The sequence below is a fragment of the Acidovorax sp. genome (assembly GCF_046294525.1).
GTDB lineage: Bacteria > Pseudomonadota > Gammaproteobacteria > Burkholderiales > Burkholderiaceae_C > Acidovorax.
The window spans coordinates 1-54475 of record NZ_JBKBKQ010000003.1; the positions used below are offsets into that span (position 1 = coordinate 1).

Sequence of the window (54475 nt, forward strand, 5' to 3'; positions counted from 1 at the left end):
CGGGCAATTGCCCGCGCACAGCGCCTGCTGGGGGCGATCAATTCTCGAAAGCAAGGGCTGTCTTAGTTCGGGCATCACTACGGCACTGCCAGAACCGATTCGTGAAGAGCTTCCCTAGAGGTCATTTTTATTCATATTCTCTCTGTGGATCACCGATTTGCCGGTCTTGCGCTGGCGCGTGGTGTCTGTGCGGCCGCGCGCCTTTAAGGGGGTGGCACGCACTCGGAGACTGAGACTGGCCCCTTCTCATCACGGTTTTCGAGAGTGCGTACGCCAGCCTGGAGCACAGAAGCTTGCAAGCTGCGATCATCCCCACCCTGCATTCGCTTCTTTCCTCCATGACCCAGGCCACACCGCTCCGTCCCAGCGCTTCCAGTCCACTCGATTCGTTCGTCCCTCTGCTGTTTGTGGCGCTCTGGAGCACCGGCTTTATCGGCGCCAAGCTGGGGCTGCCGTATGTGGAGCCACTGACCTTTCTGGCGCTGCGGTTTGCCATCGTCATCGTGCTCATGCTCGCGGTGGTCGCCGTGGCGCGTGCGCCGTGGCCGCCAACGGGACGGGCCTGGCTGCACATTGGGGTGTCGGGCCTGCTGGTGCATGGCGTGTACCTGGGCGGGGTGTTCATGGCCATCGGGCACGGGCTGCCGTCAGGCATCACCGCGCTGGTGGTGGGGTTGCAGCCACTGCTGACAGCCCTGGTGGCCGGGGCTTTGCTGGGCGAGAAGGTGCGGCCGGCCCAGTGGGCGGGCCTGGCCCTGGGCTTTACCGGCGTGGCGCTGGTGGTGGCCGGCAAGGTGGCCACCGTGCCAGCCAATGCACTGATGGGCATGCTGCTGCCCGCTGTGGTCGCGCTCCTGGGCATCACGGCCGGCACGCTGTACCAGAAACGGTTCTGCCCCTCGTTCGACTTGCGCACGGGCTCCGTCATTCAGTACCTGCCCTGTGCAGTGGCCATGGCCGCCGTCGCCTACGCCACCGAATCCATGGCCATATCGTGGACGGGAGAGTTTGTGTTTGCGCTGGGCTGGCTGGTGCTGGTGCTCTCGCTGGGGGCGGTGAGCCTGCTGAACCTGCTCATTCGCCGGGGCGGCGCAGTGAACGTGGCCAGCCTGTTCTACCTGACCCCGCCCACCACTGCGCTGATTGCCTGGGCCATGTTTGGCGAGACGCTCAGCGGCTGGGCGCTGGTGGGGCTGGCGTTGGCAGTGGCGGGGGTGTGGCTGGCGCGGCAGACGAGGTAGGGCCTCAATAGGCCCTGCAGATCACAGCTTGCGCAGTCGCTCCAGCGCGGCGCGCAGCGTTTCGTCCTTCTTGGCAAAGCAGAACCGCACCACGCGCTGGTCAAACCCGTCGCCATAGAACGCTGACAGCGGAATCGCCGCCACGCCCACTTCGCGGGTGAGCCACTGGCAGAAATCGGCCTCGTTCAAATCGCTGATGGCCGAAATGTCCACGCACTGGAAGTAGCTGCCTGTGCTGGGCAGCAGCTTGAAGCGCGAGCCTGCCAAGCCCTCGCGAAACAGGTCGCGTTTGGCCTGGTAGAACGCGGGCAACTGCAGGTAGGGCGTGGGGTCCTGCAAATAGGCGGCCAGGCCATGCTGCATGGGCGTGTTCACAGTAAACACGTTGAACTGGTGCACCTTGCGGAACTCGGCCGTCAGCGCTGCGGGGGCGGCCACGGTGCCGACCTTCCAGCCCGTGACGTGGAAGGTTTTGCCAAAGCTCGACACGATGAAGGCGCGGGCGGCCAGGCCTGCAAAGCGCGCGGCGCTCTGGTGGTCGGCGCCGTCGAACACCATATGCTCGTACACCTCGTCGCTGATCAGCAGGATGTCGGTGGGCGCGAGCAGGTCTTCGAGCTGGCGCATTTCCTCGGCCGTCCAGATGGTGGCGCTGGGGTTGTGCGGGCTATTGATGAGGATGGCGCGGGTGCGCGGCGTGATGGCGGCGCTGATCTTGGCGAAGTCGGGGCGGAAGGTGCCTGGCGTGAGCGGCACGCGCACGGCCTTGCCGCCAGCCAGCTCGATGTTGGGCACATAGCTGTCGTAGCAGGGGTCGAGCACGATCACCTCATCACCCGGGTGCACGATGGCGAGTATGGCGGTGATGATGGCCTGCGTGGCGCCCGCAGTGATGGTGATTTCGGTGTTGGGGTTGTAGGCGCGGCCGTGCAGCGCCTCGATCTTGCGAGCCACGGCCTCGCGCAGCGCAGGGATGCCAGGCATGGGCGGGTACTGGTTGTGCCCGGCCTGCATGGCAGCGGTGACGGCGTTCACCAGCTCAGGGGCGCATTCAAAGTCTGGAAAGCCCTGGCCCAGGTTGACGGCCTTGTGTTCGGTGGCCAGGGCCGACATCACCGTGAAGATGGTGGTGCCGACGTGGGGCAGCTTGCTGGGGAAGGCTGGGGTGCGGGCGGCAGCGTTAGCTTGGGTCATGGCGCAACAACGTAAAAATCAAAGGTGTTTTGAAGACAGGCGAACTACGGCGAAGTCACAGCTCATAGTCGTTGACGTGCCCCGTCATCGCACGTGCGATAAGGTCACGGCTCAGCCGGTCGCTGAGCAGTTCGGCAAATTTATAGACAAAGTTGCGCAAGTAGGCGCTGCGTTTGAAGGCAACGCGTGCCACGCTCTGCCCGAAAAGGTGGCCCACAGGGCGCACGGCCAGGTCGCCCACCGGGTCGTCGCGCATGGCCATCTCAGCCACGATGCCGATGCCCAGGCCCAGGCGCACGTAGGTCTTGATCACGTCCGAGTCGATGGCTTCGAGCACGATGCGCGGCTGAAGCTTGCGGGCGGCAAAGGCCTGGTCGATCTTGCCCCGGCCGGTGAACGAGGGGTGGTAGGTAATCAGCGCCTCATGCGCCAGGTCGTCCAGGCCGATGCGTTCCTTCTGCGCCAGCGGGTGGTCGTTGGGCACGACCAGCACGTGCTGCCATTCGTAGCAGGGCAGGGTGACGAGTTCAGGGTAGTCGGCCAGCGATTCGGTGGCCATGCCGATCTCGGCCACCTCGTCGATGATCATGCGCGCCACTTCGTGGGGCGTGGCCTGGTGCAGACTCACGTTGACCTTGGGGTAGGCCTCGCGCAGCCGTGCCACGGGAACCGGCAGCACATAGCGCGCCTGGGTGTGGGTGGTGGCGATGCTGAGGGTGCCGCTGTCCTGCGCACTGAACTGCTCGCCAATGCGCTTCAAATTGCCGACCTCGCGCATGATGACTTCAATGCTCTTAAGCACATGCTGGCCGGGCTCGGTGATGCGCTTGAGGCGCTTGCCGTGGCGGGCAAAGATGTCCACGCCCAGTTCTTCTTCCAGCTCGATGATGGCTTTGGACACGCCCGGCTGCGAGGTGTGCAGGGCCTTGGCGGCTTCGGTCAGGTTGAGGTTGCGGCGCGCCGCCTCTTGAACGAAGCGGAATTGGTGCAGGTTCATATCTGATATCGCCTAAAGATTTGCATCATTATGCTGCAATCGTCTAAGCGCTACCGGGCGCAGCTGCAGAATTTTCAGTCCAGCGGGACCTCACAGGCGATGTCGGCCATCAGAGCGGTCATGCGCGGGTCCTCGCCAATGGCGGCCTGGACGTGGAGCTGCACGCCGGGATGGGCAGCATGCAGTTCTTGCATCAGAACGGGCAGGTCTTCGCGCGCATGTTTGCCGGTGCCCAGGAACATGGGCACCACGGTGATGTGGGTAGCGCCCTGGGTGACGAGCCGCTGGGTGGCCTCTGCCAGGCTGGGGGCACACAGCTCCAGGTAGGCGCAGGCCACGGGGCGTGAGGGGTGCTGCGTTGCGATGCGCACGGCCACGGCTTCAATGGGCGCGCGCCACAGCGGGTCGCGGGAGCCGTGCGAGAACAGGACGATGGCTTTTTGCATGGATCGTGAAATGGCGTGCTGGCGCAGTCAGCGCCGCAGCACCAGCCAGCCGAAGGCGGCCAGGGATAGCACGGAATAGATCAGCCCAGGCGCGGCGGCCGTGAGCATGGGCGACCAGTTCTGCAGGTTGCCTGCGTAGCCAAACACGTTGTTCAGCAGGAAGAAGCTGATACCCGCCATGACCCCGCCAAACACATAGCCCGCAATGCCACCCGAGCGGAAATGCAGATAGGCAAAGGGTAGGGCCAGCACCACCATCACCAGGCAGGAGAGGGGGTAGAACACCTTGCGCCAGAACTCGATCTCGTAGCGCTGGGCGGACTGGCCATTCGCGTCGAGGTGGCGGATATATTGGAACAGGTCGATGGTGGCCATGCGGTCTGGCTTGAGCAGCGAGGCGGCCACCATGTCCGCACTGATGCGGGTGGGCCACTGCAGCGTTGGGGCGTCCAGATGCTGGACATGCGCCTCGTCGGTGCTGCGTTGCTGGAAGCGGCTGCGCTGCACGCCTTGCAGTTCCCACGCGCCATCCGCGCCAAACTCGCCTGATTCCGCGCGCGTCTGCGATGCGAGCCGGCCCTGGGCGTCAAACTCGAAGATCCGCACATCCAGCATGCCGCCGTCAGGCGTCAGGGCCCGCACGTTGACGGCATAGGATCTGTCGTCCTGCCGCTCCTTCAGCCAGGCGCCGGTGGCTCCAGTGGTCAGCTTGCCCAGATAGCGCACCTTCACCAGTTGCGCCGCCCGGTCGGTGAGGGGGGCCACATAGTCGCCCACGGCAAATGTCAGCAGTACAAACATCCCGCCCAGCGTGAGCAGCGTGCGCAGGGCCCGCCAGGGGCCCATGCCGCTGGTGCGCATGATCGTGAACTCGGAGCTTTGCGCCAGCCGCGCCATCACAAAGATGGTCCCAATCAGCACGGTGATGGGCAGCAGTTCGTACAGGTGGCTGGGAATGCTGAGCACCACATATAGGAAGGCGTGCGACAGCTGGTAGCCCTGGTCGCCAGTGCGTCCCACCCAGCGGAGTTCGTCCACCAGGTCAAAGAAGAAGAACAGCGCCAGAAAGCCTGCGGTGACAAAAGTCACGGCAAACAGGGCTTCACGGTGGATGAGGCGACGCAGGGTTTTCATGCCACGCCCTCCGTTGGGCGCGCAGCCCTGCGGCGCCATAGGCGTGCAATGGTCCACTGGTTGTGCCGAGCTGCCAGCACCAGCAGGGACATCAGCAACATGCCTCCGTGCAGCAGCACCATGAACGACCCCAGGCCCAGACGCCCGGCACCCACCCAGCTTTGACCCAGGGTCATCAGGTTGTAGTAGACGATGAACCCGAAAAGCGCGAAGACCAGGCCGGTGCTGCGCGCGGCGCGCGGGTTGACGCTGGCCACCGCCAGGCCCAGCACCACAAAATTGATGGCTGCCAATGCCAGGCCGAGTCGCCAGCCCAGCTCGGCGCGGTAGGCGGGCAGCGGTTGCATCAGCAACTCGTGCGTAGCGCGGGTTTTCACGGCCATTTCTTCGGCAGACCCCGACGGCGCCGAGCCGATGCGGGTGCCGTATTCAACAAATTCGCTGATCTTGACACCGGGTTTGTCGCGCGAGGTTTCCAGCCGCTGGCCGTCGCTGAGCAGGGCCATGCGTTCACCGTTGCGGGTTTCCAGCCGGGCGCTGCGCGCAGAGGTCACGGATTCGCGCACGCCATCGGTCGCTGCAATGAAAATATTGTTGCCGGCCTGTGTAGCGGGCGCGTCCTTGTCGATAAAGAACACGCGGCTGCCGTTGGATGATTCCTGAAATTCGCCGGGCGCGATCCGGTCGATGTCGCTGCGCTGCTCATACTGGGTTCGAAGCTGCTGGATTTGCGAATTGGCCCACGGCCACACCAGCAGAGACAGCACGGCGATGACCACCATCACAGGCCAGGCAAACCGCAACAGCGGCTTGAGCAGGCTGATGAGCCCACGCCCGCTGGCAAACCAGATGACCATTTCACTGTCGCGGTACATGCGCGACAGCGTGCCCACCACGGCGATGAAGAGGCTTAGGCTAAGAATAGTGGGCAATTGTCCCAGCACCGTGAAGCCCATCACAAGCATCACGTCGGATGGGCTGACGCTCCCCTTGGAGGCCTGTCCGAGGGTGCGGATGAGCATCATGGTCATGACCACGGTCACCAGCACCACCAGCGTCGCGCCGAAGCTGCGCGCCAGCTCCTTGCGAATGGATGAATCGAATAACATTGGCTCAAAGCAGGCCAAGTGCCTGCAACGCATTTTTGTGGGCCTGCGAAAGTGCACAACAAGCCCAAAAGGAAAACACCGATTATGAACTTTGATCTCAAGACCCTTGACCTGACTGCGGCGGCTTTCGAGAAATGCGATCTCCTGGTCGTGCTGATTCCGGAAGGTTTCAAGCCAGGGCGGGACGCGCTGTCGTCCCTCGCGGCACTGGCCCTCAAGAGCGGAGATCTTTCCACCAAGGCTGGCAAGCATTTGCAGCTGTACCAGGCGCCCGCAGTGGCGGCCCGCCGAGTGGTGCTGCTGGGGCAGGGCGATGGATCGGCCCGCGCCACGCGGCAGGCGCTGCAGTCAGCGGGCGCGGCACTGAAGGCGCCTCAGACCAAGCGCGTGGTGCTGTGTTTTGGTGGCAAGGCGCAGCCAGGGGCCGTGAGCGCCGCGGTTCAGGCGGTGGCCGATGTGAGCTACGTCTACACCACGACCAAGCCCAAGGCGGATGCGCGCAGCCTGACCCGCTGCGTGCTTGGCGTGCCCCAAGCAACCGATGTCCGCGAAGAATTTGACAGCGGAGTGGCCCTGGTCGCGGGCATCGAGTTTGCCCGTGAATGGGGCAATCGCCCCGCCAACCACTCCACGCCCTCCCTGGTGGCTGACGCAGCCAAGTCACTGGCCAAGCTGCCGCGCATCCAGTGCAAGGTGATGGGCCCTGCCGAAGTCGGCCGGTTGAAGATGGGCGCCTTCATGGCCGTGGCGCGCGGGTCGGAAGAACCCCTGCGCTTCATCGAGCTGCGCTACAACGGCGCCGCCAAGGACAAGGCCCCTGTGGTGCTGGTGGGCAAGGGCATCACGTTTGATACGGGGGGGATTTCCATCAAGCCGGCGCCCGAGATGGATGAAATGAAGTTCGACATGTGCGGCGCCGCGAGTGTGCTGGGCGTGTTCCGCGCGCTGGGCGAACTGCAGCCCTCCATCAATGTGGTGGGGCTGATCCCCGCGTGCGAGAACATGCCGGACGGCCGTGCCGTGAAGCCCGGCGACGTTGTAACCAGCATGAGCGGTCAGACCATTGAAATCCTCAACACTGATGCCGAAGGGCGCCTGGTGCTGTGCGATGCCCTTACGTATGCCGCGCGCTTCAAGCCGGCGGCCGTGGTCGACATTGCCACCCTCACGGGTGCCTGCGTGATCGCCCTCGGCGGCGTGCGCAGCGGCTTGTTTGCCAACAACGAGGCCTTGGCATCGGCGCTGCAAACAGCGGGCGATGCGGCGCAAGACCTGTGCTGGCGCATGCCTCTGGACGACGACTACGCCGACGGCCTCAAGAGCAATTTTGCCGACATGGGCAACGTGGCGGGCCGCGCGGGCGGCTCGATCACGGCGGCGAAGTTTCTGCAGAAGTTTGTGGGCGACATGCCCTGGGCGCATTTGGACATCGCTGGGACGGCCTGGAAAGGGGGCGCAGCGAAAGGCTCCACCGGGCGGCCCGTTGGCTTGTTGGTTCAGTATCTGGTCGGGCAGGCCAAGGTTGGCGTCCCGCAGCCTGCAGGGGGCAAGAAGGCTGCCGGCCCACGCGTCGCGCGGGCCCGGGCTGGCGCCTGACTCGGGTCCAGCGGACAAGCCATGACCGAGGTTGCCTTTCACTTCAACGCGCCAGACAAGCTGGCCTATGCGTGCCGGTTTGCGCGCAAGGTGCACAAGAGCGGCGCCCGGCTTGTTATTGCTGCGCCCGCCGATCTGCTGGTCGAGCTGGACCGCATGCTGTGGTTGATGGCACCCCAGGATTTTGTGGCGCACTGCCGTGCTGATGCGGACGAAGAGCTGGTGGAGGCATCGCCGGTGGTGCTGGCAACCACTGCGCAGCGTCCACCGCACCAGGAAGTACTGCTCAATCTGCACGGCGAAGTGCCCGAGGGTTTTGGCCAGTTTGAGCGCCTTGTGGAAGTGGTGAGCGCGCACGATGAATCAGACCGCAGCGCCGCTCGCCTGCGCTGGAAGCACTATGCCTCCCGTGGCTACACCATCACGCGCCACGATCTGGTGCTCAAGTCCCACTGAAGGCTCCAAGATGGCGACCCCACCACCCCGCACCCCACCGCGTTTTGTGCCCACCCTCACCGAAGTGGTGCAAACGACCGGCATCCCGCCGGTGCCAGCTCCCACGGCTGGCTCGGCGCCGCTGCGCACCACGGTGATGACGCCGTCCACGGCGGCTCGGGTAGCGGCTGCATCCATATCGCCTCCCGCATCGACATTTGCGCATTCCGCACCGTCCCCTTCGCCTGGGGCGCCTGCGCGGGCGATGGCAGGAGCGTTCACCACGGCGACCCGGTCCGCACCTGAGGCTCCAACCGCTGCCCATTCGCCCGCGGCTGCGCGGCCTGCGCCGGCGGTGCAGCCATCATCCCTGCGGGTTCCGGCACCTGTTCCACACGCGTTAGCAGGTGAACGGGCAAGGGTCGATGCAGGTTCAGCAGCGACGCCCGTGACGTCCGTCGTACCGCGGCGTGCTGCGCCGACGCCAGCCGCCGTGACTCGGGCGGACGTCCCGTCAATGCCTTTGCCGACCGGGACTGCAATCACCCCGCCCACGGGCACGCCGTCGCATACGGGGATCCCCACGGCTTCTGGCGTGCGCCCGCCAAGGCCCATGCCAGAGGGGATGGAGGAATACATGGTGCACCGGGTGATGCAGCGCGTGGATGTGGTGCTGGACAAGCGCCTACGCGAAGCCATCGCCACTGTGGTGCAGGAACAGACCCGTTCGGTGCTGCCGCGCCTGCGCGAAGAGGTCGAATCGGTGGTGCGCCAAGCGGTGTACGAAGCCGTTGCCGATGAGCTGGCGAGCGGCGAACGCGCGCCCACCAAGGGATGACAGGGTATTCCCCTGTGGTTTCGCCCGCATTTAATCGTGTTCCCTAATGATCTGGCCCGTAAATTGCGATATGTTCGCCTGCGTTGAGACACAAGAACCATTCTCAGCGTTTATCTTTACTGGAGATTGATATGCAATTGAAGTTGAAACTGACCGTGGTTGCCGCTATCGCGGCTGTTGCCGGCGTGGCCTCTGCACAAGAGCAGGTGGTCAAGATCGGCCACGTGGCTCCGGTTTCCGGCGCCCAAGCCCACTACGGCAAGGACAACGAAAATGGCGCCCGCATGGCCATTGAAGAGCTGAACGCTCAAGGCGTCACCATCGGTGGCAAGAAGATCAAGTTCGAGCTGGTCGCCGAAGACGACGCCGCTGATCCAAAGCAGGGCACTGCGGCTGCACAAAAGCTGTGCGACGCCAAGGTTGCAGGCGTGGTCGGCCACCTCAACTCCGGTACTACCATCCCCGCTTCCAAGGTCTACAACGACTGCGGCATCCCCCACGTCACGGGCGCGGCCACCAACCCCAACCTGACGAAGCCTGGCTACAAGACCACTTTCCGCATCATTGCCAACGACAACGCCCTGGGCGCTGGGCTGGCGTTCTACGCCGTGGACACGCTGAAGCTCAAGACCGTGGCCATCATTGACGACCGTACCGCTTACGGCCAAGGCGTGGCAGACGTGTTTAAGAAGACCGCTATTGCCAAGGGCATGAAGGTGGTGGACGAGCAGTTCACGACCGACAAGGCCACCGACTTCATGGCCATCCTGACCGCCATCAAGGCCAAGAATCCTGATGCCGTGTTCTACGGCGGCATGGACCCCCAAGCGGGCCCCATGCTGCGCCAAATGGAACAGCTGGGCATGGGCAACGTGAAGTACTTCGGTGGTGACGGCGTCTGCACGTCCGAAATCGCCAAGCTGGCCGCCGGCGCCAAGACCCTGGCCAACGTGATCTGCGCCGAAGGCGGCTCTTCGCTGGCCAAGATGCCTGGCGGCACGGCCTGGAAGGCCAAGTACGACGCTAAGTACCCCGGCCAGTTCCAGGTGTACAGCCCCTACACCTATGACGCCACGTTCCTGATCGTGGACGCCATGAAGCGTGCCAATTCCGTGGACCCCAAGGTCTACACGCCTGAGCTGGCCAAATCCAACTTCAAGGGCGTGACTTCCACGATCGCTTTTGAACCCAATGGCGAAATGAAGAACCCCGCTATCACGCTGTACGTCTACAAGGACGGCAAGAAGACTCCTCTGTAATTTGCACAGGTCTTGCTCGGCGGAGCGCTTTGTTGGCGCTCCGTCATTCCAAAACAAAGGGCTTCCTTCGGGAAGCCTTTTGTTTTTGGTTTGGCTGAATCAGGTTTTGGTTTGGTTTCTGTTCGCGCAGTGGCCCTGCCACAGAGGCCTTTGAAAACACACCCTTATCGCCGCACCTGCAGGGAACCCGGGTTCACGATGTTCGTTGGCGTACCCTTGATGAAGTTGATGACGTTGTCGAACGCCGCACCAAAATACAACTCGTAGCTGTCCTGCTCCACGTAGCCAATGTGTGGTGTGCAGATGCAGTTTTCCAGGCGCAACAGGGCGTGGCCTTGCAGGATGGGTTCGCTTTCGAAAACATCCACCGCCGCCATGCCGGGACGGCCGCGGTTGAGGGCGGCGATCAGGGCGTCGGGTTCGATGAGCTCGGCGCGGGAGGTGTTGACCAGCAATGAAGTGGGCTTCATACACGAGAGGTCTTCAAGCGAAATGATGCCCCGTGTCTCGTCGTTAAGCCGCAGGTGCAGCGAGATCACGTCGCACTGCGAGAAAAACTCTTCGCGCGTGGTCGCCGCCTGGTAGCCGTCCGTAAGTGCCTGTGCGCGGGACGCTTCGCGTCCCCACACCCGCACATTCATGCCAAAGGCCCGGCCATAGCCGGCCACCAGCTGGCCGATGCGGCCGTAACCCCAGATGCCCAGTGTCTTGCCGCGCAGCACGGTGCCGATGCCAAAGTTGGGCGGCATGGAAGCTGTCTTGAGACCCGACTGCTGCCAGGCACCGTGCTTGAGGTTGGAGATGTACTGGGGCAGCCGGCGCGTGGCTGCCATCACCAGCGCCCAGGTCAGCTCCGCAGGCGCTACGGGGGAGCCCACGCCCTCGGCCACCGCAATGCCACGCTCCGTGCAGGCTGCCACGTCGATGTGGCCGCCTACCTTGCCGGTTTGTGCGATGAGCTTGAGCCGGGGGAGTTTTTCTACCAGCTGGCGGGTGATCTGGGTGCGTTCGCGGACCAGCACGATGATGTCTGCGTCCTTGAGTCTGACGGAAAGCTGGCCCAGGCCCTTGACGGTGTTGGTGTAGACCTTTGCGGTGTACGCGTCGAGCCGGGAGGCGCAATGCAGCTTGCGGACCGCGTCCTGGTAATCGTCGAGGATCACAATGTTCATACCGCCATTGTGCCTTGGCACACGGTGCCACCGCGCCCGCGACGCCTTTGCATGGCCTGTCATCCGCGGGCTTTTTGGTGACCGAGTGTTGTTGATTGGCAAGCTGCGATGTCGTCCACACGGTGTCCCGGCACGGATCGGGAAGGCAACCCGACGCAAGCTGCACTCACCTAACGCGCTTGGAGGGCTTCCAGCGCGGCAAGGCGTTCCAGCTCTGCGCACACATCGGCCATGCGTCCCGTAATGACCAGCTTGCCCGTGCTTTTGTCCGTCATTCGGCGCAGCACTCTTGGCGCGTTGCGGGCGCACGGGTCTGCGGCAAGCGCGGCCAGGAAAGTATCACGGCTGCCCCGCGAGCTGGTGGCGGGGAGAAACGACCGGTTCGCGGAGCTGCTGTAGGGATGCTGGGGGCGGTCAGCAGGCTGTGCAGGGGCTGGTGCCGGTCGAACATTGAAGGGCCAGCTCCCGCGAAGCGGCCGCACTGACGTCGGCACGGGCGAGCGATTTTCGCGCTCAGGCGCTGTCGCATGGGGCCGCAGGCCGCTGGGCAGGGTGTTTTGAGGACCAGGATGAGCGGAGGCCGGATGAGGCCGCGTATCAGATTCGGCTTCCAGTCGCAGCTCCTGCTGAAGCCAGCGGCTCAGCGCGCGCAGGGGGGAGGGCAGGAGAGTGAGGGTGGACAAAGCAATTCCCATGTGAAAACTCCGAAGGTCGGGGGTTGGACATAGGCAGGATTGCAGGACGAAGCCACGCCGCAGGGCTGGAGCAAGCAGGCACCGCGTGCCGCATGCTCCAAACGCCCGCCACCTGCGGTGCAGCCGAACGGATGTAAAAGTTATTCAGTGCGCTGGCGCCACCTGCATTGCGGGCGGCTCCGGCCACTGCGGGACTACATCAGCATGGTGTTGCGGATGAGCCCGACGGCCAGGCCTTCGATTTCGAAAGGCTCCCCAGGCTGGACGACGATGATGGGGTAGTCGGGATTCTCGGGCAGCAGTTCAATGGCGGTAGCCGTGCGGCGCAGGCGCTTGACGGTGACGTCGTCTCCGAGCCGTGCGACGATGATCTGGCCGTTGCGTGCGTCGCGTGTGGACTGCACGGCGAGCAGGTCGCCGTCCATGATGCCGGCGTCGCGCATGGACATGCCGCGCACTTTGAGCAGGTAGTCTGGGCGGTGCTGGAAAAGGCTGTTTTCCACGCTGTAGGTTTGATCGACATGTTCCTGCGCGAGAATCGGCGAGCCGGCCGCCACTCGCCCCACAAGCGGCAGAACCAACTGAGACAGGCCGGGAATGGGCAGGCTGAACTGGCTGCCGCGTGCCGCGTTGATGGACCGTACCGTATCACCCCGCAGGCGGATGCCACGAGACGTGCCGCTGACCAGGTCAATCACGCCTTTGCGGGCCAGCGCCTGCAGGTGTTCCTCGGCAGCGTTGGCTGACTTGAACCCCAGTTCAGCCGCGATTTCAGCCCGGGTCGGCGGCGCTCCGGTGCGTGCAATGGCGGTCTGGATCAGGTCCAGGATTTGTTGCTGGCGGGCGGTGAGCTTGGGGTTGTCGAGCATGGTGGTTTCCTGCGAGGGCATCTACAGTGGCTAACAACTGTTTTTTAATCCAGTAGCTGTATTTTTCACCAGTTTTTCGGAGTGCGCAAGTGAGTGGGCAAAAAATTGTGGTTTTGGGTACAGGCGGCACGATCGCCGGCACCTCCGCCAGGGCAGGAGACAACATTGGGTACACGGCCGCGCAGGTCGGGGTGGAGCATTTGCTGCAGGCCGTGCCTGCGCTGCAGGCATTGACGGACTGCCATTTGCACACCGAGCAGGTGGCCCAGATCGACAGCAAGGACATGGATGCTCCCGTGTGGCGCGCCTTGGCGCTTCGCTGCGCCCACCATTTGCAGGAAACGGATGTGCGCGCCATCGTCATCACCCACGGCACCGACACGCTGGAAGAAACCGCGTGGTTTCTGGACCAAGTGCTTGCGGCTGACAAGCCGGTGGTGCTGACCTGTGCCATGCGCCCCGCAACGGCCCTGACCCCCGACGGCCCCCAGAACCTGCTGGACGCGGTGGCGGTGGCCTTGACGCCGGGGGCCGGTGGGGTGGTGGCCGTTGCCGCGGGGGAAGTCCACGGTGCGCGATGGGTACAGAAGGTGCACCCGTACCGCGTGAATGCGTTTTCGTCGGGGGACATAGGCCCGCTGGGTTTTGTGGAGGAGGGCAGAGTACGCCTGACACGGGCTTGGCCTAAAAATCAGCCCTCAGCGCTTTCTGGTAAAGCGCTGGCAGCTATCGAAAATATAGTGGATGCAGCGCAGTGGCCGCGCGTGGAGATCTTGATGAGCCACGCCGGTGCCAGCGGTGCGGTGGTGAATGCGCTGGTGCGCGATGGTGTGCAGGGCCTAGTCGTCGCCTGCACCGGCAACGGCACGATCCACCAAGCCCTCGAAACCCCACTGGTACGCGCGCAGGCGTCCGGCGTGCGTGTGGTGCGGTCCACGCGCTGCCCCGAGGGGCAGGTGCTGCCCAAGCCTGGCGACGTGCTGCCCGATTCATTCGGGCTCTCGCCGGTGAAGGCGCGAATCACGCTGATGCTGGACCTGCTCGGACAGGGTGCCGACTGAGGATTTGAGACGAAGGATACGCAGCGATGTTCTTTGCCACACTCCGCACGCATGCATGGGCCTACCCCGCGCTGGAGGTGGTGCATATCGTGGGCATTGCGCTACTGCTGGGCAACTTGGTGCTGCTGGAACTGCGCGTCTGGGGTCGGGGCGCAGCGCTGCCCGTCAAGGACCTGGCGCGGCTCAGCCTGACGCTGGCGTTGTGCGGGTTCTGCGTGGTGGCTCTATCGGGCCTGCTGATGTTTGCCACGCAGCCGGCAGAACTGCTCAGCAACCGCGCTTTCACCTTGAAGATGCTGTTGTTAATGCTTGCGGCCTGCAACGCGGCGTGGTTCCATGGACGGGGTTCGCTGGTGCGCCTGGACGGCATGGCCCGGGCGCTCATGTTGACGTCTACGCTGATCTGGTTTGCCGTGGTGGTATGTGGCCGATGGATTGCGTATGCGTGAGCCATGCAAACCCCGTGCGCCCTTGCCGCGCAACCCCATCGCCTGGAAGTAATGAAAGGAACGAATCCATGAGCCTGCAACGCCGCCATCTGCTGTTGGCCGCCACCGCTGTGCCGCTGGGGGCGCATGCCCACCACGGCTGGAGCAGTTTTGACGCAGACCGCCCCATCTATCTGGAAGGCATTGCCCGCAAAGTGCGCTGGCAGAACCCCCATGCCGAGCTGGAACTGGAGATCCCCGCAGACTTGAAGCTGCCGCCCGACTTGGCCCAACGTGCGCTGCCGGCGCAGGCGTCGCCGGTGGATGGCAAAGCGCTGCTGGCCAAGGCCGTGCTGCCGACGCGCAAGGACCGTCGCTGGGAGGTAGAGCTGGCGCCGCTCACCCGCATGCAGGCATGGCAGGTGCAGGAGATCAAGCCGGGCACCGCGTTATCGGTGCTGGGCTTTACCTTGCGCGAGGAAAAAGGCGACGCCGTGCTGCGCGCGGAATACCTGTTTGTGGATGGCAAGGCTTACGGCCTGCGATCCAGCCCGGCGTGAGAGGCGCCATCAAACGGGAACGGGGCAATAAAAAAGGCGATGCACCAGTGGCAGCATCGCCATGTGTACAGTGCCCGCCAACCAAGCCCGCCGACCAGAGCCACCAATTCACGGGCTTGCTTGGTGCGGTGGTGACTCCGCGCTGCTTCAGCTCGCCAACGCCTGCAGCGCGCGTGCGGTGATCTCGTCCACGCTGCCCGTGCCGCTGATGGCGCGATACTTGGGGGCGGCGTCTGGCTCGGCCTTGGCCCAGTTGCTGTAGTAGTCCACCAGTGGCCGCGTCTGGTCGCTGTAGACCTGCAGGCGCTTTTTCACGGTTTCTTCCTTGTCGTCCTCGCGCTGGATCAGGTCCTCGCCCGTCAGGTCGTCCTTGCCTTCCACCTTGGGGGGGTTGAACTTGACGTGGTACGTGCGGCCGCTGGCGGGGTGCGAACGGCGGCCGCTCATGCGCTCGATGATGGCGTCGAACGGCACATCGATCTCCAGCACATAGTCCAGCTTGACGCCGGCCGCCTTCATGGCGTCGGCCTGGGGAATGGTGCGAGGGAAACCGTCAAACAGGAAGCCGTTGGCGCAATCTGGCTGGGTGATGCGTTCCTTCACGAGGCCGATGATGATGTCGTCGCTGACCAGGGCGCCTGAATCCATCACGGCCTTGGCCTGCAGACCCAGAGGCGTGCCGGCCTTCACGGCTGCGCGCAACATGTCGCCGGTGGAGATCTGGGGGATGCCGTACTTCTGGCAGATGAAGGTGGCTTGCGTGCCCTTTCCGGCACCGGGCGCGCCCAACAGAATCAGTCTCATGGAAGTCCTCGAAGGTTAGAAATCAGGTGGCGCCGCTGGCGGGGGCGGGCCCCGAGGGCGCGTTGGGCGACCCAGGGCGCCCGGGATGCGGTGCTCTCGTTGCGGGCGAGGATAGCATGCGACCACCTTGCGCTGACTTACACCGGCCGGCAGCGGCGGCGCGGTCCGACGCGTGTAATGAATGCTTATCCAGCGATGAGGCTGCGCACGCGCTCCAGGTCTTCCGGCGTATCCACGCCGGGGCCGGGGGGCGTACGGGCCAGGTGCACGGCGATGGGGTGGCCGTGCCACAGCGCCCGCAGCTGCTCCAGGGCTTCCAGCGCTTCTGTCGGTGCCGGAGCCAGCGACGGAAACTGCCGCAAGAAGCCTGCGCGATAACTGTAGATGCCCACGTGGCGCAATGGCGCAAAGCCTGCCAGGGTGGGCACAGCGGGTACGGCCGCGGCCGCGGCGCCGTCCCACCAGGCCACGCCCGGCAGGTCGCGCGCCCAAGGAATGGGCGCGCGGCTGAAGTAGTGGGCCAGGCCCCTCCCGTCCAGTACCACCTTCACCACGTTGGGATTGGTGAAGTCCGCCAGCGAAGCGATGGCGTGCGCGGCCGTGCCCATGCGCGCCTCGGGCCGGGCAGGCAGCAATGCGGCTACGGCGTTGATGAGTTCGGGGTCGATCAGCGGCTCATCACCCTGCACATTCACCACGATGTCATCGCCGTCCAAGCCCAGGTCGGTGCACGCCTGTGCAAGGCGGTCGCTGCCGCTTGCGTGGTCGGCACGCGTCAGCACTGCTTCGACGCCGTGGTCAGCACAGGCCCGCAGGATACGGTCGTCGTCGGCCGCCACCACCACGCGGGCGGCTGCGCTCAGGGCCGCACGGCGCGCAACGCGCACCACCATGGGCTGGCCCGCGATGTCTGCCAGCGGCTTGTTGGGCAGCCGGCTGGACGCGAGGCGGGCCGGGATCAACACGGTGAAGCGGGGCAACTCTGCGGGCTGCCCCTCGCCAAGGCTCGACACTGCCGACACGCCGCTCACCGTTCCAGTTCCTCGTCGGTCAGCGTGCGGGCTTCGGTTTCCAGCAGCACCGGAATACCGTCGCGCACCGGGTAGGCCAACCGTGCGCTGCGGGACACCAGCTCCTGCGCATCGCGGTCATACGTCAGCGGGCCTTTGGTGACGGGGCAGACCAGCAGTTCAAGCAGTTTGGGGTCCATGGCGGGCGGGCTTTCCGGAAAAGGGTTCGTTCAGGCAGACGGGGATGATAGCGGCGGGTTTGGACCGTCCTGGTACTGCGCTGCGCGCTTCGAGGGCAGCACGGCACAGAGCCGTATATCGAGGGCGGCGAAGAATGCGGCAGGCAGTTGAACCTGCAGCGGTACGGCTAAAGCGTCTGGGTGACGGACCCAAAGTTTTACTGCATCTTTTTCGGTGCAAATCAGCCTTGTGCGCTTGTCTGATAATCGCTTCCAGCTATCAAAATCATAGTGATCCGGCAAGGGCTCGGCGTGTGCGAGATCCAGGCCCTGATCGCGCAGCATGGCAAAAAAATCGCCCGGTCGTGCCACGGCAGCTACGGCGTGCAACGGCTGTCCGTGCAGCGACGCCAGGAGCACACGCGTTCCGTCCGCCTGTACCGCCCAGGGTGCAAGGCTCCGCTGCAGCCCAAAGGCCAGCCCGCCCGCCTCATGCGCCGGGGCGGTTGCGCCTGCATGCAGCACAAAGTCCACCGGCCGCGGCCACGGCTCGCGCAGCGGGCCTGCAGGCAACAGCCAGGCGTTGCCCACGCCCTCGTTGTTGAACACGCAGATTTCCACGTCGCGCTGCAGGGCCAGGTGCTGCAGACCGTCGTCGCAAACGATCAGGTCGGTCTCTGGGTGGGCGGCCAGCAGCGCCCGGGCCGCGGCGATGCGGCGTGGCGCCACAAAGACAGGAACGGCTGCAGGCCCGGTGGCAAAGCTGCGCGCGATCAGCGCAGGTTCATCGCCCACTTCGCTAACCGGGCTGTCCGGGGTGACCGCGCGGCAGTCGGTGGTGCTGCGGCCGTACCCCCGTGAGACCACCCCGACGCGCAGGCCTCGGGCCTGCAGATGCCGCACCACGGCCATCACCACCGGGGTCTTGCCGGCGCCACCAGCGATCACGTTGCCCACCACCACCACGGGGCGGCCAGCGTGCTCGGACCGCAGCCAGCCGGCGCGATACATGGCGCGGCGGCCTGCCACCAGGGCCCGATAGAGCAAAGACACGGGCCACAGGGCCCACGCTGCTGCACCACGCGTTTGCCACACGCCGGGCAGGCCGCGCTGCGCCGAGGCCGAAGCCTCCGAGGACAGCGAGGGGGAGGAGGGCTTTGGAGATGACGCTGAAGAGGGCGGCTGCGGCCCGGAGGCAGCCATGCCCGTCAGCGGCCGTTGGCGCGGCCCGATGCCGACGACTGCGTGGCGAAGGTGATCTGGGTCAGGCCTACGCGGCGCGCGGCCTCCATCACGGTGACCACGGATTGGTGGGACGCCATGGCATCGGCGCTGATGATGACCACGCTGTCGCGCCCGGCGGTGGCGGCTACGCGCATGGCCTGCGCCACGGCGTCAACACTCTTGCCGTCCACGCCGCTCTTGTTCACGGCATAGCGGCCGTCGGCTGCAACAGACACGATCACCTCCTTGGGGTGGTCGCGCTGCTGCTCCGCGTCGGCCACGGGCAGCGTCAGCTGCAGTTCGGTGAACTTGCTGTACGTGGTGGTCAGCATCAAAAAGATGAGGATCACCAGCAGCACGTCGATGAACGGGATCAGATTGATCTCGGGCTCGTTCTTGGGACGGGGGCTGAAGTTCATGGGCAAGAGCAAGAAAACGGGCGGGCGGCCAGGCGCGGCTGGTTACTTGACCTTGCGCAGGCGCAGGATGTGGCGCACAAACTGCTCGGACGCCAGCTCCAGCGTGAGCAGATAGGCATCGACGCGGGCGCGGAAGTAGCGCCAGAAGATCAGCGCAGGGATGGCTACGATCAGACCGAAGGCGGTGTTGTACAGCGCGATCGAGATGCCGTGCGCCAGTTGTGCGGGGTTGCCACCGCCCATGGCCTGGCCCATACCGCCCGTACCAGCTTGCGATCCGAAGATCTCGATCATGCCGATCACGGTGCCCAACAGGCCCAGCAAGGGCGCGGCCGAGGCGATCGTGGCCAGGGCGGACAGGTACTTCTCAAGCCGGTGGGCAACTGCGCGGCCGGCGCCTTCCATGGCGGCGCGCAGATCGGTTTCGCTGCACTGGGGGTTGCTGTTCAGGGTGCGCAGACCGCTGGCCAGCACTTCGCCCAGTGCCGAGTTCTGCGCCAGCTGGTTCACCACATCGGGCGTAGGCACGGACTTGGAGGACACCGTGATGGCTTCGTCCAGCAGTTTGGGAGGGGCGACACGGGCCGTTTTCAAGGCCACAAAGCGTTCGAAAATCAACGCCAGCCCCAGGACGGAACACGCAATCAGGGGCCAAATCGGCCAGCCTGCGGCTTGTATGATGGACAGCAAATCTCTCTCCGCGCAGATGTAAGCAATCGGCGATTATGGCCTAGCTTCGCGGCACCTCTTCGTCACAAACCGTTACCTTGCCGCTGCCCTCCAGCGCTGCGCGGCTCACCCACAAAAACTGTGGATAACTTTGTGGGCAACCCACCTGCACGGGCTTGCAAAGTGGCGCCAATTCACGCTCGCAACAGATTGATGAAAATTTACGCAGTGAAAAGTTCTTATAAATCAAAGACTTGCACGTATTTTCGTGTTTCCGGGGCGATTTGCCTGGTGCAAGGCGCGTTCGGGGCTGCACGCCGGTTTCTGTGGACTACTCGCCCTGCGGGCGGCGCGCCAGAGCGCGCCGATGCTGATGCTTGAGCGGCCAAACGCTGCATTGGCGCCGCGCGTATGGGAAGTTGGAGCCCTATGCCGCGCCATTGCTGATGCGCTGGAGGCGCGGTTCAATCCTGTTGCGGTTCGCGGCGAGATAACGGGCTTCTCGCGCGCGTCCAGCGGGCATTGTTATTTTTCGGTCAAGGACTCCCAAGGCCAACTGCGGTGCGCCATGTTCCGCCGCGCCGCCAGCCTGCTTGACTTTTCGCCCCGCGATGGCGAATTGGTGGAGCTGCGGGGGCGACTGGGGGTGTACGAGGCGCGGGGCGACCTGCAGTTCGTTGTGGAAAGCATGCAGCGTGCAGGGCAGGGCGCGCTGTTCGAGCAGTTTCTGCGGCTCAAGGCCCAGCTGGACGCGGAGGGGCTGTTCGACAGCGCTCGCAAGCGGCCGTTGCCGATGCAGCCGCGCGGGATTGGCCTGGTCACATCGCCTGGGGCCGCAGCGTTGCACGATGTGGTCACCGCGCTGCGCCGCCGGGTGCCCCACATTCCCGTGGTGCTGGTGCCTGCACAGGTGCAAGGGGCCGCGGCCCCGGCATCCCTCCGGTCTTCGCTATCAAAACTGTATCTGCTTGCGCAGGCGGGACAGGCACCAGGGGCAGATTTGAATAAAAATCCGCCCATCGACGTCATCCTGCTCGTGCGCGGGGGCGGCTCCATCGAAGACCTGTGGGCCTTCAACGACGAGCAGCTCGCCCGCACCATCGTGCAAAGCCCGGTGCCCTTGGTCTGCGGCGTGGGGCACGAAACCGACTTCACCATTGCCGACTTCTGCGCCGACCTGCGGGCCCCCACGCCCACCGCCGCGGCGGAGCTGGTGGCCCAGCCGCGTGACGTTTGGCTGGGCGCCCTGGGCCTGCTGGCCAGCCGCCTTGCAGATGGCGTGGAGCGCCAGCTCGACGCGCGCCACCAGCGTCTGGACCAGGCGGCCGCGCGGCTGGGCCGCCCCTCCGCGCTGGTGGCCCGCCAGCAGATGCAGCTTGCGCGGCTGGCGCAGCGGATGCGCCATGGCGTGCTACTGAAAACGCAGCGCCTTGCGCACACTCAGCAAGCGCTGCAGGCCGATTTGCCCACCAAGATGCAGCGCTGCCTGCAGCAGCAGGCCGACCAGCTTGATCGCACCGCGCTGCGGCTGCAGCTGCTGGACCCGCGGCTGGTGCTGCAGCGCGGCTATGCGCTGCTGACGGACACGGCCGGCCATGCGGTCACCAGCACACGGCAGGCCCGGCCGGGCGACGCGCTGCGTGCCACGCTGGCGGATGGCACGGTGGATGTGACCGTCGCGCAGCCGCGATTGCTGTAATGCGGTGACGCGGTGATGCTCTGTCGGATGGCAGGGCCGTGCCACTGCTGTAGGACATGAGCGTGTTTTGGGCTGCACCGCCGCTTTGGCCCTACATCGCGTGCCGCGACGCTGCAGAGGTCACGTGATGTTCCTACAATGCCCCCTTCCCGCTGTGCCCGACTGCATTGCTCAGGAAAGCCGGCCGTGCAGCCCCCTGGCATCCCCAGAATTTCAAACCACGAGGAACCACCATGGAACACACCCTTCCCCCGCTGCCCTACGCTATTGACGCCCTGGCCCCCCACTACAGCCAGGAGACCCTGGAATACCACCACGGCAAGCACCACAACGCCTATGTGGTGAACCTGAACAACCTGCAAAAGGGCACCGAATTCGAATCGATGACGCTCGAAGAGATCATCAAGAAGTCGAGCGGCGGCATCTACAACAACGCTGCACAAATCTGGAACCACACATTCTTCTGGAACTGCATGGCTCCCCAGGGCGGCGGTGAGCCTTCGGGCGCGCTGGCTGCAGCCATCAATGCCAAGTGGGGCAGCTATGCCGCGTTCAAGGAAGCCTTCGTGAAGTCCGCCGTGGGCAACTTTGGCTCGGGCTGGACCTGGCTGGTGAAGAAGGCCGATGGCAGCGTGGACATCGTGAACACCGGCGCGGCCGGCACGCCCCTGACCACTGCCGACAAGGCGCTGCTCACCGTGGACGTGTGGGAACACGCGTACTACATCGACTACCGCAACCTGCGTCCCAAGTTCGTTGAGACATTCCTCGACAAGCTGGTGAACTGGAAGTTTGCCGAAGCCAACTTCGCCTGACGAGGGCCTGCTGCGCACCCGGTGCGCGCAGCCACAAAAAAACGGCCTGCGGGCCGTTTTTTTGTAGGCAGTTTTCAAATGTTTTCTGGCCCTGGCGCTTGCTGGTAAATAGCTGACAGCTATTAAAAAAGAAGCGGCCTGGGTCTTTGGCTGGCACCTGGGGCAGGGTAGACGCCGGTGCTATTTGCGGCTGAACACCGCGCCCCCCAGCCGTGCGCCGGGTTTGATGCCCTTCTTGGCAAACCAGCCCTGGTTCATCTCCAGCACATAGCGTACGGGCTTGACCGAGCAGTGCGAGTCCAGCGTCTGCGGCTTCATGTCAGCCAGGTTCACGATGGTGCCGTCATCGTCCACAAACGCCGCTGTGAGCGGCAGCAGCGTGTTTTTCATCCAGAAGCACTGCTGCGCAGGCTGCTCAAACACGAACAGCATGCCTTCGTGCTGCGGCATGTCCTTGCGGTGCATCAGGCCGGTCTGGCGCTCTTGCGGGGTGGCGGCCACCTGCGCGTCGATGCGGTGCATGCCGGCGGTCAGTTCCATGCGCTGCAGGTTCAGCTGCGGTCCCTCCTGGGCCTGCGCACCGGCTATCAGGGCGGCGGCTGCGGCAGCGGCCAGCAAGGGGCGGCAAAGAGATACAACAGGGCGGACAAAGGCGGCGCGGGCAGCGGTCATGGGCAAGCTTTCCTCGAAGGGGCGTCAAGCGCCCGGTGAACGACAGAGTGCAAAGCGGACGAGCGGTTCAATCGGTGGTGCGGCCTTGGGCCGACGCCGCTAATAAACAAAACGCCCGCTGATGCGGGCGATTTTGAAGCATTGGCGGGGCGGTTGGAATCAAGCCTCCTGCCTGCCACTGACTGCGTAGGATGGGCGCGTCAGGCAGTCTTCTTGGGGGTCTTTTTCTTGGCGACCTTCTTGGCGGACTTTTTCTTGGCCGTTTGGGTGCTCTTGGCCTTTTTTCTGGTGGCGGCCATGGGGGTGGGGTCGGCCGCGGGCGCTGTGGTTGCGACAGGTGCAGCAGCGGGCGCCGGGGCCGGTGTGGCCGCAGGTGCCTGGGCAAAGGCGCTTGCAGCAAACAGACCAGCCATGAGGACAGCGAGGAGTTTTTTCATATATGCCGTTTCAATGGTGAGGACACACAAAAAGAGCCACCCGGGAATTCGCGCGGCTCTGCCCGCAAAGATAGCAGCGGTGCGCTGGTTGCCCGGGCCGGACCGCAAATTTTTCTCATTAGAATGACCCGGACCCGCTCCCGCGCCGGCGCGCGCTGAGCCCGCTTCAGACCCCTCCGGAGACACATCCCCATGACCCGCTACCAGCACATCACGGTGCCTGCCCAAGGCCAGAAGATCACCGTCAACGCCGACATGTCCCTGAATGTGCCGGACCAGCCCATCATCCCCTTCATCGAAGGCGACGGCACGGGGCTGGACATCACGCCGGTGATGATCAAGGTGGTGGACGCGGCTGTGGCCAAGGCCTATGGTGGCGCCAAGAAAATTCACTGGATGGAGGTGTACGCCGGCGAAAAGTCCACCAAGGTCTACGGACCCGACGTGTGGCTGCCCGAGGAAACCTTGGACGTGCTGCGCGAGTACGTGGTGTCCATCAAGGGCCCGCTGACCACGCCCGTGGGCGGCGGCATCCGGTCGTTGAACGTGGCGCTGCGCCAGGAGCTGGACCTGTACGTGTGCCTGCGTCCCGTGCAGTATTTCAAGGGCGTGCCCTCGCCGCTGAAGGAGCCCGAGAAGACCAACATGGTCATCTTCCGCGAGAACTCCGAGGACATCTACGCCGGCATCGAATTTCAGGCCGAGTCCGAAAAGGCCCAGAAGCTCATCAAGTTCCTCACGGAAGAAATGGGCGTCAAGAAGATCCGTTTTCCCAAGACTTCCGGCCTGGGCGTGAAGCCCGTGTCCATCGAAGGTACCGAGCGCCTGGTGCGCAAGGCCATCCAGTACGCCATCGACAACGACAAGCCCAGCGTGACCATCGTGCACAAGGGCAACATCATGAAGTACACCGAGGGCGGCTTTCGCGACTGGGCCTATGCGCTGGCGCAGAAGGAGTTCGGGGCCGAGCTGATAGACGGTGGCCCGTGGTGCCGCCTCAAGAACCCCAAGAACGGCAAGGAAATCACCATCAAGGACAGCATTGCCGACGCCTTCCTGCAGCAGATCCTGCTGCGCCCGGCCGAGTATTCCGTTGTGGCCACGCTCAACCTCAACGGCGACTACATCTCCGACGCACTGGCTGCACAGGTCGGTGGCATTGGCATTGCGCCCGGCGCCAACATGTCGGACTCGGTGGCCTGCTTTGAAGCCACCCACGGCACGGCGCCCAAATACGCCGGCAAGGACTACGTGAACCCTGGCTCCGAAATCCTATCGGCCGAGATGATGCTGCGCCACATGGGCTGGACGACGGCGGCCGACCTGATCATCAGCTCGCTGGAGAAGTCCATTGCATCCAAGAAGGTGACCTATGACTTCGCCCGCCTGATGGAGGGCGCCACCCAGGTCAGCTGTTCCGGCTTTGGGCAGGTCATGATCGACAACATGTGAGCCTGATTCACTGGATCTAAAAGAAGGTGGGGCACCAGGCCCTGCCAAAGCGCACAGCCCTTGGTTATCTCTCAGAACCAAGGGCTTTTTTGTACGCGGCCGGGCGATGCCGGACAACGTCAAACTATGCAAACTGCCATTTGGGAGTTGGCATACCGGGGCCCGAGCCTCTAAGATGGTTCGCCAACCCCGTGTTTGTCTGGCCTCATGAGGCGACACAAACTGCGTTGATCGAGCGACCGCAATATCGACAAACAGGCGGCAGCGCGGCTTTCCCAGGCCCAGGCACATCAGGTGCATGGCCGGGCAGCCCCCACAGAGAGGACTGCATGGCGTCTGACTTTTCCACGGCTTACTGGGAGCAAAACCCCGATGCACTGCTGGTGCTTTCCCATGAAGGTGTGGTGCAGGAGTGGAACCCCGCTGCTGAACTGATCTTTGGCTACACGCAGGCCGAAGCCCGCGGACGATCGCTGCTGGATCTGATCGTTCCGCCCGACCGTGCGCACGAAGAGGATGCTATCCGCGCCGAGGCCGTGCGCGTGGGCACGTCGGTGCACGAATCCGTGCGCAGCCGCAAGGACGGGTCGCTGGTGCACGTCAACGTGTCCACCAAGGCCGTGCGCAACGCCGCAGGCGAGCTGCTGTACTTCCTGTCCAGCAAAAAGGACGTCACACAGCTCAAGGTGCAACGCGACGCCAAGCTGCTGGAGGCGCGGTTCCGCGACCTCCTTGAATCCACGCCCGACGCCATCGTCATGATCAACGTCACCGGCCGCATCGTCATGGTCAACTCCCAGGCCGAGCGCGTGTTTGGCTACCAGCGCGCCGACCTGCTGGGCCAGGCCGTGGAAGTGCTGCTGCCCCCACGTTACAGGGGTGCGCACCTGGGGCACCGCAGCGGCTTCATTCGCCAGCCGCGCACGCGCACCATGGGGGCGGGGCTGGAGCTTTATGGCCTGCGCCAGAACGGTGAGGAGTTCCCGGTGGAGGTCAGCCTGAGCCCCATCGAGACCGAAGAAGGGCCCATGGTGATGAGCGCCATCCGCGACATCACCGACCGCAAGCGCGCTGACCAGAAATTCAAGGACCTGCTGGAGGCCGCTCCGGACGCCATGGTCATCGTCAATCGCGAGGGGCGCATCGTGCTGGTCAACTCGCAGGCCGTCAAATTGTTTGGCTGGAGCCGCAACGAGCTGCTGGGCCAACCCATCGAGCTGCTGGTGCCTGCACGTTTTGGCGCATCGCATCCACAGCACCGCGCCGGCTTTTTTGCCGAGCCCCGCAGCCGCGCCATGGGGGCGGGGCTGGAGCTGCACGGCCTGCGCAAGGACGGCACCGAGTTTCCCGTCGAGATCAGCCTGAGCCCGCTGGAGACGGAAGAAGGGCTGTTCGTCTCCAGTGCGATCCGCGATGTGACCGAGCGCAAGCGCATCGAGCAGGCGGTGCGCGACAAGAACCTGGAGCTGGAGAACGCTGCGCTCGTCAAGGACCGCTTTCTTGCAAGCATGTCGCACGAGCTGCGTACGCCGCTGAACGCGATCATCGGCTTTACCGGCACACTGCTGATGAAGTTGCCTGGCCCCCTCAATGCTGAGCAGGAAAAGCAGCTGCGCATCGTGCAGACCGGCGCGCGTCACCTGCTCTCCCTCATCAACGATCTGCTGGACGTGGCCAAGCTGGGCGCCAACAAGCTCACGCTGAACCTGGAGCCAGTGGATGTGCGAGCCGTGGCCGAAGAGGTGTCGGCCACGCTCGGGCCCGAGGCCGTTCGCAAGGCGCTGGCCTTTGCCATGCACCTTCCGCCCGGCGGTGTGATGCTGCGCACCGACCGGCGCGCGCTCAGCCAGATCCTGATCAACCTGCTGGGCAACGCCATCAAGTTCACGCACCAGGGCAGCGTGCACCTGACGCTGCGGGACGAGGCAGGCGACCCGTCAGGACGCAGGCTGGTGGTGCAGGTGCAGGACACAGGGCCGGGCATCCCGGCCGAAGACCAGCCCCGCCTGTTCGAGGCTTTCTCGCGGGTGGAAAGCGCCGATCGGCGCCACCAAGAGGGTACGGGCCTGGGCCTGCACCTGAGCCGCAAGCTGGCGGAGGCCCTGGGTGGAAGCTTGACCTTTGAAAGCGCGGAAGGGCAGGGCACCACCTTCACCCTGGAAATCCCGGAGTCCACGGCATGACGACGACAGCCACCATCCTGGTCATTGAAGACGACGACGCCAGCCGACAGCTGGTCACCTACCTGCTGGAGGCCTCGGGCCACACGGTGCTGTCCGCCGACAACGGCGCCGCCGGGCTTGAACTGGCGCTGTCGCAGCCCCACGACCTCATCCTTTGCGACCTGCAAATGCCCATCATGAACGGGTATCAGGTGGCCCAGACCTTGCGCTCCCACCCGCGCTGGCGCGCCGTGCCCCTGGTGGCCGTGACTGCGTTCTCCATGCCTGGCGACCGCGAGAAGGCGCTGGAAATGGGGTTTGACGACCATTTCTCTAAACCCATCACCCCCGAAACTTTTGTGCAGCAGATAGAAGGCTTCCTGGGCACCGCCGCCGCGCCTTAGGCGCACGTCGGCGCAGAGCCGCTTGGGCAATTCAGCATGGCAAAGATTCTTGTTGTCGATGATCAACCCGCCAACCGGGAGCTGGTGGCCACCCTGATCGGCCACGGCGGACACCAGGCGCTGCAGGCCTCCGATGGCGCCGAGGCACTGGCGCTGGTGCGCGCCGAACGGCCTTCGTTGGTCATCTCCGACATCCTCATGCCCACCATGGACGGCTACGAGTTTGTGCGCCAGCTGCGCGCCGATGCGGACATCGCCCAGACCCAGGTGATCTTCTACAGCGCACACTACCGCGAACTGGAGGCGCGCAACCTGGCCGCTGCCTGTGGCGTGACCCAAGTGCTTGTCAAGCCCTGCGAGCCACAGGAGATCCTCGGCGCCATCGAACTGGCTCTGGCCCAGGCGCCCGCGCCCGCGTCCCCGGTTTCCGAGCACAGCTTCCAGACGCAGCACCTGCGGCTGATGACGGACAAGCTCACCGGCAACGTAGCGCAGCTGGAGGCTACCAACCTGCGCTTGGCGGCCCTGACCGAACTGAACCTGCAACTGGCGTCCGAGCGGGACCCGCAGGCGCTGCTGGCCAGCGTGTGCCGCGGCGCGCGCGACCTGGTGGGCGCGCAGTACGCCGTGCTGTGCGTGGCCCGCAAGGACAGCCCTGACCCATTTGTCTGCACCATCGGGCTGGACGCGGAGCGGTGGGGCACGCTGCCGCCACCCGTGATCACCCATGGCCTGCTGGGCACGGTGCGGGCAGAGCGCCGACCCGAGCGATGGCTTGACCCCGCCGGAAGGGCCGAGGCCATCGGCCTGCCTACCGGCTACCCACCTTTGTTCACCGCGCTGATCGTGCCCGTGATCTCGCTGTCGTACTCGTACGGCTGGATCTGCCTAGCCAACAAGCTCGGGGCCGAAGGCTTCACGGCAGAGGACGAAAAGCTCGCGGCCATCCTGGGCGCGCAAGTGGGCCGCATCTATGAGAACGGCAGCCTCTACCAGCAGGTGCAGCGCCATGCCGACCAACTGCAGCGCGAGGTGCTGGAGCGACAGCGCGCCATGGAGACCCTGCGCGCCACCAAGGCCAGCCTGCGCCGCGCGCAGGCGCTGGCGCGCATTGCCCACATCATCAGCGGCCCGGGGGGCGTGTTCGAGAGCTGGCTCGATACCCTGCCAGACATGCTGGGCGTTGCTGTGGACGCCATGCCGCAGACGGCGCGCGATTGGCTTGGCCTGGTGCACCCGGAAGACCGCGACGTCTTTCGCCGCCACGCGCACGCAGCCGCAAGCCACGGCGCGCGCCGGGACTTCACCTACCGGCTGATCCGTCCGGACGGCCAGCCCATTCATCTGCGCCAGGTGATGGAGCCGCTGGACGACGAAGCCGGGCGCGGCAGCGTGGGCCGCTGGTTCAATACCATCCAGGACATCACCCGCGAGAAGCGGGCCGAGGAAGAGCTGCACGAAAGCGACCGCCGCTTCAACGACATGCTCGACAAGGTCGAGATGATCTCCCTCATGCTCGACCGCGACGGCTGCATCACCTATTGCAATGAGTACCTGCTGCGGCTGACCGGATGGCGGCGCGAAGACGTGTTCGGGCGCAATTGGTTCGAGCTGTTTGTGCCGCCCGACGTGCAGGAGGTGCGCGGCGTGTTTGCCGACTTGCTGGACGACCGGCCTTCTGCCTGGCATTACGACAACGAAATCCTCACCCGCGCGGGCGAGCGACGGCTGGTGCACTGGAACAACACCGTGCTGCGCTCGGTGGGCGGGCAGGTGACCGGCGTGGCCGCCCTGGGCGAAGACATCACCGAGCGCCGCGAGGCCGAGCGCAAGATCAAACGCTTGAACCGCGTGTACGCCATGCTCAGCGGCATCAACACGCTGATCGTGCGGGTGCGCGAGCGCGAAGAGCTGTTCCGCGAAGCCTGCCGCATTGCCGTGGACCACGGGCATTTCCGCATTGCCTGGATCGGCCGGGTGGACCGGGCGGATGCGCGGGTCGTTCCGGTGGGCATCTCGGGTGTGGAGTCCGACTTTGTGCACAACATCCACGACCGGCTCGGCCTGTACGACGTGCCCACGCCGGGCGAAAGCCTGGCCTCTGCGGTGGTGCGCACGGGCCGTCCAGTGGTTTGTGACGACATCGTGGGCGATTCGCGCGTGATGCTGCGCGATGAGTTGCAGACGCGCGGAGTGGCCAGCATCGCGGTGCTTCCGATTCTGGTAGGCCAGCAGGTGGTAGCCACGCTGGCGCTGCTGGCCGACGAAATTCGCTTTTTTGATGACGCCGAGATGAAGCTGTTGTCCGACCTTGCCGGTGACATCGGTTTTGCGCTGGACCATCTGGACAAGGAAGACCGGCTGAGCTACCTGGCGTATTACGACGACATCACCGGGCTGCCCAACCGCACACTGTTCCTGGAGCGCAGCGGCCAGCACCTGCGCCCGCGCGACGGCGCCACCGCACTGCTGGGCATTGCGCTGATTGACATCAGCCGCTTTCGCATCGTCAACGACACGCTGGGCCGTCGCGCGGGAGACGAGCTTCTCACGCAGGTGGCGCAGCGGTTGCAGCGGGCGACCAGTGACAACATGGACCTGGCGCGCATCGGCATCAACAGCTTCGGCATCGCCGTGCCCGATGTGCGCGATGCGGGCGCCATGGCGCTGGCTGTGGACCATCTCATGCGCGCCTGTTTTGACGCTCCGTTCACGCTGGACGGCACCGAGCTGCGCATGGCCGCCAAGGCCGGCGTCGCCGTCTACCCCCTGGACGGCGCAGACGCCGAAGCGCTGCTGCGCAACGCCGAGGCCGCACTCAACAAGGCCAAGGCCTCGGCCGACAACCTGCTGTTCTACACCTCGGAAATGAACACCCGCGTGGCCGAGGCGCTGAGCCTGGAAGGGCGCCTGCGCGAGGCGCTGGAGCGCAACCAGTTCGTGCTGCACTACCAGCCCAAGCAGCACCTGGCCACGGGCATCATCGGCGGCGCCGAGGCCCTCATCCGCTGGAACGACCCGCAGCGCGGCCTGGTGCCGCCGGGGCAGTTCATCCCCATCCTGGAAGAGACCGGCCTCATCTATGACGTGGGCCGCTGGGCGCTGCGCCAGGCCCTGGCCGACAACCGGCGCTGGCGCGAAGCGGGGCTGGCTCCGGTCCGCGTGGCGGTCAACGTGTCCTTTCTGCAGCTTCGCCACCGTGGCTTCATCGACGAGGTGCGCGATGCGATCGGGGGCGACCCACAGGCCGCGGCAGGGCTGGAACTGGAGATTACCGAGAGCATGGTGATGGAGGACGTGCAGCGCAGCACCGAAAGTCTGCAGGCCTTGCGCGACATGGGTATCTGCATTGCCATCGACGACTTTGGCACCGGATTTTCATCGCTGGCCTACCTGGCGCGGCTGCCGGTGGACATCCTCAAGATCGACCGCTCGTTCGTCACCAACCTGGCCGCCGGGCCGCAGGGGCTGGCTCTCGTGTCCACCATCATCAACTTAGGGCACTCTCTGGGCCTGAAGGTGGTGGCCGAAGGGGTGGAGACCGGGGGCCAGTCACGCATGCTGGCCCTGCTGGGCTGCGATGAAATGCAGGGTTACTTGCTTAGCAAGCCGGTGCCGGCCGATGTGTTCGAGGCCCGCTTCCTGCAGGCCCCGCCGGCTGCGCCGGTGCCGCCCGCAGCGGCTTGAACCCGGCGAAACCCTTGGCACGAGTTCGGGCGGGTCGGCACGGACTCGCGCGTTTTTGCAGGGCCCTGCATCGAGGGTTCAAGCCCCCAGCGCGCCTGGGGGCACCGAGGTTATCGGCCGGCTTCCTATGATGGACGGACCGTCGGCTTGCACACAGGCTGCGCGCCGCTGGCCTTTCTCCCTTTTCGCCGTTCGCTTTTCCAACACGTTTGAACCATGGGTAACGACCCCCGCCAATCTTCCTATCCCTCGGCCGCCCCTGGAGACGACCGGCCCACGCGCCGGCTCATGCGTGTGGGCACGCTGGGCATCCTCGCCTTCTGGCTGGTGGTGATGGCGGCACTGTACTTTGGCATGCAGTACTTCATGCAGCCCCGGGGCGTCACCGTGACGGCCGACGGCGCTGTGGTGGTGCCGCGCCACCATGACGGGCACTTTCGCGTGGCGGGCAGCATCAACGGGGTGCCTGTGATGTTTTTGGTGGACACGGGCGCCAGTCTGGTCGCCGTGACGGACGCGCTCGCCCAGCGTGCCGGCTTGCAGGGCGGCGAGCCCATCACCTTCCAGACCGCCAACGGCCAGCGACAGGGGCGCGTGATTGCCTCGGAATCGGTCACCGTGCGGTCGCTGGCGGTGTCAGGCCTGCGCGTGGGCACGGGCTACACGGGCCGCAGCGACGACGATGCGCTGCTGGGCCAGAACTTTCTGCGTCACTTTGACGTGGAGATGGGCCGCGACCGCATGGTGCTGCGGCCCCGCGGTGGTTGAACAATCAGTCCTGACTCCGCTCGTTGCGCGGGCCCACTGCCGTTTGATAGAACTACTGTTTTGATAGCTGCTAGCGCTTGCTGGATAAGCGCCAGAGCCACTTTTTATTCAAATTTTAGGCCGCTGTCGCCACCAACTGCGCAAAACGCGGCAGCAGGCTGGCCGAATCCGGCGTGGCCTGCACGCCTCGCTCCAGCGCTTTCACATCCACGCCTGCACGCTGCAGCGCAGGCGCAAAACACGCTACGTAGTCGCGCATCACCGCATAGGTGAACTCGGGGTGAAACTGCACGCCCCAGGCACAGGGGCCGACGCGGAACGCGTGGTGCGGCTCGTGCGCGTTGGCGGCCAGCGCCACGGCACCAGGGGGCAGGCGCCGCACCGTTTGCTCGTGCACCACCTGGGCACCAAAGCGGGCTGGCAGGTGGTCCAGCAGGGCGTCGCCCTCGGCACCGGCCAGGCGCTGCACGGCCACGGTGCCTATCTCCAGCCCGGCAGGGTGGCGCGCCACCTCGCCGCCCAGCGCGTGGGCCAGCAGTTGGTGGCCGTAGCAGATGCCCAGCACGGGCACCCGGGCCGCCACCACGCTGGCCAGCCATGCGGCGGTGCGCTCGCTCCAGGGTTCGCGGTCGGTCACCATGGAGGGGGAGCCGGTCACCACCACGCCCGCTATCTGGCCGGGCTGTGGCCATGCGGTGGCGGTGCGGGCGTCCAGTGTCTGCAGCGCCAGCTGCGTGCTGGCGGGGGCCTGGTTCAGGCCGCGCGCAATCCAGTCTTCAAAGTCGCCATGCCGGGCCCGTTGGGCGGGCAGGGTGTCGCCGGTCTTGATGATCCAGAGGGTGCGGGAGGGTGTCGCTGTCATGCGGCGAGCATAGCGGCGGCGAGCTGCTCGCCGCTTGCAAAGTCCAGCGTGCGCGTACCCACGGCGGCGGCCAGGTGCGGGTCGTGGGTCACCAGCATCAGCGCGGCGCCGGTGTCTTGCACCGCACTCAGCAGCACCTGGATGGCCTCCTGCTGCGTGATCGGGTCCAGGCGCGAGGTGGGCTCGTCGGCAAACAGCAGCGCTGGTTGCGCCACCAGCACCCGCGCCAGCGCAATGCGCTGCAGCTCGCCGCCCGACACTTGGTCGGGCTTGCGGGCCAGCAGGTCTTCGGGCACACGCAGTTGGGCCATGCGCTGCTGCACCGCCTTCCAGTGGCAGCGGTGCAGCCGGGCCGCATCGCGCAGCGACTGGGCCAGGCTGATGTGCGGGGCGAACGAACTGACCGGTTCCTGGTACAGCTTCTGAAACGCATGCGGGCGTAGCCTGGCGCTGCGCTCCACACGGCCCGTGTCGGGCGCCACCAGGCCCAGCAGCACATTGCCCAGCGGAAGTCCTTGGTGTCATATTTACCATGATCCAAATAACATCGGGCCAGCCGATTGCCGCCCAGCGTCAATTCATAGCTCAAACCAAACGCCATGGCGTACCCGCCTTTGAGAATTTCTTTCGGGAAAATAAAACAATTTTTGCGGATGCACCTCAGAATTTGCGACCTGTTATGCTAAATGCGTACAACAGCCCAACACACTCGGAAGTTGTAAGCGAAATCGAGGCCTTGGTTAAGGAGTTTGAGCAGCGTGTGGAGGCTCTTTAAATGAAACGGAATGAACAATTGTCTTTAATTTTTGAGCTGCTTAGCAAGGCCGTCGCAAACCTCCCAGATGACGAGCTGGATAGAGTGGTGCATGGAACTCACATCATTGACTTGAAGATCGTTCGAAACCGTAGTAGTACAAAGGTCGCCGTTGACTCAGAGAGTTTAAAATCGGCGGAGATTGCAAAGGAACTTGAGAGTTTCTCGGATAGAGGGATCGCAAGTAACCACCTGAGAGAAATCGCCCTGAATAAAAAGTCTCTTGAATTACTTGCGCGCCACCTGGACATTGCGGTGTCAAAACAAGATAAAACGGAAGATTTGGTAAATAAGATCATTGAGTCAACGGTTGGTGCAAGATTGCGATCCTCCGCAATTCGTGGGCCAGAGGCATGACCAGATATGGGACGAAGTGATTGGCGCGAACTCTCTCTGATCCCGTTAATATTTCTGTAAACCGGGATTGACTAAGAAATAACGCCGGCAATCGCCGGCGTTTTTCTAAGGCGGAGAAGAGATTACCCCTTCTGCACCATCTTGATGATGCTGGAAAAATCCAGCCCCCCATTCCCCGCCAAGCTGTGCGCCGCATACAAATTGCGCGCCATGCCCCCCAGCGGCGTGGCAGCCTTTACCGCCATCGCGTTCTCCTGCGCCAAGCCCAAGTCCTTAAGCATCAGGTCGGTGCCGAAGCCACCTGCATAGCCTTTGCTCGCAGGCGCGGTTTCCATCACGCCGGGGAAGGGGTTGTACTTCTCCAGCGCCCAGTTGCCGCCCGAGCTGCGGCGCATGATTTCGCTGAGCACCTTGGGGTCCAGGCCGTTGGCCACGCCCAAAGCAATGGCCTCGCTGGTGCCCGCCATCAGAATGCCCAGCAGCATGTTGTTGCAGATCTTGGCCGTTTGGCCGGCGCCCACGCTGCCGGCGTGGAAGATGTTGGCGCCCATTTTTTCGAGCACGGGGCGGGCGCGCTCCAGGTCGGCGGCGTCGCCGCCCACCATGAAGGTGAGGGTGCCTGCAATGGCGCCGCCGGTGCCGCCGGAGACGGGTGCGTCGATGAACGCCACGCCCTTGGCCTTGGCGGCTTCGGCCACCTTGCGGGAGGTGGCGGCTGCGATGGTGGAGCAGTCGATGATCAGCGTGCCAGCGGCCAATTGGGGCAGCAGGCCGGGCTGCTTGTCGTTGCCCAGGTACAGCGCCTCCACATGCTGGCTGGCGGGCAGCATGCTGATGACGACTTCGGCGCCCACCACGCAGTTGCCCGCGTCGGTGGCAATGCGCACGCCGTCGGCGGCGAGCTTGTCGCAGGCGGGTTTGGAGAGGTCGAACGCGCCGACGTCTTGGCCCGCCTTGTGCAGGTTCAGGGCCATGGGGCCGCCCATGTTGCCGAGGCCGATGAATGCGATTTTCATGTTGGAGGTCTCCTTGGTTTGTAAATGGAAGTTGATATGGTTTTGATAGCTACCAGCGCTTGTCCATCAAGCGCTGGGGGCCAAAATCGTTGGATTTTTTCGGTGGCTCAGCCGACCACCTCGGCCCCGCGCGCCAGCAGCTCGGCCCGCAGCACCGAGCGGTGGCAGCGCGCCTCGTCCTCGCAGTAGCAGCCCACCGATAGGGCGCTGTGGTGCGACAGCGCGACCAGAAGGTCCAGCGTGCGGCTGGCTTCGGGCTGGGCCAGTTCCTTGCTGAATTGCTTCACGAAGGCCTCCCACTCCTTGTCCGTCTCGGCCTGCTGCCCCTGGGCCATCAAGTCGGCGCTGGGCGAGAGCAGGGGGTACCACACGTCGTAGTAGTCGCGGCTGGCGAACTCGGCCTTGGGCACGCCGCGCGGCGGGCGGCGCACGGTGCCGATGCGGGTGCCTTCCCCGGCGGCGCGTGGGGTGCCGAGGCGGACGATGCGAAGGGGCATGGTGTTGTGGCTCCGGGTGGGGGTTGCGGGCGGGGTGGGCGGGCAGGTCAGTCGTCGGCTTCGAAGATGCTGTGTTTCTTCGCTCCGGCGGGTGCTGCGCTTGTTGTTGCCGTCGCCGTCGCTGTTTTCTTCGGCTTGGCGGCGCTGCTGCGGGCAGGCGACTTTTTAGCCCCAGCCGGAGTGCTGGTGGCGCTTGTCTTGTTTTTCTTGCGCGGTGACGCCTTGGCCAGCGGGTTGTAGGCCAACGCTTCATCCACCCAGTAGTTCCACTGCGCCCGGGTGGAATAGCCATTGGGCTCCACCCAAAAGTAGCCCAGCATGCCGCCGCCGGGTGACAGCTCGCGCGTGTTCTGCATCTCCTGCAGTTCGCCGTGGCGTTCGGGCGGCAGGCGCACCAGCAGTTCCTCGCCCTTGACGGCAAGGCACATCTTGCCGTCCACGAAGAACGCATGCGTGCCGAACAGCGGTCGCTCCTCCACATCGCTGCGGTGCGCGAGCGCGCTGCGCACGGCATCGATCAGGCGCAGGGTTTCGTCGCTGAGGGGGCGTGCTGGCATGGTTCTGAATAAAAACGGCCGCTAGCGCTTGCTGGACAAGCGCAGGCAGCTACTAAAAATATAGCTATCGAATCACCTCCGTCGCATCCCCGTCCAGCATGCGCCGGGCAATGATGACCCGCATGATCTCGTTCGTGCCTTCCAGGATCTGGTGTACACGCGCGTCGCGCAGCAGGCGCTCCAGCGGGTATTCGCGGATGTAGCCATAGCCGCCGTGCAGCTGCAGGGCTTCGTTGACCACCGTAAAGCCTGCATCGGTGGCAAAACGCTTGGCCATGGCGCAGTAGGTGGATGCGTCGCGCGCGCCGGCGTCGAGCTTGGCTGCAGCCAGGCGCACCATCTGGCGGGCGGCGACCAACTCGGTGGCCATATCGGCCAGCTTGAACTGCAGCGCCTGGAAGCTGGCGATGGGTTTGCCGAACTGCTTGCGGTCTTGCATGTACTGCTGGGCAGCGTTGAGCGCGCCTTGCGCCGCGCCCACCGAGCAGGTGGCGATGTTGATGCGGCCCCCGTCCAGGCCCTTCATGGCGATCTTGAAGCCTTCGCCCTCGTGGCCCAGCAGGTGGTCGGCGGGGATGCGCACGTTATCGAAGCTGATTGTGCGCGTGGGCTGGCTGTTCCAGCCCATCTTCTGTTCCTTCTTGCCGTAGCTGATGCCGGGCGTATCGGCGGGCACGGCAAAGGCGCTGATGCCACCCGCGCCGGATTGCGCATCGCCCGTGCGGGCCATGAGCACCAGCACATCGGTGCTGCCTGCGCCGCTGATAAAGGCCTTGGCGCCGTTGATGACGTATTCGTTGCCCACCAGCTCGGCGCGGGTCTTGAGCGAGGCGGCGTCGGAGCCTGCGCCCGGCTCGGTCAGGCAGTAGCTGGCGAGCTTTTCGCCCGTGGTGAGCAGCGGGCCCCAGTGGTCGCGCACGGCGGGTGTGGCCCAGGTGCCCAGCATCCAGGTGGCCATGTTGTGTATGGTGATGAAGGCGGTAGTGGAAGGGTCCACGGCCGCCATTTCTTCAAAGACCAGCGTGGCATCGAGCCGGGGCAGGGCGAGGCCGCCGGCGGCTTCGGGTGCGTAGAGGCCACAAAAGCCCAGCTCGCCCGCCTTGGCGATGGCTTCTTTCGGGAAGATGCCTTCCTCGTCCCAGTGCGCGGCGTGGGGTGCCAGCTCGGCCTGGGCGAAGTCGCGCGCGGTCTGGGCAAAGGCGCGTTGCTCTTCGGTGAGTTCAAAGTCCATGGTGTGTCTCGATATCGCTTGTTGTTGCGCTTTTGCAATGGAGCGAGCTTCCTAGCCTCGTAGGTCGGGTTAGCGCAGCGTAACCCGACGCCAACGCTACGTGCACTGTCGGCGTCGGGTTATGCCCTGGCGGGCTAACCCGACCTACGGGGCTGCGCGAGGCTTCGACAAGCTCAGCCCGAACGGATATTTGGAAATCAAAGAGGCGGAGTTCATCGGGTCAATATTCATGTTCATGGCTTGGCAGACGGGTGGTCCAGCGTCAGCCAGCGCATCAGGCCCCGTCGGCGCGCCTGTGTTTCTGCCGTTAAGCACTCGTGGTACAGGCGCGGCCACGTGGGCTCGGACTCGTTGGCGCGTTGGGCCTGTTTGCAGCGGGTGGTGCGCTCGCGCTGCCAGGCCGTGTGCTCCTGGCGCAGTTGGGGCCGCTCGTGGGCCGACAGGGCGCGCATCACGTCGCCGTAGAGGATGGCGATCTCGGTGTCTGCCGCCTGGAAGGCTTGCACGGCGCAGGCGTTGGTTTCTTCCACCGTGCCGCCGGGTTTGCAGGCTGCACCAGCTTGCGCGTGGGCGTCGGCCCCGATCAGCATCACGCTCGCAGCACCGAAGACCATTGCCCATCCCCGCATCGTTGTCAGATCAATTTGCATGTCCCGCTTTTACCACCGCGCGCAGCGGTTGAAACTGGCGCGGACAAATGCGAGGTAGCCGCGCAAGGGCCGCCAGTCTCCGGTTCAAGCGCTGGCTGCGTCCCCCTTCCGCATCGCGCAGCGATGCAAGAGAAGGGGAAAAGCGCGCAGCGCCTCAGGGGGATGTCACTTCAAGCTGATCGTCGTATTCACACCATGCGAGATGGTGCTGTCGTCAAACCAGCGCGCCGTCACGGTCTTGGTCTGCGTGTAGAACAGCACGACCTGCTTGCCGTAGGGGCCCAGGTCGCCCAGCTTGGAAGCGCGCGAGCCTGAGAACGAGAACAGCGGCACGGGCACAGGGATTGGCACGTTGATGCCGACCTGGCCCACGTCGATCTCTTCCTGGAACTTGCGCGCTGCTGCACCCGACTGGGTGAAGATGGCGGTGCCGTTGCCGTTGGGGTTGCTGTTGATGAACTCGATGGCTTCGTCAATGTCTGCCGCGGCCGACAGGCACAGCACGGGGCCAAAGATTTCCTGGTCATAGATGGCCATGCCGGGCTTGACGCCGCTGAACACCGTGGGGCCCACGAAGTTGCCCTTTTCGTAGCCAGTCACCTGGGGCTTGCGGCCGTCCAGTTCCAGCTTGGCGCCGTCGGCAATGCCGCGCTCGATCAGGCCTTCCACACGCGACAGCGCGGCGCAGGACACGACCGGGCCCACGTCCGTGCCCTTTTCGGTGCCTGCGCTCACCTTGAGCGTCTTGGCCTTCTCTACAAGCTCGGGGATCCACTTTTGCGCCTCGCCCACCAGCACCACCACCGACAGCGCCATGCAGCGCTGGCCTGCGGCACCAAAGGCAGCACCGGCCAGGGCGTTCAGGGTCTGTTCCTTGTTGGCATCGGGCATCACGATGGCGTGGTTCTTGGCGCCCATCATGCATTGCACGCGCTTGCCCGCCAGGCTGGCCCGGTTGTAGACGTGCGTGCCCACCTTGGTGGAGCCCACGAAGCTGATCGCCTTGATGTCCTTGTGATCGCAAATGGCGTTCACGGCCATCTCGCCGCCGTGCACCACGTTGAGCACGCCGGGCGGGATGCCGGCTTCCAGCGCCAGCTCGCACAGGCGCATGGTCACCATGGGGTCTTGCTCGGAGGGCTTGAGCACGAAAGTGTTGCCCGTGGCGATGGCCATGGGGAACATCCACAGCGGGATCATGGCCGGGAAGTTGAAGGGGGTGATGCCTGCGCACACGCCCAGCGGCTGCAGCAGCGTGTAGGTGTCCACGCCCCCAGCAACGTTATTGGCCAGCTCGCCCAGCTGCAGGTTGCCGATGCTGGCTGCGTGCTCCACCACTTCGAGGCCACGGAACACATCGCCTTCGGCGTCGGGCAGGGTCTTGCCTTGCTCGGCCGTCAGGATGGCAGCCAGCTCGGCCATGTTTTCGCGGATGAGCTGCTGGTACTTGAGGAAGATGCGGGCGCGGGTGCCGATGGGGGTCTTCTTCCAGGTCTTGAACGCTTCCTTGGCGCTGGCCACTGCAGCATTGATTTCGTCCTGCGTGGCAAAAGGCACGCGGGCCAGGACCTCTTGGGTGGCGGGGTTCACCACGTCGCGCCATTCGGTGGACTTGGACTCGACGAATTGCCCGCCGATCAACAGCTTGACGGTGGGGGCCAGCACGGCCTGGGAAGTGGGTGCGTTCATGAACTTGTCTCCTGGAATAAAGCGGGGCAAAACTTGGTGGCGGGGTGGGGCGGGGTGCCCAAAACTGCGCCATCGTAGCTGTGCAGATTTGTGAACACAATAGACAATGCTGCGCAGAAGGTTTGCAAAAATGCACACCTTGCTTTCCGTCGAATCACAAGGACCCCCCTCTATGGACTGGGACAACCTGCGCTACTTTCTGGAACTGGCCCGCGCCGGCACGCTGGTGGGCGCCGCGCGCCGGCTGGCGGTGGATCACACCACGGTGGCGCGCCGCATCCAGGCGCTGGAAAAGCAGGTCGGCTCGGCCCTGTTTGCGCGCGAGGCGGGCGGCCACCGGCTGAGCGAGGCTGGCCGCGCGCTGCTGCCCCAGGTGGAGGCGATGGAGGCCGCCTTTCTGGCCGTGGAGAACGCCGCCCCCGGCGTGCGTCAGGGCCTGCACGGGCTGGTGCGCATTGGCACCACCGAAGGTTTTGGCAACCTGATCCTGGCGCCGCAACTGGCCCGGTTTGCGTTGGACCACCCGGGCCTGGTGGTGGACCTGCTGGCGCTGCCGCGCCTGGTGCACCTGTCGCGGCGCGAGGCGGACATCGTCATCTCACTGGAGCGCCCCGCGCGCGGCGCGGTGGTGGTGGTCAAGCTCACCGACTACGTGCTGCAGCTCTACGGCGCGCGCAGCTACCTGCAGCGCCACGCTCCCATCCGCACGGTGGACGACCTGCGCGGCCACACCTTCATCAGCTATGTGGACGACCTGCTGTTCAGCAAGGAGCTGCAGATATTGGACGAGTTGCACCGGCCCGCGCACTTTGCACTGCGCAGCACCAGCGTGCTGGCGCAGTACGAGGCCGCGCGTATCGGCGCCGGCCTGGCCGTGCTGCCCGCCTTTGTGGCGGCGCAAGACCCATCGCTGGTTCCGGTGCTGCCGGGCGTGGCGCGGTTTCAGCGCACGTTCTGGATGTCCATGCCCGGCGACAACAAGCACGTGGCGCGCATGCAGGCCACGTGGGACTTTTTGCGCGCGGCGGTGGCGGCCCAGCAGGGGCTGTTGCTGCCGCCGGCCGAGGCGGTGTGAGATCGAATGCTATTTTAATGATAGCTGGTGGCGCTTTATGGATAAGCGCTGCGGGCATTTTTTGATCATATTTTTGACCCGCTGTGCAAGCCGACGCCATGAACAACCACCCAACCTTTTCCAGCGCACCCCCTATCCGCCAACGCGCCGCAGCTTTGATCCAAAGCGACGGCCGCGTTCTGCTGCGGCGCCGCCATGGACCCGCTTGAATGAGTGTAGATTTTGCCTCTCACCCCAGACGCACCGTGAAACACCTTGAACTGCAGTCCTACCTGCACCAGCACATCCCCCTCTCTGCCGCCATGGAAGTCACCGTGGTCGAAGCATCGTCCCAGCAGGTGGTGCTCAGCGCGCCGCTGGCCCCCAACATCAACCACCGCGAGACGGTGTTTGGCGGCAGCGCATCGGCCGTTGCCATTCTGGCGGCGTGGTCCATGCTGCACTTGCGCCTGTCGGCCGAGGGGTTGGGCAGCCGGCTGGTGATCCAGCGCAACACCATGGACTACGTCGCGCCCATCGATGGCACCTTTACCGCTGTGGCCCAGGCGCCCGTCGCAGGCCCGTGGGATGCGTTTACGCGCATGCTGCGGCGCAAGGGTCTGGGGCGGATCGAGCAGGCATCTGCGCTGCACTACCAGGGCGCGCAGGCGGGCCGCCTGGTGGGGGAGTTTGTGGCATTTGGGCCCGGGTATCCCGGCGGCTGATGCTGCGCGCAGGGTCGGGCATCCCACCCCCACACGACGCAAAGCGGCGAAATGGCACACGGGGGCGCCGCTCATCGCGGCATTGCACGGCATGTGGCCGACTAACCTTGTGATGCGGGACAGCGGGCCAAGAATTCTCTACGGAACCCATCACTACCCGCGTGCCGTATTTCAGGAGTAGCCGCCATGTCGCCTCTCATCTCTGGCCTGACCACTGTGGCCTCGCTGGTTTTCAACGCCGTCTCCAGCGGGTCGGGCAAATCGTCGTCCTCGGCGTCGTCGCGCCACGCAGGGGAGGGCGATGCGGGCGGCCCAGCGGCCCTGCTGAGCCTGAGTCCCGAGGCGGCCACGCTGGCGGGCTTTGCCGACAAGGGGGTTTTGATGACGCAAGGCCGCCTGGACCAGCCGCTGGGCGTGGGTGCAGGCACAACCGGCCGCACAGGGCAGGGCGCTGCACGCGCCCTGGCTGCGGGAGGCGGCTCGGTGTCCAAAAAAGACTTTCAGGAGTTGCTGGCCCAGTTTGGCGCCACGGATGGGCAGAAGGAGGCGCTGGCCGCCCGCTTTGACGTGAACAACGACGGGCGCATATCGGACGCCGAATTTGCCAAGGGCCTGGCACAGACACGCGGCGCACAGTCCACCACGGATTTTTCTCAGGCGCTGATGCAACTGATGGACAAAGGCGGAAACGCGGACGGCACGGTGGGGCAGCAGGAGTTTGCTACGTTCAGCACAGCGTTTGCCAATGCCGAGAAACGAGGCGCCACAGGGCGCGCCTAACACCAGGCAGCGTACCCTCCCACAAAACCGAAAAACCGAAAGCCAACGGCCCGTTCAAAGGCCGTTGGCTTCTTTATTGGCTGATTGGATGGACTGCGTGCCACGCACAGCATAGACGCTGCGCCGCTGCCATTAGCCCGTCGTCATATCCGGCCCATGAGCAGCAGGATGATCAGAATGACCACCACCAGCCCCAGGCCACCGCTGGGCCCGTAGCCCCAGGAGCGGCTGTGGCCCCAGGTGGGCAACACGCCGATCAGGATGAGGATCAGGACGATCAGGAGAATCAGCGAAAGCGACATGGCAGTTCCTTGTGTGAGTGGTTTGTGGTGAGTGCATGGTGGTGCACCCTCCGACTTGCCACCGCAGGTGTCGCCCGCGCCGCGCGGTCAGGAATTTCCGACAGGGGCTGTGAGATGCGGGGCCGCGCACAACCGCCGCAGTTGCGAGGTACTCAAATTTGATAGCTGTCAGCGCTTGATGCATAAGCGCTAGCGGCCATTTTGCTCGAAATTTTCGCCGTGGTTCTTGTCCTTTGCCGTTAATGTGCGCCCGCAGCGTCACCCGCGCCTGCGCCGGCATTGCGCGCTGGTCGCTTGGTCAGCCAGATCAATCCGATCAGCAGCAGGAACAAACCTGCCGAGCCCAGAAAGATGTCGTTGGCCGCGCGCGTGAACGCCTGCTGGTCAATGAGCCGGTTGATCTGCGCCAGCGCCTGCATCTGCGTGAGGCCGGACGCGGTGAGGTTGTCCAGCGTCTGTGCAAATACGCCTTGGCCCTGCACCAGCCCTTCGGTCAGGTGCGCATGGTGCATGGCGGCGCGGCTCTCCCACAGTGTGGTGGCGATCGACGTGCCCATGGCACCGGCGGTGATGCGCACGAAGTTGCTCAGGCCCGCAGCTGCCGGGATACGCTCTGGCGCGATACCCGCCAAGGTCAGGGTGGTCAGCGGGATGAAGAAGAACGCCATGGCCGCGCCCTGCAGCAGGGTGGGGATCAGGATGTGGATGAAGTCCGTCTGCACCGTGAACTGCGAACGCATCCACAGCACCGTGCTGAACACAATGAACGCACCCGTGGCCATGCGGCGCGGGTCCCACTGGCCCACCTTCTTGCCGACCAGCGGCGTGAGCAAAATGGCAAAAATGCCCACCGGCGCCAGCGCCATGCCGGCCGAGGTGGCGGTGTAGCCCATCCACTGCTGCAGCCACAGCGGCAGCAGCACCACGTTGCCGAAGAAGAGGGCGTAGGCCACCGACAGCGCCAGCGCACCAAAGGTGAAGTTGCGGCCCTTGAAGAGCTTCAAGTCCACCACCGGGTGCTTCTCGGTCAGCTCCCACACCAGGAAGACCGCAAACGCCACCACCGCGACCACGGCCAAGGTGATGATCTCGCCCGAGGCGAACCAGTCCAGCTCCTTGCCCTTGTCGAGCATGAGCTGCAGCGCGCCCACCCACAGCACCAGCAGGCTGAGGCCCACCGTGTCGATGGGCAGCTTGCGGATGGGGGTCTCGCGCTGGCGGTAGATGCCCCAGGTGAGCAGCCCGGCCAGCAGGCCCACCGGCACGTTGATGTAGAAGATCCACGGCCAGGAGATGTTGTCGGTGATCCAGCCGCCCAACAGCGGCCCCACCACGGGTGCGACCAGCGTGGTCACGCCCCACAGCGCCAGGGCCGTGCCCGCCAGGGCCTTGGGGTAGCTGGCGAGCAGCAGCGTCTGGCTGAGCGGGATCATCGGCCCGGCCACCAGGCCCTGCAGCACGCGGAAGAACACCAGCATTTCCAGCGACGAGGCAAAGCCGCACAGCCAGGAGGTCAGCACAAACAGCATTACGCTCATGGTGAACAGGCGCACCGCGCCAAAGCGCTGCGTGAGCCAGCCAGTGAGTGGCACCGAGATGGCATTGGCCACACCAAAGCTGGTGATGACCCAGGTGCCCTGGCCGGGGCTCACACCCAGGTCACCGGCAATGGCGGGGATGGAGACGTTGGCGATGGACGAGTCCAGCACGTTCATGAACGTGGCCAGCGACAGGGACAGCGTGCCCAGCAGCAGGGCCGTGCCTTGCAGCGGCGGGTAGGCGGCGGGGGCCGGTGGTTGCGCAGTTGCGGGCTTCGCCTTGGCGGGCGCCTGATCGGCTGCGTCTGCAGTGGGGTTGGCGGCGGTCATGCGCTTCCACCCCGTTTACTGCACCACAGGCGACTGCACTGCCGAGGCCACCGGGGCCGAGGCGTGTTGCTGCTGGCTTTGCGCGGGTGCCTTGCCCACCTTGGGCGATGCCACGGCCACGGCGGCCTTGCCATTGCGGCCCAGGTTGGCGGCAATGATGTGGGCCACCTCGTCGTCGGCGGCCTTGAACTGCTCGTCGAACACCGCGGTGGCGGCTACGGGTGTGGTGCGCTGCGTGTCGGCCAGCGTCTTGCCGCTCTGGTCGGCAGTGTCCACCTTGACTTCCATCGACAGGCCCACGCGCAGCGGGTGCTCGGCCACTTCCTTGGGGTCGAGCGCGATGCGCACGGGCACACGCTGCACCACCTTGATCCAGTTGCCGGTGGCGTTCTGCGCGGGCAGCAGCGCAAAGGCGGCGCCGGTGCCGGCGCCCAGGCCCGTCACGGTGCCGTGGTAGACGACCTTGGTGCCATACACGTCGGCCTCCAGCTCGGCGGGTTGGCCGATGCGCAGGGTCTTGAGCTGGCTTTCCTTGAAGTTGGCATCCACCCACAGGTCGTTCAGGGGCACCAGCGTCATCAGCGGGGCACCGGCCTGCACACGCTGGCCCACCTGCACGCCGCGCTTTGCGACGTGGCCGTCCAGCGGAGCGACCAGCTGGGCGCGCTGCACGGCCAGGTAGGCCTCGCGCACCCGGGCCGAGGCGCGCTGCACGTTGGGGTGCTGCTCGATGGAGGTGCCTTCGGTCTGCGTCTGGCCGGCCGCCAGTTGCTCCTGCGCGGCCAGCACGGCCGACTGGGCTGCGGCCACGGTGCTGCGGGCCGCAGCGAGCTGCGCCGTGGCGTGCTGGAACTCTTCCTTGCCCACGGCGCCACTGGCCATGAGCGGCGTGCGGCGGTTCACATCGTCCTGCGCGCGGGCGGCGTCGGCCTGGGCGCGCGCCAGATCGGCGCTGCGCAGGCTGACCTGGGCTTTCAGCGTGGCGTTGTTGGCGTACAGCGTGCGCACTTCGCGCACGGTCTGCGCAAGCTGCGCCTCGGCCTGCTCCAGGGCCACGCGGGCGTCGGCCGGGTCGAGCTTGACCAGCAGCTGGCCGGCCTTCACGTAGTCGGTGTCGTCGGCCCCGATGGAGACCACGGTGCCGCCGATCTGCGGCGTGATCTGCACCACGTTGCCCGCCACATAGGCGTTGTCGGTGGTCTCCACATGGCGGCCATTGGCCCAGTGCCAGCCGCCCCAGCCAATGGCCACCAGCGCAACGGCGGCGGCAATGAGGGTGAGGCCCCGGCGGCGGGCGGTGTTGGCTTCGTTGGCGGTGAGGGGTTCGCTGTGAGCGGTCATGGCGGTGGTCTTTCAGGAATGTGTTGTTGTGTTTTTGGATGCGTGTGGTGTGGTGGCCGGTCAGTGCGCGGCGGCGGTGTGCAGTACCGCTGTGTCATCGGTCCACCCGCCGCCCAGGGCCTTCATCAGCACCAGGCGGGTGTCGAGCTGGCGGGCACGCAGGTCCACGGCCAGGCGGCGCTGGGCCAGCACCTGGCTTTCGGTGCTCAGCACCACCAGGTAGTTGCCCAGGCCCGCGCGGTAGCGCTCCTGCGCAAAGCGATAGGCTTTTTCGGCACTGGCCACGGCTTCGTCTTGCAGGGCTTGCTGGCGGGTAAGCGACTGGATGGAGGCCACGGCGTCGCCCGCTTCCTTGACCGCATCGAGCACGGCGGCGTTGTACTGGGCGATGGCGGCGTCCAGCTCGGCAGCGCGGCCGCCCAGCTGGGCGCGCAGGCGGCCACCGTCAAAGATCGGCAGGCGCAGTGCGGGCGTCACACCCATCTGGCGCGAGCTGCCGCTGAACAGCCGGTCCAGCCCCAGCGAGTTCAGGCCGATGAAGGCGCCGATGTTGATGTTGGGATAGAACTCGCTGCGCGCGCTGTTCACGCCTTGCGTTGCCGCCTCCACGCGCCAGCGCGCGGCCACGACATCGGGGCGGCGGCCCAGCAGGTCGGCACCCAGCACCTCGGGCACGGCGGTGGGCTGCAGGGCGGTGAGTCGGGGTGTGAGCAGGGGCAGGGCGTCGGGCGCCTGGCCGGTCAGCACGGCCAGCTGGCGGCGGGCCAGGGTGATCTGCTCGTCCAGCGCTTCGATTTGTGTGCGGGCGTCGGGCACAGCGGCCTGGGCCTGGGTCAGCTCGACCTGGCTGTCCAGGCCTGCGGCGGTGCGCTCCTGGGTGAGCTTGCGTTGCTCTTCGCGCTGCGCCAGCGCCCGCAGGGCGACATCGCGCTGGGCCACTAGCCGGGCCAGCGCCACATAGCTGCGGCCCACCTGGGCGGCCAGGGTGTTGGCGGCGGCTGCGGCGTCAGCCTGGGCCGCACGCGCCTGGCCCAGGGCGGCCTGCAGCTCGGCGGCATGCTGGCCGAAGAAGTCGGGCGACCAGCTCAGCGTGGCCTGCACGGTGCCGCTGTTGTACGTGTTGCCAGCCACCGGCGCGGGCACCAGCCCGTTGGCGGTGTAGCGCTGGCGGGTGGCGTCCACGCCCAGGGTGGCTTGCGGGCCGTTGGCGGCCTCGCGCACCTGGCTCAGCGCCACGGCCTGCTCCAGGCGGGCGCGGCTCACGGCCAGGCTGGGGTTGCCTTGCAGGGCTTGGTCGATCAGGGTGTTGAGCTGCTCGTCACCCAGTGTTTTCCACCACTGGCTGGGGGCGGTGGTGTCGGTAACGGCGGCGTTCAAGCCCAAGGCCGACGGGGTGGTCTGCGCCAGCGGCGTGTGGGCCGGGCCGGGGCTGGCGCAGCCCACCAGCAGGAGGGCGGCGGCCAGCGCCAGGGCCGATACCGCGAGATGGGCCGCAAGGGCCGAGCGGGTGGAGGGCAGGGGGGATGGGGTGTTCACGGGGTTCTCCAGAATGGTTTTGGGGTGTTGTGTGGAGGAAAACGGTGTGGACTGCGCGTTCAGTCGGCGTCTGCGCCGCGCTGCTGGCGCAGCGCTTCGCCATTGGCCAGCATGCGGCGCAGCAGGCGCAGCAGCAGTTGCCATTCGTCATGGGTGAAGTCGCTCAGGTGGCCGTTGAGCACGTCGGCCAGCACCGGGGGCACCTGGGCGGCTACCTTGTCGCCCTCGGGGGTGAGCGCCAGTTGCACCACGCGGCGGTCGGTGGTGGAGCGCTCGCGTGCCACCAGGCCCTTGGCCTCCAGGCGGTCGAGCGCGCGGGTCATGGAGGCCGGGTCGGTCTCCAGGTCCCGCGCCAGGCTGGCCACGGTGGTGGTGGGGCAACGCGAGATCTTGAACAGCGGTAGCCACTGGGCGTAGGTCAGGTCGTGGGTGGACAGTTGCGCATCGGCCTGGGTGCGGATGGACGTCATCACCTTGCGCATCAGGTAGCCCACGCTGTTTTCGGGCTGGAGCTGGGTGGGGCTGTAGAAGCCCGGGCCGGGCTGCGACGGCGAGGAGGCGTTGGAAGTCATGGAGGGTGAATTTAATTGACTAGACAATGATTGTCTTGGCAAATAGATAACACCCCATAGGGAGTCAGGGTTTTTACGGAGTCATGGTTGCTATCAAAGAAATAGCTATAGATGAATACAGACGCGCGCAGGGCCCCAATTTGGCATTGAGCCGACGGCACAGAAGATGAAAGTGGGCTGCCCGCGCAGGCCCGTGCAGCGCGTGGACGTATCGGCTATTGCCCGGTCAGGCGCTGCGCCCAGGCGGGCAGCGGCTGGGCCAAGGGCGTGACCTGGGTGGGGGAGCACACGGCCACCAGCTGCGGCCCGGTGCTGGTGCCGGTGGCCTCGGCAGCGTCATACAGGTAGGACACATCCGCCTGCCGCACAGCCTGGGCCAGGTTGTCCATGGTGCGGGGGTAGCGGGCCAGGATTCGTTCGGGCGGTACTGTGTGCCCACCTTCGCGCACACGCTGCGCCACGCGGGTCAGCAGCCGGGCCGGGTCGTCCAGCGCCACGATGTACAGGGCCACGGTGTAGCCGCAGCGCTGGGCTTCTTCGATGAGTTCCAGTTTGGAAGGGTGCGAAAACACGGTTTCGCTGGCGAAGTCGGTGCCTTCGCGCAGCAGGGTGGCACGGCGGTCATCGGCCCATTGACGGGCGGCTTCGGACCGGGCTTCGGGGTCAGCAATGTGCTGCAGGTGCGCCTGTTCGTACAGGTCGGCGTTCACAAACTCCAGCGGCGGGCCCAGGATGCCTTCGCGCACCAGGGCGCGGTACAGCGTGGATTTGCCCGCGCCGTTTGGGCCTGCCAGCAGGTGGAACCAGCGGGGTGGCGTGTTGTGGCGGGGCGGTGAGAAGGGCTGCTGGGCGGGGGGCACCATTCAGTGTGAGGCGACAGGGGTGGCGGCTTTGGCCTGGTTCTCCAGCACCACCTCGCGCACCCGCTGGGCCAGCGTACCGCGTGTCTGTGCTGCCAGCAGGCGGGCGGTGAGGGCGTCCACCGACGTGGGTGCCGCCAGGGCGGCGGTGCGCGCTGCAGCTTCATATTGCTCGATGGCGCTGCGCGCCTCCTGCACGCTCAGGCCCGTGTGTTCGACGATCTGGCCCAGCGTGGCCCAGTATTCGATCTGGCTGGCCACCGAGCGGCGCATGGGCTGCGCGGCCTGGCGGGCCTGCTCCACTAGGTGGGCGGGGAGCTTGACGGAAGAAAAGGCAGTGGCGGACATAGCGATCTCCTGATTGGCGCATTTTGCGCCAATTGGGATTACGCGGCAATCCACGGACCGAACGCTTGAGGACGCAGCAGGGTTTGCTGGGCGATACCATGCAAAATCCTCTGCGCCCTCTGGAGCCAGCCACCCCCGGGTCTTTGCGGCCCACGCTCTCTACTAATTCCGATGACCGAATCCACCGCTGCAATTCCCGCCGATTCTTCCCCCGCCCCTGCGCCCCTGCGTTTTGCCGTGATGGGCGCGGGCGCCGTGGGCTGTTACTTTGGTGCCCTGCTGGCGCGTGCGGGCCACTCTGTTACGCTCATTGGTCGGCCTGCGCATGTGCAGGCCGTGCAGCAGCACGGTCTGCGGCTGCAGACGGCCGTGCTGGATGTACAGGTGCCGATGTCCGCCAGCACCGAAGCCAGTGCGGTGCAGGGCGCAGACGTGGTGCTGTTCTGCGTGAAATCCTCCGACACGGAAGATGCCGCGCGCCAGATGCGTCCGCATCTGGCCCCCGGCGCGCTGGTGTTGACCTTGCAGAACGGTGTGGACAACGACGAGCGCGTGCGTGCGGTGCTGCACGCCGGCACGCCGGTGGCGGCCGCCGTGGTGTACGTGGCCACGGCCATGGGCGGCCCGGGGCATGTGGTGCACCACGGACGGGGCGAGCTGGTGATTGCGCCGTCGGCGCGCAGCGACGAGGTGGCCCGCCAGCTTGCCGCCGCCGGCATCCCCACGCAGATTTCCGACAACGTACGCGGCGCGCTGTGGGCCAAGCTGGTGCTCAACAGCGCCTACAACGCGCTGTCGGCCCTGTCGAAGCAGCCCTATGGCCCGCTGGTGCAGGTGCCCGGCGTGACGCGGGTAATTGACGACATCGTGGCCGAATGCCTGGCCGTGGCGGCTGCCGATGGCATCACCATACCGGGCGATGTGCAGGCGGCCGTGCGCGGCATCGCCACCACCATGCCCGGCCAGTTCTCGTCCACCGCGCAAGACCTGGCGCGCGGCAAGCCCACCGAGATCGACCACCTGAACGGCTACGTGGTCCAGCGCGGCGCCGCGCTGGGCGTGCCCACGCCGCTGAACCACGCGCTGCAGGTGCTGGTGAAGCTGGCGGAGATGAAAGGCGCGGCGCCGTGAAGGGTGCCCTGTGCGTTCTGGCCGCGTGGTGCTGCGTGGCGCCGGCCATGGCGGCCGACGCAGGCACTCCAGCCGCGCACCAGAGGCTCATTTTGTTCACCGAGCGCCCGGGCAGTTGCACCCTGGCCGTGGCGCCCGATGGTTCAGCCCGCCTGGGCTATGGCGCTGCGCCGTGGTCGGTCAGGGTGGCGCCGGGCACGTTTCGGTTTGACGATCTGATGACGTGGTTTGGTGCGCATGTGGCGCAGACGGAGAAGGCCGGTGACGACCCGCACACGCTGGCCAGCTTTCTCCTGCCAGGTTCTTCCACCCCGCAAACCTTTCAAGACGCGGACTTTATGCGCGGCCTTTTTTACAAGGCATGGCAGGCGCGGCTGTCGGCCGATCCGCATGGGATGCACAACCGGCCGGAAGACCATGCGCGCATCAAGAGCGCCTGCGCTTTTTCGTGACGCGCAGCTGCGGTTTTCGCTTCTCTTTTGATAGCTGTCAGCGCTTGATACACAAGCGCTAGAGGCCAAAATGACCGAAAACTAGCCGGGCACGGTGCCTGGCACAGGCACCCGCACGGCGCCCTCGGCGTAAAACGCCTGCAGGTTCTCCAGCACCAGGTCGGCCATGGCGCGACGGGTTTCGTGGGTGGCGCTGGCGCTGTGCGGGGTCAGCACCACGTTGTCCAGCGCCATCAGTTCGGCGGGCACCTGCGGTTCGTTGTCGAACACGTCTAGGCCGGCGCCGGCAATGGTCCGGTCGGTCAAGGCGCGGACCAGTGCGGCCTGGTCCACCACGCTGCCGCGCGCCACGTTGATGAGAAAGCCTTCCGGCCCCAGCGCGTTCAGAACGTCCTGGTTGACGAGGTGACGTGTGCCGGTGCCTCCGGCCACCGTCACCACCAGGTAGTCGGTCCACTGCGCCAGGGCCTGCAGCGACTCGACATACCGCAGGCCGGAGCTCTCGGCAGGACGGCGGTTGTGGTAGGCCACCTCCATGCGAAACCCCGTGGCGCGGTCGGCCACGGCCTGGCCGATGCGGCCCATGCCGACGATGCCCAGGCGCTTTCCGGACACGCGGCTGCCCAGCGCAAAGCGGCCCTTTTGCCAGTCGCCGCGGCGCACAAAGCGGTCGCTGGCGGCAATGCCGCGCGACACGTCCAGCATCAGCGCAAACGCCATGTCGGCCACGCAGTCGTTGAGTACACCAGGCGTGTAGCCCACCTGGATGCCGCGAGCGCGGGCGGCATCGATGTCGAGCGCATCAAAACCCACACCAAAGCTGCTGATGACCTGCAGGTGAGGTAGCGCGGCGATGACTTCGCCCTTGAGGCCGATGGCGGCGGTGGTGACCACGCCAGTGAACTCCGCGCCGTGTTCGGCGAGGAAAGCGGCTGAATCGGGCTGGTCGGCGAGGCAGGTGACCTGGTGACGGGCGGCCAGTTCGGACTCCAGCGCGGGCAGAGGGAGGCGGCCGATTTGCAGGATGCGGGGCAGGGGGGAAGCGGTCATGGTGTCAAAAAGATGGAGCGCTGTGGCGTGAGTGGGGGAGGCTGCAGCGTGTGGCAAGTGCGCGAGCCAATAAAAAAAGGCCTGGCAAGCCAGGCCCTGAAGCACAAGAGTTTATTGCGGCCCGAGCTTTGCAATCAGCGCCTTGAGCTCTTCCACCTCATGCGGCTTGAGGTCCGTCAGCGGCGCGCGCACCGGCCCGCCGTCATGCCCCACAATGCGCGCCCCCGCCTTGATGATGGACACCCCATAGCCCTCCACCCGGTTGCGGATGGCGAGATAGGGCATGAAGAATTCTTTAAGCAGCCGGTGCTGCGTGGCCGTGTCGTCTGCCGCCACCGCCTTGTAGAACTCCATGGCCGTCTTCGGGATGAAGTTGAACACCGCCGACGAATACACCGGCGTGCCCAGCGCCTTGTACGCCGCCGCATACACCTCGGCCGTGGGCAGGCCGCCCAGGTACGAGAATCGGTCCCCCAGCTTCATGTAGATGGAAGACATGGTCTCGATGTTGCCCACCCCGTCCTTGAAGCCGATCAGGTTGGGGCAGCGATCGGCCAGGATGGCCAGGGACTCGGCCGTGAGCTTGGTGCGGTCGCGGTTGTAGACGATCACACCGAACTTCACGCTGTTGCAGACCTGGGCCACATGCTCGATCAGGCCCTCCTGGCCCGCTTCGGTCAGGTAGTGGGGCAAGAGCAGGATGCCGTGGGCACCCAGGCGCTCGGCCTCTTGCGCATGGGCAATGGCGGTGCGGGTGGGGCCACCGGCACCGGCAATGATGGGCACCTTGCCACGGCAGGTGTCCACGGCGGTCTTGATGACTTCGCTGTACTCGGGGCCCGAGAGGGAGAAATACTCGCCCGTGCCACCGGCGGCAAACAGGGCACTGGCGCCGTAGGGGGCGAGCCACTCCAGGCGCTCGATGTAGGTCTTGGGGCGGAAGTTACCCTGCTCGTCGAAGTCCGTGATGGGGAAGGACAGCAGGCCGGAGCCCATGATGGTTTTGAGGTCTTGGGGAGTCATGGTCATAAAAAAAACAAGAGGGGGCGGTCGGGCGGTGCAAGAGCGCTCAGTCGAGCTTGATGTCGGCAGCCTTGACCACGGTGGCCCAGCGCGCGCGCTCCTTGGCAAAGAACTGGTCTTGTTCGGCGGGCGTCATGGTCACCACCTCGGCGCCCTGGCCGGCCAGGCGCGAGCGGATCTCCGGTGCGCGGATCGCTGTGATGAAGGCCTTGTTGAGCTTTTGCACCACGGCATCCGGCGTGCCACGCGGCACCAGAATGCCTTGCCAGGTGCCGGACTCGTAGCCAGCAATGCCTTGCTCTGCAATGGTGGGCACGTCACCGATCAGCGGCATGCGGGTGGACTTGGAAACGCCCAGCACCTTGAGCTTTCCGTTCTGCACCTGGGGCAGTGTGGCGAGCATGCCGTTCATCAGCACCTGCGTCTGGCCGGCCACGGTGTCCTGGATGGCGGTCACGCCGCCCTTGTAGGGGATGTACTGCCACTTAGCGCCGCTCGCGCGCTCCAGCGCCACGCCCGCCAAGTGGGGTGCGCTTCCGGTGGCCGTCACCGCAAAGTTCAGATCGTTCTTCTTGGAGTAGGCGACCAACTCCTTGAGATTGCTGACCGGCACCGAAGGATGCACCACCAGCAGGTGGGGCGAATAGGCCAGCATGGTCACGCCGCGCAGGTCCTTGGACGGGTCGAACGACAGCTTGGTGTAGACCGACGGGCTGATGGCCAGCGCGCCCACATCGCACAGCAGCAGGGTGTAGCCATCGGGCTCGGCCTTGGCCACGAAGTCGGCGCCCAGGTTGCCGTTGGCGCCGGGCTTGTTCTCCACGATCACGCTTTGCTTGAGGGCTTCGGACAGCGACTGGCTGATGGAGCGCGCAATGATGTCCGAGCTGCCGCCGGGAGGGTAGGGCACTACGATGCGCAGAGTCTTTGCAGGCCAGTCGGCGGCGTTCTGAGCAAAGGCGCTGGCGCCGGCAAGGGCGCCCAGTGTGGCCAGACAGGCAGCGACGGCGGTGCGACGGATGAGGGGCATGGCAGGATGTCTCCAGTTGGGTTTGTGTTGTTAGTCATCGTACAACTAAGCAGGCCTAAAGACAAGCAAAAAATCTATTTGCAAGACCGATCAAACCAAAATTGCGGGTTTTCACCAAGCCAAAATCTCCTTTGTATCGATGGAAATCCTGCTGTTTCACGGGCTTGCCGGCTGCGGGTAATCCCTGCTGGGATTCGCAGACCGTTGCACCACAATGCGATGCTTGTTGTATGACAACGCATGACTATTTCATGTGTCCCAACCCCAGCGCGCCACCCTGGCAGCCCTCAATCCCCGGAGACAACACCATGCACCGCAGAACCCTTATCCACACCGCCGCACTCGCCGCCGCCCTGGGCGGGCTGGCCAGCGTGCCTGCTGCGGCCCAGGGCAACTGGCCCACGGGCAAGCCCATCACCTACGTCGTGCCCTTTGCCGCAGGCGGCACCACCGACACGTTGGCCCGGCTGATCGGCCAGCAGCTGGGCCCCGCCCTGGGCACCACCGTAGTGGCCGAGAACAAGGGCGGTGCGGCGGGCAGCATCGGATCGGAAGTGGCCGCGCGTGCTGCGCCCGACGGCTACACCTTGCTGGGCGGCACCGTCAGCTCGCACGCTATCAACGTCAGCCTGTACCCCAAGCTCGGTTATGACCCCATCAAGTCGTTCAGCCCGGTCACGCTGATCGGCACCAACCCCGTGGTGCTGGTGGTGGCCGCCAACAGCCCTTACAAAACTTTGAAGGACGTGCTGGCAGCCGCCAAGAGCCGGCAAGGCGGCCTGTCGTCGGCGTCAGCCGGCACCGGCAGTTCGCAGCACCTAGCGGTGGAACTGCTGGCCTACAAGTCGGGCGTCAAGTTCACCCATGTGCCCTACAAGGGCAGCGGCCCCGCCATCCAGGACGTGATCGGCGGCCAAGTGGACATGATGTTTGACACCACCGTGGTGGCCGCACCGCACATCCAAAGCGGCAAGCTGCGTGCCATCGCCGTCACCTCGCCACAGCGGCTGGCTTCCATGCCCGACGTGCCCACCGTGGCCGAGTCGGGTGTCGCGGAGCTCAAGGACTTCCAGGTGCAGTCGTGGCAGGCGATCTTCGTGCCGGCCGGCACGCCAGCGCCCATCGTGACCCGCCTGCACGACGAAATCCGCAAGATCCTGGCCCAGCCTGACATGCAGACCCGCCTCAAGGGATTTGGCATGGAGCCTGCCGACCTGAACACCACCCAGATTGCGGCCTTCCAGAAGGCCGAGGTGGAGAAGTGGGCGCAGGTCATCAAGGCGGCAAGCATCAAA

The 54475-nt window shown here is 65.3% G+C and carries 56 protein-coding genes (1 of these 56 cut by a window edge); 23 read left to right on the forward strand and 33 right to left on the reverse strand.

What is annotated here, in order from left to right:
- The first annotated feature begins 338 nt into the window (after positions 1–338).
- A complete protein-coding gene (locus tag ACK4HJ_RS04470; protein WP_409828675.1) occupies positions 339–1241 on the forward strand; it encodes a DMT family transporter in 903 nt (300 codons plus the stop codon).
- Positions 1242–1262: 21 nt separating this feature from the next.
- Here the strand turns inward: ACK4HJ_RS04470 and ACK4HJ_RS04475 are convergent, their stop codons facing one another.
- The 5 genes from ACK4HJ_RS04475 to lptF form a co-directional block, all read right to left on the reverse strand.
- On the reverse strand, positions 1263–2435 hold the full coding sequence (locus tag ACK4HJ_RS04475; RefSeq protein WP_409828095.1) for a pyridoxal phosphate-dependent aminotransferase: 1173 nt from the start codon (positions 2433–2435) through the stop codon (positions 1263–1265).
- Between the two features lie 55 nt (positions 2436–2490).
- Positions 2491–3432, reverse strand: coding sequence for a CysB family HTH-type transcriptional regulator (locus ACK4HJ_RS04480; protein ID WP_409828097.1), 942 nt, complete (start codon positions 3430–3432; stop codon positions 2491–2493).
- Between the two features lie 74 nt (positions 3433–3506).
- Positions 3507–3878: a sirohydrochlorin chelatase gene (locus ACK4HJ_RS04485; RefSeq protein WP_409828098.1), complete on the reverse strand. Its 372-nt coding sequence runs from the start codon at positions 3876–3878 to the stop codon at positions 3507–3509.
- A 27-nt stretch (positions 3879–3905) separates the two neighbouring features.
- The gene (gene lptG / locus ACK4HJ_RS04490) at positions 3906–5012 is read right to left on the reverse strand and encodes an LPS export ABC transporter permease LptG (RefSeq protein ID WP_409828099.1); all 1107 of its coding nucleotides are present in this window, start codon (positions 5010–5012) and stop codon (positions 3906–3908) included.
- Positions 5009–6121 carry an LPS export ABC transporter permease LptF gene (gene lptF / locus ACK4HJ_RS04495; RefSeq protein WP_409828101.1) on the reverse strand — a complete coding sequence of 371 codons (1113 nt, stop codon included), beginning with the start codon at positions 6119–6121 and terminating at the stop codon, positions 5009–5011. Before lptF ends, lptG begins: the two co-directional genes overlap by 4 nt.
- Before the next feature lie 84 nt (positions 6122–6205).
- On the opposite strand from lptF, the gene ACK4HJ_RS04500 reads away from it, so the two are divergent.
- The 4 genes from ACK4HJ_RS04500 (at position 6206) to ACK4HJ_RS04515 (ending at position 10249) form a co-directional block, all read left to right on the forward strand.
- Positions 6206–7717, forward strand: a complete 1512-nt coding sequence (locus ACK4HJ_RS04500) for a leucyl aminopeptidase (protein WP_409828103.1) — start codon at positions 6206–6208, stop codon at positions 7715–7717.
- Positions 7718–7738: 21 nt separating this feature from the next.
- Complete coding sequence (locus tag ACK4HJ_RS04505; protein ID WP_409828104.1) at positions 7739–8173, forward strand: DNA polymerase III subunit chi; 435 nt, start codon at positions 7739–7741, stop codon at positions 8171–8173.
- A gap of 592 nt (positions 8174–8765) precedes the next feature.
- The gene (locus ACK4HJ_RS04510) at positions 8766–8990 is read left to right on the forward strand and encodes a hypothetical protein (RefSeq protein WP_409828106.1); all 225 of its coding nucleotides are present in this window, start codon (positions 8766–8768) and stop codon (positions 8988–8990) included.
- 131 nt (positions 8991–9121) lie between these two features.
- Complete coding sequence (locus tag ACK4HJ_RS04515) at positions 9122–10249, forward strand: branched-chain amino acid ABC transporter substrate-binding protein (protein ID WP_409828107.1); 1128 nt, start codon at positions 9122–9124, stop codon at positions 10247–10249.
- A 164-nt stretch (positions 10250–10413) separates the two neighbouring features.
- Here the strand turns inward: ACK4HJ_RS04515 and ACK4HJ_RS04520 are convergent, their stop codons facing one another.
- On the reverse strand, positions 10414–11421 hold the full coding sequence (locus ACK4HJ_RS04520) for a D-2-hydroxyacid dehydrogenase family protein (RefSeq protein ID WP_409828108.1): 1008 nt from the start codon (positions 11419–11421) through the stop codon (positions 10414–10416).
- Positions 11422–12310: 889 nt separating this feature from the next.
- The gene (lexA, locus tag ACK4HJ_RS04525; RefSeq protein ID WP_409828109.1) at positions 12311–12985 is read right to left on the reverse strand and encodes a transcriptional repressor LexA; all 675 of its coding nucleotides are present in this window, start codon (positions 12983–12985) and stop codon (positions 12311–12313) included.
- 89 nt (positions 12986–13074) lie between these two features.
- Here lexA and ACK4HJ_RS04530 point away from each other — a divergent pair, with 89 nt between their 5' ends.
- The 3 genes from ACK4HJ_RS04530 to ACK4HJ_RS04540 all read left to right on the forward strand — a co-directional run bounded on the left by ACK4HJ_RS04530 (position 13075) and on the right by ACK4HJ_RS04540 (position 15034).
- A complete protein-coding gene (locus ACK4HJ_RS04530) occupies positions 13075–14046 on the forward strand; it encodes an asparaginase (protein ID WP_409828111.1) in 972 nt (323 codons plus the stop codon).
- Between the two features lie 26 nt (positions 14047–14072).
- Positions 14073–14495, forward strand: coding sequence for a hypothetical protein (locus tag ACK4HJ_RS04535; protein ID WP_409828112.1), 423 nt, complete (start codon positions 14073–14075; stop codon positions 14493–14495).
- A 68-nt stretch (positions 14496–14563) separates the two neighbouring features.
- Positions 14564–15034: a DUF6152 family protein gene (locus ACK4HJ_RS04540; RefSeq protein ID WP_409828113.1), complete on the forward strand. Its 471-nt coding sequence runs from the start codon at positions 14564–14566 to the stop codon at positions 15032–15034.
- 147 nt (positions 15035–15181) lie between these two features.
- Here the strand turns inward: ACK4HJ_RS04540 and adk are convergent, their stop codons facing one another.
- The 6 genes from adk to ACK4HJ_RS04570 all read right to left on the reverse strand — a co-directional run bounded on the left by adk (position 15182) and on the right by ACK4HJ_RS04570 (position 19360).
- The gene (gene adk, locus ACK4HJ_RS04545; protein ID WP_409828115.1) at positions 15182–15838 is read right to left on the reverse strand and encodes an adenylate kinase; all 657 of its coding nucleotides are present in this window, start codon (positions 15836–15838) and stop codon (positions 15182–15184) included.
- 185 nt (positions 15839–16023) lie between these two features.
- On the reverse strand, positions 16024–16869 hold the full coding sequence (gene kdsB / locus ACK4HJ_RS04550; RefSeq protein ID WP_409828117.1) for a 3-deoxy-manno-octulosonate cytidylyltransferase: 846 nt from the start codon (positions 16867–16869) through the stop codon (positions 16024–16026).
- Positions 16866–17048, reverse strand: coding sequence for a Trm112 family protein (locus tag ACK4HJ_RS04555; protein ID WP_409828119.1), 183 nt, complete (start codon positions 17046–17048; stop codon positions 16866–16868). The genes kdsB and ACK4HJ_RS04555 overlap by 4 nt, the downstream gene beginning before the upstream one ends.
- A 30-nt stretch (positions 17049–17078) precedes the next feature.
- Positions 17079–18230, reverse strand: coding sequence for a tetraacyldisaccharide 4'-kinase (lpxK, locus tag ACK4HJ_RS04560; protein ID WP_409828121.1), 1152 nt, complete (start codon positions 18228–18230; stop codon positions 17079–17081).
- A gap of 5 nt (positions 18231–18235) precedes the next feature.
- Entirely contained in the window at positions 18236–18670 is a 435-nt protein-coding gene (locus ACK4HJ_RS04565; RefSeq protein WP_409828123.1) for an ExbD/TolR family protein, read from the reverse strand.
- Positions 18671–18712: 42 nt separating this feature from the next.
- Entirely contained in the window at positions 18713–19360 is a 648-nt protein-coding gene (locus tag ACK4HJ_RS04570) for a MotA/TolQ/ExbB proton channel family protein (protein ID WP_409828125.1), read from the reverse strand.
- Between the two features lie 352 nt (positions 19361–19712).
- On the opposite strand from ACK4HJ_RS04570, the gene xseA reads away from it, so the two are divergent.
- Together xseA and ACK4HJ_RS04580 are read left to right on the forward strand one after the other, a co-directional pair.
- The gene (xseA, locus tag ACK4HJ_RS04575) at positions 19713–21038 is read left to right on the forward strand and encodes an exodeoxyribonuclease VII large subunit (RefSeq protein ID WP_409828127.1); all 1326 of its coding nucleotides are present in this window, start codon (positions 19713–19715) and stop codon (positions 21036–21038) included.
- A gap of 233 nt (positions 21039–21271) precedes the next feature.
- Positions 21272–21853: a superoxide dismutase gene (locus ACK4HJ_RS04580; RefSeq protein WP_291504638.1), complete on the forward strand. Its 582-nt coding sequence runs from the start codon at positions 21272–21274 to the stop codon at positions 21851–21853.
- A gap of 180 nt (positions 21854–22033) precedes the next feature.
- Here the strand turns inward: ACK4HJ_RS04580 and ACK4HJ_RS04585 are convergent, their stop codons facing one another.
- Both ACK4HJ_RS04585 and ACK4HJ_RS04590 read right to left on the reverse strand, forming a co-directional pair.
- A complete protein-coding gene (locus ACK4HJ_RS04585) occupies positions 22034–22525 on the reverse strand; it encodes a DUF192 domain-containing protein (RefSeq protein ID WP_409828130.1) in 492 nt (163 codons plus the stop codon).
- Positions 22526–22725: 200 nt separating this feature from the next.
- Positions 22726–22962, reverse strand: coding sequence for a hypothetical protein (locus tag ACK4HJ_RS04590; protein ID WP_409828132.1), 237 nt, complete (start codon positions 22960–22962; stop codon positions 22726–22728).
- 192 nt (positions 22963–23154) lie between these two features.
- Here ACK4HJ_RS04590 and icd point away from each other — a divergent pair, with 192 nt between their 5' ends.
- The 5 genes from icd to ACK4HJ_RS04615 all read left to right on the forward strand — a co-directional run bounded on the left by icd (position 23155) and on the right by ACK4HJ_RS04615 (position 31435).
- Complete coding sequence (gene icd, locus ACK4HJ_RS04595) at positions 23155–24414, forward strand: NADP-dependent isocitrate dehydrogenase (RefSeq protein ID WP_409828134.1); 1260 nt, start codon at positions 23155–23157, stop codon at positions 24412–24414.
- 329 nt (positions 24415–24743) lie between these two features.
- Positions 24744–26597: a PAS domain S-box protein gene (locus ACK4HJ_RS04600; RefSeq protein WP_409828135.1), complete on the forward strand. Its 1854-nt coding sequence runs from the start codon at positions 24744–24746 to the stop codon at positions 26595–26597.
- The gene (locus tag ACK4HJ_RS04605) at positions 26594–26980 is read left to right on the forward strand and encodes a response regulator (protein ID WP_409828136.1); all 387 of its coding nucleotides are present in this window, start codon (positions 26594–26596) and stop codon (positions 26978–26980) included. The genes ACK4HJ_RS04600 and ACK4HJ_RS04605 overlap by 4 nt, the downstream gene beginning before the upstream one ends.
- A 36-nt stretch (positions 26981–27016) precedes the next feature.
- Entirely contained in the window at positions 27017–30667 is a 3651-nt protein-coding gene (locus tag ACK4HJ_RS04610) for an EAL domain-containing protein (protein WP_409828138.1), read from the forward strand.
- 216 nt (positions 30668–30883) lie between these two features.
- Complete coding sequence (locus ACK4HJ_RS04615) at positions 30884–31435, forward strand: TIGR02281 family clan AA aspartic protease (RefSeq protein ID WP_409828140.1); 552 nt, start codon at positions 30884–30886, stop codon at positions 31433–31435.
- A gap of 115 nt (positions 31436–31550) precedes the next feature.
- Here the strand turns inward: ACK4HJ_RS04615 and ACK4HJ_RS04620 are convergent, their stop codons facing one another.
- Both ACK4HJ_RS04620 and ACK4HJ_RS04625 read right to left on the reverse strand, forming a co-directional pair.
- The gene (locus ACK4HJ_RS04620) at positions 31551–32297 is read right to left on the reverse strand and encodes a glutamine amidotransferase (RefSeq protein WP_409828142.1); all 747 of its coding nucleotides are present in this window, start codon (positions 32295–32297) and stop codon (positions 31551–31553) included.
- On the reverse strand, positions 32294–32794 hold the full coding sequence (locus ACK4HJ_RS04625; protein WP_409828143.1) for an ATP-binding cassette domain-containing protein: 501 nt from the start codon (positions 32792–32794) through the stop codon (positions 32294–32296). Before ACK4HJ_RS04625 ends, ACK4HJ_RS04620 begins: the two co-directional genes overlap by 4 nt.
- A 35-nt stretch (positions 32795–32829) precedes the next feature.
- Here ACK4HJ_RS04625 and ACK4HJ_RS04630 point away from each other — a divergent pair, with 35 nt between their 5' ends.
- Positions 32830–33072 (forward strand): hypothetical protein, encoded by a 243-nt coding sequence (locus ACK4HJ_RS04630; protein WP_409828145.1) that lies wholly within the window; start codon positions 32830–32832, stop codon positions 33070–33072.
- Positions 33073–33468, forward strand: a complete 396-nt coding sequence (locus ACK4HJ_RS04635) for a hypothetical protein (RefSeq protein WP_409828147.1) — start codon at positions 33073–33075, stop codon at positions 33466–33468. It abuts the gene before it with no gap.
- A gap of 122 nt (positions 33469–33590) precedes the next feature.
- On the opposite strand, the gene mmsB is transcribed toward ACK4HJ_RS04635, so the two are convergent.
- The 6 genes from mmsB to ACK4HJ_RS04665 all read right to left on the reverse strand — a co-directional run bounded on the left by mmsB (position 33591) and on the right by ACK4HJ_RS04665 (position 39108).
- Complete coding sequence (mmsB, locus tag ACK4HJ_RS04640) at positions 33591–34484, reverse strand: 3-hydroxyisobutyrate dehydrogenase (RefSeq protein WP_409828148.1); 894 nt, start codon at positions 34482–34484, stop codon at positions 33591–33593.
- 107 nt (positions 34485–34591) lie between these two features.
- Complete coding sequence (locus ACK4HJ_RS04645; RefSeq protein WP_409828149.1) at positions 34592–34981, reverse strand: DUF488 domain-containing protein; 390 nt, start codon at positions 34979–34981, stop codon at positions 34592–34594.
- A gap of 47 nt (positions 34982–35028) precedes the next feature.
- Positions 35029–35538 carry a TfoX/Sxy family protein gene (locus tag ACK4HJ_RS04650; RefSeq protein WP_409828151.1) on the reverse strand — a complete coding sequence of 170 codons (510 nt, stop codon included), beginning with the start codon at positions 35536–35538 and terminating at the stop codon, positions 35029–35031.
- A 64-nt stretch (positions 35539–35602) separates the two neighbouring features.
- Positions 35603–36769, reverse strand: a complete 1167-nt coding sequence (locus ACK4HJ_RS04655) for an acyl-CoA dehydrogenase family protein (protein WP_409828152.1) — start codon at positions 36767–36769, stop codon at positions 35603–35605.
- A gap of 233 nt (positions 36770–37002) precedes the next feature.
- Positions 37003–37383, reverse strand: coding sequence for a lysozyme inhibitor LprI family protein (locus ACK4HJ_RS04660; protein ID WP_409828679.1), 381 nt, complete (start codon positions 37381–37383; stop codon positions 37003–37005).
- 201 nt (positions 37384–37584) lie between these two features.
- Positions 37585–39108, reverse strand: coding sequence for a CoA-acylating methylmalonate-semialdehyde dehydrogenase (locus ACK4HJ_RS04665; RefSeq protein ID WP_409828154.1), 1524 nt, complete (start codon positions 39106–39108; stop codon positions 37585–37587).
- Positions 39109–39280: 172 nt separating this feature from the next.
- On the opposite strand from ACK4HJ_RS04665, the gene ACK4HJ_RS04670 reads away from it, so the two are divergent.
- The 3 genes from ACK4HJ_RS04670 to ACK4HJ_RS04680 all read left to right on the forward strand — a co-directional run bounded on the left by ACK4HJ_RS04670 (position 39281) and on the right by ACK4HJ_RS04680 (position 41667).
- A complete protein-coding gene (locus tag ACK4HJ_RS04670) occupies positions 39281–40183 on the forward strand; it encodes a LysR family transcriptional regulator (RefSeq protein ID WP_409828156.1) in 903 nt (300 codons plus the stop codon).
- Between the two features lie 245 nt (positions 40184–40428).
- Positions 40429–40887 carry a YiiD C-terminal domain-containing protein gene (locus ACK4HJ_RS04675; protein WP_409828158.1) on the forward strand — a complete coding sequence of 153 codons (459 nt, stop codon included), beginning with the start codon at positions 40429–40431 and terminating at the stop codon, positions 40885–40887.
- 186 nt (positions 40888–41073) lie between these two features.
- Entirely contained in the window at positions 41074–41667 is a 594-nt protein-coding gene (locus tag ACK4HJ_RS04680; protein ID WP_409828160.1) for an EF-hand domain-containing protein, read from the forward strand.
- Between the two features lie 143 nt (positions 41668–41810).
- Here the strand turns inward: ACK4HJ_RS04680 and ACK4HJ_RS04685 are convergent, their stop codons facing one another.
- The 7 genes from ACK4HJ_RS04685 to ACK4HJ_RS04715 form a co-directional block, all read right to left on the reverse strand.
- On the reverse strand, positions 41811–41969 hold the full coding sequence (locus ACK4HJ_RS04685; protein ID WP_409828162.1) for a DUF3309 family protein: 159 nt from the start codon (positions 41967–41969) through the stop codon (positions 41811–41813).
- 239 nt (positions 41970–42208) lie between these two features.
- Positions 42209–43837 (reverse strand): DHA2 family efflux MFS transporter permease subunit, encoded by a 1629-nt coding sequence (locus ACK4HJ_RS04690; protein ID WP_409828163.1) that lies wholly within the window; start codon positions 43835–43837, stop codon positions 42209–42211.
- A 15-nt stretch (positions 43838–43852) separates the two neighbouring features.
- Entirely contained in the window at positions 43853–45178 is a 1326-nt protein-coding gene (locus tag ACK4HJ_RS04695) for an efflux RND transporter periplasmic adaptor subunit (RefSeq protein WP_409828165.1), read from the reverse strand.
- A gap of 60 nt (positions 45179–45238) precedes the next feature.
- Complete coding sequence (locus ACK4HJ_RS04700; RefSeq protein ID WP_409828166.1) at positions 45239–46714, reverse strand: efflux transporter outer membrane subunit; 1476 nt, start codon at positions 46712–46714, stop codon at positions 45239–45241.
- Between the two features lie 59 nt (positions 46715–46773).
- On the reverse strand, positions 46774–47286 hold the full coding sequence (locus ACK4HJ_RS04705; RefSeq protein WP_409828168.1) for a MarR family winged helix-turn-helix transcriptional regulator: 513 nt from the start codon (positions 47284–47286) through the stop codon (positions 46774–46776).
- Between the two features lie 215 nt (positions 47287–47501).
- On the reverse strand, positions 47502–48149 hold the full coding sequence (locus tag ACK4HJ_RS04710; RefSeq protein WP_409828170.1) for a zeta toxin family protein: 648 nt from the start codon (positions 48147–48149) through the stop codon (positions 47502–47504).
- Entirely contained in the window at positions 48150–48494 is a 345-nt protein-coding gene (locus ACK4HJ_RS04715; RefSeq protein ID WP_409828172.1) for a TA system antitoxin ParD family protein, read from the reverse strand.
- Positions 48495–48665: 171 nt separating this feature from the next.
- Between ACK4HJ_RS04715 and ACK4HJ_RS04720 the strand changes: the two genes are divergently transcribed.
- Both ACK4HJ_RS04720 and ACK4HJ_RS04725 read left to right on the forward strand, forming a co-directional pair.
- Positions 48666–49625: a ketopantoate reductase family protein gene (locus ACK4HJ_RS04720; RefSeq protein ID WP_409828174.1), complete on the forward strand. Its 960-nt coding sequence runs from the start codon at positions 48666–48668 to the stop codon at positions 49623–49625.
- Positions 49622–50077, forward strand: coding sequence for a hypothetical protein (locus tag ACK4HJ_RS04725; protein WP_409828176.1), 456 nt, complete (start codon positions 49622–49624; stop codon positions 50075–50077). Before ACK4HJ_RS04720 ends, ACK4HJ_RS04725 begins: the two co-directional genes overlap by 4 nt.
- 81 nt (positions 50078–50158) lie before the next feature.
- Here the strand turns inward: ACK4HJ_RS04725 and ACK4HJ_RS04730 are convergent, their stop codons facing one another.
- The 3 genes from ACK4HJ_RS04730 to ACK4HJ_RS04740 all read right to left on the reverse strand — a co-directional run bounded on the left by ACK4HJ_RS04730 (position 50159) and on the right by ACK4HJ_RS04740 (position 53180).
- Positions 50159–51127 (reverse strand): 2-hydroxyacid dehydrogenase, encoded by a 969-nt coding sequence (locus ACK4HJ_RS04730; RefSeq protein ID WP_409828178.1) that lies wholly within the window; start codon positions 51125–51127, stop codon positions 50159–50161.
- A 111-nt stretch (positions 51128–51238) separates the two neighbouring features.
- Positions 51239–52150: a 5-dehydro-4-deoxyglucarate dehydratase gene (gene kdgD, locus ACK4HJ_RS04735; protein WP_409828180.1), complete on the reverse strand. Its 912-nt coding sequence runs from the start codon at positions 52148–52150 to the stop codon at positions 51239–51241.
- Positions 52151–52196: 46 nt separating this feature from the next.
- Positions 52197–53180 carry a Bug family tripartite tricarboxylate transporter substrate binding protein gene (locus ACK4HJ_RS04740; protein ID WP_409828182.1) on the reverse strand — a complete coding sequence of 328 codons (984 nt, stop codon included), beginning with the start codon at positions 53178–53180 and terminating at the stop codon, positions 52197–52199.
- 308 nt (positions 53181–53488) lie between these two features.
- Here ACK4HJ_RS04740 and ACK4HJ_RS04745 point away from each other — a divergent pair, with 308 nt between their 5' ends.
- Positions 53489–54475: the 5' portion of a Bug family tripartite tricarboxylate transporter substrate binding protein gene (locus tag ACK4HJ_RS04745; RefSeq protein WP_409828184.1), read on the forward strand. 9 nt of this gene lie beyond the right edge of the window; the window shows 987 of its 996 coding nt (coding positions 1–987); its start codon is at positions 53489–53491; its stop codon lies beyond the right edge, outside the window.

Excerpts from the sequence above, each read along its gene's own strand:
- ACK4HJ_RS04615 (WP_409828140.1), top strand. The coding sequence starts at position 30,884 with ATGGGTAACGACCCCCGCCAATCTTCCTATCCCTCGGCCGCCCCTGGA.
- ACK4HJ_RS04520 (WP_409828108.1), bottom strand. The coding sequence starts at position 11,421 with ATGAACATTGTGATCCTCGACGATTACCAGGACGCGGTCCGCAAGCTG.
- adk (WP_409828115.1), bottom strand. The coding sequence starts at position 15,838 with ATGAGACTGATTCTGTTGGGCGCGCCCGGTGCCGGAAAGGGCACGCAA.
- ACK4HJ_RS04655 (WP_409828152.1), bottom strand. The coding sequence starts at position 36,769 with ATGGACTTTGAACTCACCGAAGAGCAACGCGCCTTTGCCCAGACCGCG.
- ACK4HJ_RS04610 (WP_409828138.1), top strand. The coding sequence starts at position 27,017 with ATGGCAAAGATTCTTGTTGTCGATGATCAACCCGCCAACCGGGAGCTG.
- ACK4HJ_RS04585 (WP_409828130.1), bottom strand. The coding sequence starts at position 22,525 with ATGACCGCTGCCCGCGCCGCCTTTGTCCGCCCTGTTGTATCTCTTTGC.
- lpxK (WP_409828121.1), bottom strand. The coding sequence starts at position 18,230 with ATGGCTGCCTCCGGGCCGCAGCCGCCCTCTTCAGCGTCATCTCCAAAG.
- ACK4HJ_RS04500 (WP_409828103.1), top strand. The coding sequence starts at position 6,206 with ATGAACTTTGATCTCAAGACCCTTGACCTGACTGCGGCGGCTTTCGAG.
- ACK4HJ_RS04690 (WP_409828163.1), bottom strand. The coding sequence starts at position 43,837 with ATGACCGCCGCCAACCCCACTGCAGACGCAGCCGATCAGGCGCCCGCC.
- ACK4HJ_RS04510 (WP_409828106.1), top strand. The coding sequence starts at position 8,766 with ATGCCAGAGGGGATGGAGGAATACATGGTGCACCGGGTGATGCAGCGC.
- ACK4HJ_RS04480 (WP_409828097.1), bottom strand. The coding sequence starts at position 3,432 with ATGAACCTGCACCAATTCCGCTTCGTTCAAGAGGCGGCGCGCCGCAAC.
- ACK4HJ_RS04485 (WP_409828098.1), bottom strand. The coding sequence starts at position 3,878 with ATGCAAAAAGCCATCGTCCTGTTCTCGCACGGCTCCCGCGACCCGCTG.
- ACK4HJ_RS04665 (WP_409828154.1), bottom strand. The coding sequence starts at position 39,108 with ATGAACGCACCCACTTCCCAGGCCGTGCTGGCCCCCACCGTCAAGCTG.
- ACK4HJ_RS04535 (WP_409828112.1), top strand. The coding sequence starts at position 14,073 with ATGTTCTTTGCCACACTCCGCACGCATGCATGGGCCTACCCCGCGCTG.
- lexA (WP_409828109.1), bottom strand. The coding sequence starts at position 12,985 with ATGCTCGACAACCCCAAGCTCACCGCCCGCCAGCAACAAATCCTGGAC.
- ACK4HJ_RS04685 (WP_409828162.1), bottom strand. The coding sequence starts at position 41,969 with ATGTCGCTTTCGCTGATTCTCCTGATCGTCCTGATCCTCATCCTGATC.
- ACK4HJ_RS04580 (WP_291504638.1), top strand. The coding sequence starts at position 21,272 with ATGGAACACACCCTTCCCCCGCTGCCCTACGCTATTGACGCCCTGGCC.
- icd (WP_409828134.1), top strand. The coding sequence starts at position 23,155 with ATGACCCGCTACCAGCACATCACGGTGCCTGCCCAAGGCCAGAAGATC.
- ACK4HJ_RS04740 (WP_409828182.1), bottom strand. The coding sequence starts at position 53,180 with ATGCCCCTCATCCGTCGCACCGCCGTCGCTGCCTGTCTGGCCACACTG.
- ACK4HJ_RS04565 (WP_409828123.1), bottom strand. The coding sequence starts at position 18,670 with ATGAACTTCAGCCCCCGTCCCAAGAACGAGCCCGAGATCAATCTGATC.
- ACK4HJ_RS04670 (WP_409828156.1), top strand. The coding sequence starts at position 39,281 with ATGGACTGGGACAACCTGCGCTACTTTCTGGAACTGGCCCGCGCCGGC.
- ACK4HJ_RS04540 (WP_409828113.1), top strand. The coding sequence starts at position 14,564 with ATGAGCCTGCAACGCCGCCATCTGCTGTTGGCCGCCACCGCTGTGCCG.
- ACK4HJ_RS04715 (WP_409828172.1), bottom strand. The coding sequence starts at position 48,494 with ATGTCCGCCACTGCCTTTTCTTCCGTCAAGCTCCCCGCCCACCTAGTG.
- ACK4HJ_RS04650 (WP_409828151.1), bottom strand. The coding sequence starts at position 35,538 with ATGCCAGCACGCCCCCTCAGCGACGAAACCCTGCGCCTGATCGATGCC.
- ACK4HJ_RS04730 (WP_409828178.1), bottom strand. The coding sequence starts at position 51,127 with ATGACCGCTTCCCCCCTGCCCCGCATCCTGCAAATCGGCCGCCTCCCT.
- ACK4HJ_RS04645 (WP_409828149.1), bottom strand. The coding sequence starts at position 34,981 with ATGCCCCTTCGCATCGTCCGCCTCGGCACCCCACGCGCCGCCGGGGAA.
- ACK4HJ_RS04695 (WP_409828165.1), bottom strand. The coding sequence starts at position 45,178 with ATGACCGCTCACAGCGAACCCCTCACCGCCAACGAAGCCAACACCGCC.
- lptG (WP_409828099.1), bottom strand. The coding sequence starts at position 5,012 with ATGAAAACCCTGCGTCGCCTCATCCACCGTGAAGCCCTGTTTGCCGTG.
- ACK4HJ_RS04710 (WP_409828170.1), bottom strand. The coding sequence starts at position 48,149 with ATGGTGCCCCCCGCCCAGCAGCCCTTCTCACCGCCCCGCCACAACACG.
- ACK4HJ_RS04475 (WP_409828095.1), bottom strand. The coding sequence starts at position 2,435 with ATGACCCAAGCTAACGCTGCCGCCCGCACCCCAGCCTTCCCCAGCAAG.
- xseA (WP_409828127.1), top strand. The coding sequence starts at position 19,713 with ATGCTTGAGCGGCCAAACGCTGCATTGGCGCCGCGCGTATGGGAAGTT.
- ACK4HJ_RS04680 (WP_409828160.1), top strand. The coding sequence starts at position 41,074 with ATGTCGCCTCTCATCTCTGGCCTGACCACTGTGGCCTCGCTGGTTTTC.
- mmsB (WP_409828148.1), bottom strand. The coding sequence starts at position 34,484 with ATGAAAATCGCATTCATCGGCCTCGGCAACATGGGCGGCCCCATGGCC.
- ACK4HJ_RS04590 (WP_409828132.1), bottom strand. The coding sequence starts at position 22,962 with ATGAAAAAACTCCTCGCTGTCCTCATGGCTGGTCTGTTTGCTGCAAGC.
- ACK4HJ_RS04515 (WP_409828107.1), top strand. The coding sequence starts at position 9,122 with ATGCAATTGAAGTTGAAACTGACCGTGGTTGCCGCTATCGCGGCTGTT.
- ACK4HJ_RS04635 (WP_409828147.1), top strand. The coding sequence starts at position 33,073 with ATGAAACGGAATGAACAATTGTCTTTAATTTTTGAGCTGCTTAGCAAG.
- ACK4HJ_RS04470 (WP_409828675.1), top strand. The coding sequence starts at position 339 with ATGACCCAGGCCACACCGCTCCGTCCCAGCGCTTCCAGTCCACTCGAT.
- ACK4HJ_RS04660 (WP_409828679.1), bottom strand. The coding sequence starts at position 37,383 with ATGGTCTTCGGTGCTGCGAGCGTGATGCTGATCGGGGCCGACGCCCAC.
- ACK4HJ_RS04605 (WP_409828136.1), top strand. The coding sequence starts at position 26,594 with ATGACGACGACAGCCACCATCCTGGTCATTGAAGACGACGACGCCAGC.
- ACK4HJ_RS04600 (WP_409828135.1), top strand. The coding sequence starts at position 24,744 with ATGGCGTCTGACTTTTCCACGGCTTACTGGGAGCAAAACCCCGATGCA.
- ACK4HJ_RS04555 (WP_409828119.1), bottom strand. The coding sequence starts at position 17,048 with ATGGACCCCAAACTGCTTGAACTGCTGGTCTGCCCCGTCACCAAAGGC.
- ACK4HJ_RS04705 (WP_409828168.1), bottom strand. The coding sequence starts at position 47,286 with ATGACTTCCAACGCCTCCTCGCCGTCGCAGCCCGGCCCGGGCTTCTAC.
- ACK4HJ_RS04620 (WP_409828142.1), bottom strand. The coding sequence starts at position 32,297 with ATGACAGCGACACCCTCCCGCACCCTCTGGATCATCAAGACCGGCGAC.
- ACK4HJ_RS04505 (WP_409828104.1), top strand. The coding sequence starts at position 7,739 with ATGACCGAGGTTGCCTTTCACTTCAACGCGCCAGACAAGCTGGCCTAT.
- kdgD (WP_409828180.1), bottom strand. The coding sequence starts at position 52,150 with ATGACTCCCCAAGACCTCAAAACCATCATGGGCTCCGGCCTGCTGTCC.
- ACK4HJ_RS04720 (WP_409828174.1), top strand. The coding sequence starts at position 48,666 with ATGACCGAATCCACCGCTGCAATTCCCGCCGATTCTTCCCCCGCCCCT.
- ACK4HJ_RS04630 (WP_409828145.1), top strand. The coding sequence starts at position 32,830 with ATGATCCAAATAACATCGGGCCAGCCGATTGCCGCCCAGCGTCAATTC.
- lptF (WP_409828101.1), bottom strand. The coding sequence starts at position 6,121 with ATGTTATTCGATTCATCCATTCGCAAGGAGCTGGCGCGCAGCTTCGGC.